The sequence below is a fragment of the Corallococcus interemptor genome (genome assembly GCF_003668875.1).
GTDB classification, from domain to species: domain Bacteria; phylum Myxococcota; class Myxococcia; order Myxococcales; family Myxococcaceae; genus Corallococcus; species Corallococcus interemptor.
Genome location: NZ_RAWM01000028.1, coordinates 1 through 55316, shown reverse-complemented (window position 1 = coordinate 55316; position 55316 = coordinate 1). Strand labels below are relative to the sequence as shown.

Below are 55316 nucleotides of genomic sequence, written 5' to 3'. Positions count from 1 at the left end.
CGGGGACGCCACGCTGGAGATGAGCGCCACGCCGGTGTGGGAGGAGGACCATGTCCTCGCCGGCGTCATCCAGACCTTCAGCGACCGCACGGAGGCGGCGGTGAAGACCAAGGCCCTGGAGAACGCGCACGACGAGGTGCGCAGGCTCCAGGGACAGCTCCTGCGGCGCACCCGGCAGCAGGCGCTGGGACAGCTGGCGAGCGGCGCCGCGCACGCGCTCAACAACTTCCTCAACGTGCTGCGGCTGCGCATCACGCTCCTGCGGCGCGAGTACAAGCCCGAGCACGTGGACTCGCTGGACAAGACGGTGCGCCAGATTGGCGAGCTGGTGGCGCGGCTGCAGGAGTTCAGCGTGCAGCGCACCGAGGAGCGCCTGGCCAACGTGCCGGTGGACCAGACGGTGCGCGAGGCGCTGGAGCTGGCCCGGGGCGAACTGGAGCAGCGCGAGCACCCGGTGCACACCGAGCTGGACCTGGGCTTCCCCTGGGGCGTGAAGGCGGACGCGGGCTTCTTCCGCGAGCTCATCGTCAACCTGATGTTGTCCGCGCGCGACCGGATGGAGGGGGGCGGCACGCTGGTGGTCCACTCCCGTCCGGCCGGAGGGGACTGGCTGGACCTGCGCATCGACGACGGGGGACGGCCCTACACGCAGGATGAGCTGGCGGGCCTCTTCGATCCGCTGCGCCGCGACCCGGGGGCGCCGCAGTTCTCGCTGTTCCTGGCGGTGGCGCGCACGCAGGTGCAGCGCTGGGGCGGAGAGCTGACGGTGGAGAACCGGCGCGACGGCTCGGGCGCGAGCTTCATCGTGCGGCTGCCGCGCTTCAGCGAGGCCCTGGAGCCCTCTCCCATGCCTGGCACCGGGCCGCGGCCCACGCCCGCGATGGGACGCATGCCACGCGTGCCCCAGCGCGCGCGCCGCGTGCTGGTGGTGGACGACGACCTGGACAACGCGCGGATGATGGCGGAGGTGCTGGGCGAGGAGGGCTACGACGTGCAGGTGGCGCACAGCCCGGACGTGGCCCAGCACATGTGGGAGAAGAATCCGTACGACGCCGCGCTGCTGGACGCGGTGATGCCGGAGATGACGGGCTGGGAGCTGGCGCGCGAGCTGCGGCAGCGCACGCCCCACGCGCTCTTGGCCATCGTCACCGGCATGGACGTGCGGGGACAGAACCGCGCGAACCTCGCGCAGGTGGACGCTGTCTTCCGCAAGCCCATCGACGTGGGCGCCCTGGACGACTTCCTCTCTCAACTCCGGGGCGAGGACGAGCCCGCCGGGCAGACGGACCTGCACGACGCGACCCATTGAGGGGCTGGGCGCTCCGGGCATGGACCATTAGAGTCCGCGCGTGATTTCCCCGGCGGAACTGGAGCGCCTGCGCCGCAAGGTGGAGGCGGGTGAAGTGCTCGGCGCGGCGGAGCTGGAGGCGCTGCGTGCCGAGGCCGCGCGCACGCCCGGCCCCACGCTGCGCCTCACCCTGGCGCATGCGCTGGTCAACGCGGACGCGGAGCGGGAAGCGCTGCCGCTCATGCAGACCCTGCGGCGTGACTTCCCCAAGGACCTCCAGGTGCGCCTGGGGCTCGCGCGAGCGCTGCTGGGGTTGGAGCGGCACCGCGAGGCGGAGGCCGAGCTGCGCGAGGCTCTGGTCCTGAGCCCTGGCGATCCGGAGGCCCTGAAGGTCCTGGCCGTGCTCGCGCTGCGGCAGGGGGAGGGCGCTCGGGCTCGCGCCTACGTGGCCGAGGCCGTGGAGCGGGACCCCTTCGACGCGGAGGCGAAGCTGCTGCGCGCGGAGCTGGAGGCCGCGGACCTGCCTCCGCTGCCCGCGCCCGAGGAGCAGGTGCTGCGCCCGGAGTTCACCGCCGCGCTCACCGCCGCGCTGGGCCGAGCGGGCGTGGGCTTCCGGCGCCAGGGCCGCGACCTGCTGGTGAAGCTGGCCTCGGGAGGCGTGGGCCGCGTGGACGTGGGGTCGCTGTACGCCGCGTACCGTGACGCGCCGGGCACGCAGGGGCTCACCGCGCACGTGGAGGCATTGGCTTCACGGCTGGGCGGTCTGTCCGTCGGTGTGTCTCTTGAAGCGCTGCGCCCGGTGCTGCGGCCCCGGGGCTTCGTGGCGGGGACGCAGGGCGCGCTGTTCCGTCCGGGGCCCGCGGGGCTGGAGGTCTTCTACGTGCTGGAGGACGCGGAGTTCGTGCGCTACCTGCCGGTCTCCGCGCTGAAGGACGCCGGGCTCACGGCCGAAGCGGTGGACGCGGCGGCGTGGCACAACCTGGAGCTGCGGCCCGCGGACGTGCGCCCCGTCGTCATCGACCAGGGCGAGGTGCGGCTGGCGGAGGCGTTCTCCGGCATCTGGGCGGTGACGGGCGGAGACGGACACGACGGCGCGCGGCTGCTCACCAAGGCCCAGCGCCGCAGGCTGGAGGCCGCCACGGGCGGAGGCCCGCTGTGCGTGAGCCTGGGACGCCGTGAAGTCGCGCTGCTGTGCCGTGAGTCGGACGGTGAATCCGCGCGGAGGCTGGCTGGATTGGGACACGCTCCAGACGGGGTACCCGGGGCGTTCGTCCTGGACGGAGACGTCCTCAGGAGCAGGACATGACCGTCACCATCAACGCTATTGAACCCTAGCCCGATCGCGGCAGGGGCCTGGGCTCTGGAAGAGGTGGGCCCGCCCTATGACGCACGCTGATACACCTGCAAATCCCGCTCGCTGAACAGCACGACGGTGACGCGCTCCAGCTCCGGCCGCCGCTCCAGGGCCGCGCGGATCTCCCGCAGCGCGATGGGCGCGGCCCGTTCGATGGGGAAGCCGTAGGCGCCCGTGGAGATGGCGGGGAAGGCCACCGTGCGCAGCCCGTGCTGCTCCATCAGCGCGAACGTGCTCCGGTAGCACGAGGCCAGCAGCTCGTCCTCGCCGCGGTCCCCGCCCCACCACGAGGGGCCCACCGCGTGGATGACGTGGGCCGCGGGCAGCCGGTAGCCCTTCGTGATACGCGCCTCACCCGTGGGACAGCGGCCCACCGTGCGGCACTCCGCGAGCAGCTCCGGCCCCGCCGCGCAGTGGATGGCACCGTCCACGCCGCCGCCTCCGGACAGCGCGGAGTTCGCTGCGTTCACGATGGCGTCCGCCGTGACCTTCGTGATGTCGCCCTGAATCAGCTCCAGCCGCTCCGTCATCCCGCGCTCCCCACCGGTAGGGTCTCCACGAACCGCACCTCGCGGAAGCCCAGCGTGAGCAACAGCCCCCGCAGCGAGCGCTCCGCGGACTGACGCGCCTTCTCCTGGAGGCGCCGGTCCTGACGCACCTCCTTTTCAAACGCCAGCCGCGCCTTCTCCAGCAGCTGCGCCGTCTGCGCGCTGTCCAGGTTGGAGTCGATGATTTCCGTCTCCCCGGGCCGCAGGGCCACCGTGACTTGCAGCGGCGGCAACAGCACGTCCACGCGCGTGCCCACCGCGTGCAGGTGGCTCGCGTCGAAGCGCTGGAAGTCGAACCCCAGGTGCGCGTCCGCGAACACGATGGCGCGGCCGTGCGGGTTCTGCAGCGTGTAGCTGGCCCAGAGCAGCACGTCCTTCCACAGCGCGTCCGTGGCCTGCGGCTCCGGCGTGAAGGTGACCTTCTTGTAGAGGGACACGTCCAGGGTCTCCAGCCGGGCCACCTCCCGCATCTGCTCCACCACCGTCGCGGAGTCCGGCAGCCGGGGAGACGCGGGACGCAGCAGCACCCAGGCCGCCAGCGCGCCGAGCGCGACCGCGGCGAGGAGGGACAGCGCTCGCGAGACGTTCTTCGCCATGGGCCGGAAGTCTACCCGCTTCCGGAACAGGGGCGTTCTGGGGCAGCGTATGGGCGCAGGCTTCCGGACAGGCGCTCGGAAAGGAGCGGCCCACGGTGGAGCTGACGGACACGGAGGTGGAGGCGCTGAACTCGCACGGATATTTCGTGCGAGACGCCTTCCTTGGCGAAGCGCGGGCGCTGGCGGTGAGAGCCGCGGCGCTCGCGCGAGTAGATGCAGGGACGCTGAAGCCCGCGGGCATCCGGCGCGGCGCGGACCACACGCTCGATACCTCCGTGCGTGGAGACCACATCGAGTGGGTGCTGCCCGGAGCGACCCCCGAGCTCGAAGCCCTGTGGCACCGCTTCCAGGCGCTGGGCGAGGCCGTGTCCGCGGGCGCGTACCTGGGGCTGGGGCGCTTCGACGTGCAGCTGGCCCGCTATCCCGGTGGCGGCGCGCACTACGCCCGCCACCGCGACGCGTTCCCGGGCCGGTCCAACCGCCGCATCACCGCCATCTGGTACGCGAACGCGGACTGGAAGCCGGAGCACGGCGGCGTGCTGCGCCTCTTCCCGGAGGACACCGGAGCCCCCGTGGAGGTGGCGCCGGTGCTGGACCGCCTGGTGGTGTTCCTCAGCGAGCGGCTGGAGCACGAGGTGATGCCCGCCCACGCCTCCCGCCTGGCCCTCACCGCGTGGTTCTACGGCCGGGGCACCTAGCCCGCGTCGAACGCGCTGCCTGCGTCGTACACGCCCGCGTCGTAGGTCGGCCACGGGCCCGCGTCGTAGGCCGGGCCCCCGTCCTGGCCCGGGCCGGTGCCCTCCAGCGAGCCGATGATGTAGATGTCGCCCGTCCCGCCGCCCGGGCAGTTCTGCGGGTTGCGCTTCAGCTGGAGCTGCGCGTACGCGACGGAGCCCTCGTACACGTCCACGGCCGTGGCACCGGCGTACACCTCCAGCCCCATCCGGTTGTACGCCTTGACCTCCACGATGCGCCGGGGCCCGACGGGGATGTTGAACAGGTAGCCCTCGATGTAGCCATTGCCCACGTTGAGGTACTGCGGAGACGGGGGCGGAAGGTCCGGCGCGCTCACGGTCGCCGCGGCCGAGAAGACGCCGCACGCGTCCCCCGCGAGCGAGATGCTCATCTTCACGGACTCCGTGCCCTCCATGTCCTCGGATTCATCCGGCCCGGCGCCGCAGGCCGCGACCATCAGCGCGCAGCCCGTTCCCAGCACGAATCCCCATCCGGTTCGCTTCATGTCGTCCCTCTCCCTGGTGGCGCGTCGTCCGCGCGCCCTTGAGACACGCGCCCCGTCCGGGTTGGGACATCCACCGTGACGAAAGTCCCGGACGGCAACGGCATGGGCGGGAAATGGGCCGGAGCCTGCCTGCTCCTCGGCCGTCTTGGGCCCGGACGGATTCCATTGGGAACGGTGTCGTCCGTGACGCCTGTCGCCCCGCGGGGCCGTGTCTAGGTTCTTCCCCAGTCATCTTTGGACGGGGGATCGAGAACATGTTCCAGAACAGGACGAAGCGTCACTGGGTGGTGGGACTGGCGTTGGGGGCGTCCATGACGTTCCTCGCCGGCTGCAGCAGCTCGCGGGCCTCTCGCGTGGACGACGCGATGATGGCGCGGGTCCCCGAGGATCAGCTGGGCGAGGTGCGTGAGGCACAGCTGGCCCGCACCAAGGCCGCCGACAACGTGACGCGCGCCGAGGTGGCGGTGCGCGACGCGGAGCGCGCCGCGGAGGTGGCCCGCCGCAACGGTGACGCCGCCAAGAGCCGCATGGAGGCGGAGAAGGCCGCGGTGAAGGCCGCCGAGGCCACCGGCCAGCAGAGCCCCATCGCGCAGGCCCAGTCCAAGCTCCAGGGCGCCGAGGCCGGCCGCGCCGCCGCCGACGCCGAGGTGTCCTGGCACGACAAGAAGACGGACACCGCCAGGGCGGAGAAGGACCTGCGCGACGCGGAGCTGAAGGTGGCGGACGCGGAGCTCAACCTGGCCCAGTTCCAGGCGCTGGAGAAGAGCGGCGACGTGCGCGCCAGGGACATGTCCGAGGCGAACTTCATGGCCGCCGTCGCCGACGCCAAGCGCGAGGTGGAGGACGCCCGGCGCCGCGTGGACGACCAGAAGCGCGTGGAGCAGGACGCCCGCGCCGAGTGGCAGCGGCTGCGCTCGCAGGCCCCGCAGGGCTACGGCGGCAGCGGCACCGCGGACTGACCCGCGGCTACTCGACCTTCAGGGTGGAGGAGCCCTTCAGGTCGCGCTGGAGCGTGAGCCAGAGCGCCTTGCCCTCGGCGTCCACGGACGCGAAGTAGTCCGTGCCCGGGGTGAGCGCCTGGCCGTCCAGTGAGACCTTCCCGGGCGCGGTGGTGGCGGTGTAGCCGTGCACCACCAGCATGGGGTGCGCGAGCGTGCGCCCCGCCGTGTCGAACGCCAGCGTCACGCGGTTGGAGGCGGCGTCCGCCTCCCACGTGGCGTAGACGGGGTTGTAGCCGGGGACGTCGTACGTGACGGAGTCCGAGCGGCCCACGCCGCCCGGGCCGCGCGTGCGCACGGTGCCTTCCGAGGCGGTGAGCTTCACGCCCTGCCACGCCTCCACCTCCGACACGAGCGACAGCACGGGGCTTGCCGTGTGCGTGCCCAGCACCATGAAGACGGAGTAGCTCTGGTAGGGGTGGCCGGAGAGCATCACGCCGTCGTCGCCCAGGCGCGGGTACTGGGAGAGGCCCACCGCGCCGAAGTTGCTGCCCCACGCGAGCCGGTGGGAGTTGGTGACGGAGGGCAGCTCGTACTGGTTGAGCTGGTAGGGCCAGTTGTAGTCCACGGGCATGGGGCCATTGGCGTGGCGCGTGCCCCACTCCGGGTACAGCCAGTAGCCGCCCGCGGGCTTCTGCTCCCACGTCTGGGTCTGCACGGCGCCCATCTCCGCGTCCGGCGCGGCGGTCCACATGCGCGTGTAGGGGACGACGTTGGGTTCGCGGTAGTCCCAGCCGGTGTTCATCGTCACGGGGGAGGACAGGGTGACGAAGCGGTAGCGGTCTCCCCAGCCCAGGCCGGCGATGTCCGTGTTGGCGTTTCCGTCGAAGCCCAGGTCGCCGTAGGGCGAGCGCACGTCGGCTTCAATCTGGTTCGCGGGGAAGCCGGACGCGTCGTGGGTGATGGCGTACAGCGGATGGTCCCGGCCGGTGGCGAAGAGGTACTGCACGGTCACCTGCACCACGTGGCCGTCCAGGGACAGGGGCCACTTCAGCTCATGCAGCGCGTGGTGTGAGCCCTTGAAGACGACGCGGCCGGTGCCGCGCACGTCCTGCGTCCAGGCACCCCAGGTCTGGCCTTCCTTGAGGTGGCTGGTGACCATGCCCCAGCCGGGCACCTCCGGGTGCTGGCCGTCGCAGACGCGCTGGGCGCCGGAGACCTCGTAGGTGTAGCGGCGGATGTAGCCGCCATTCCAGCCCGCGGGGTCCGCCGCGTCGTTGCGCACGAGCGACACGGAGCGCACGTGGCAGTCGCGGTCGCGCCACACGTAGCGGTCCGTGTTGAAGCCGCCCAGGTCCTGCGCGCACTGCAAGCGCAGCGGCGCGCACGTCCCGCTGGCCGGATCCGCGCTGGTGCTCTCCACGCAGGGGTCGGTGACGGGACGCACGTCCTTGCCGCCACAGGCGGTGAGGCCCAGGGCCAGCAGGGCCACGGTGTGTCGAGCGGAGGGGAAGGGCATGGTCGTTCTCGAAGGAGGAGGAGCCCGGGCTTTGCCACCTTCACGCGCGGTGATGCAAGCCTCCACGCGGGGCCTGGGCGCCCTGGCGTATTCCTGAAGCAGGCAGGCAGCCGGGCGGTGGGAGGCACGGAGGAGGGGCCCGTTGGAGCAAGGCCGTGTTCACCCTGCTGACATGGCGAACGGACGGCAGCTCGTCACGGTGGGACTCCTGGGCCTCTTGTCGTTGCCCGCGATGGCGGCGGAAGGGGTGGAGGGGCGGGTACAGGAGTTCTTCCTGGGAGACGGCGCACCGCCGCAGCAGCGGGGCGAGGTGCAGCTGGGCACGGGGCTGGAGTGGACGCGTCAGGATGGCGAGACGCGCTTCGAGCTGCCGGTGCAAGCCGAGTACGGCCTGAGCGACCGGGTGCAGGTGGAGGTGAAGGCCGCGCTGACGACGCCGGAGGATCCGCGAGGGCTGGACACGGCGGAGGCGGGCATCGGCTTGGCATTGGTCAATGACAGACGCCGCGGCTTCACGCTGAGCCTGGGCATGGACCTGGAGGCCACGCGAGACTTCCGGGACGACCGGTTCCGCCCGGGCTTCGAGCCGTATCTGTTGGCGTATCAGGACGTGGGGCCGCTGGGCTTCAACCTCCAGCTGAAGGCGGAGGAGCTGCCCGGGGTGCGGGGACTGGAAGGAGAGCTCCACCCGGACATCGCGGCTGGAGCGGTGCTGGCCCTGGGCCCGCTGCGGCCCATGGTGGAAGCGGGTTGGAGGGACGAGGACGGCACCTCCACCCTGCTCCTGTCACCGGGGTTGATGGCGCGTCCGCTGAAGTCCCTGGAGCTCGGAGTGGCGGTGCCCTGGAGGCTCCACGCGGGAGGCTCCCGCGACGTGGGCGTGATGGGGATGCTGATCTGGCAGGGCGGTGGGGCGTAGGCGCTCAAGCCGGATCCAGGGACCAGGTTCCTTCTTCCCAGCGCTTGAGGGCTTCCTGTGCTTCAAAGGGGATCAACCCCTTCCCCTTCGCGGCCTCCTCCAACACGGCCCTGGCTTCGGCGGTCCGATGCCGCAGGAGCAGCGCCGCCGCTGCCGTTCGAACCTCCATCCGTGGGTGGGTGAAGAGGGTCGCGAGCGCATCCCGTCCTGCATCGCCTTGCGTTCTCAGCAGTTTGAAGGCTGCGATGGATTCATCCGCGTGTTTGTTTGCGGCTTTCGCGTCTCCTCGCCAGATGGCGTCCGTTTGTGCCGCCGCATGCTGCTCGAACTTCGCGACGAGCTTCTGAAGGTCTTCCGGCTTCATGGTTCGCAGTCGGCGATAATGCTGGGACGTGACTATGGGAACGCCACGTTGCCCAACGTGACGGTGCGGGGGCCGTCCTCCCAGAGCTTGAGGGAGTACGGTCCCGGGACGCCGGCCCCGGGGGCTTCTGCCTCGACTACAATGCTCCGAGCCTCACCCAAGGGGATGAGTTGTTGCTGCCAGACGCGGAGCACTTTCAACTCCGCTCCGGTCTTGCTCCTCAGCGTTGCTCCCTTTGCGCTCCAGGGGTGGGCGCCTGCCTTCGTCGCCAGCTGGACGACTACAGCAACAGCCCCCTTGGTACGATAGGTGGTGACGGAGATGGCCTCCAGGGCATTGTCCTGCGACGAAACGATGGCCCTGGTCACGGTCCGTGCTGCGACACCGTTCTCATCAAGGTTCTGGGTTGCGAGCAGACCTGTCAGTCCACTGGGGGCTTCATGCTCGGCCATCAGCCGCGAGTTCTCGTCCTGGCACCGTGCCAACTCCGCACGAACCTCCCGGACTTCCTGCTGATAGGTCTCAATCGTTCGTTTCTCACGGTAAACCTCGACGAGGGGTTCCGCCTTTGCGGGATGCACCCGCAGGAGAAAAGAAGCGCTCGCCGGTGCAGCACCGTCCTTGAAGCGCACGACCAAGCGGAACCGTTCGCCTGGAACCACGCGCGTGGACGGAATCAAGCGGAGCGTAGCCTGTCCCATGTCCACCAGGGAGAATCGCTCCCTTCCTTCCAACTCCATCCAGTCCCGCACCAGATCCGAGTCGAAATAGAGTCCCGTGGAGAGTCCCGCACTGATCGCGATCTCGGAGACGGAAGGACTCTCGTCCGGATTGAGTTCGATGCGGCGTGCGCTCAGCCCTGAAGCTTGGACCTCGGGCTGGGCGAACGCTGCCGGACTCGTGAACAGGACTCCCAGGAGCACGACGATAGGGGAAGAGGACACTCGGCGGTTTCTCCCGGGCAACCTTGCTACTCGAACTCACCCACCGCCTTCACACGCGCGAGGGTGAAGATGCGGGCACTCGTGGGTGAATCGTCTCCAGGCTCCCTCGCCATTCCTCGATCTCCTTCTTCGGCGAGGACGTCCAGGCACACTGGGAAGCTGTCACCCTTCGGCGTCGTCGCCCACGTCAGGCGTCCATAGACGCGGTCTCTCACGATGAGCCGGCCTGACAGTTCCGTGTTGCTCGGCAGATCCTCCCAGGGGCCGACCAGGATCAACTGAGTAGGGCCTTCGTGGACCGAAATGATGTGCGGCCTGGAAAAGACGAAGACTGCTTCGTGTCTCTCCCCAATGTCGATCTTCCTCGCCTTCATGGCCTTCACCGCTCCCACCGGGCAGGGCTCTGGCGGCGGGAGCGGACGTACTTGGGGACCGGGGCATCCCAGCAACGCAGTGCAGGTGGCCATGCCCGCAGCTCGGGTCATGACGCTCCGGACCTTTCTCGCGGGTTTCGGGGAGAGCGGTAGGGAGGGAGTCTCTGGCGTCTGCGTCGTCACGGTGGCGGCAACCTCCTGAATCGTCGCGGGAACTGCGACGGCTACGGCGGTGGCCTCTGTCCTGCTGGGAGCCGCAGCCCGGCCAGATTGGGGCGACTTGTCAGTGGGCGCTACTTCCTGACGATGCGCGACCATCCCTGGGAACCGTGCCGTCCCGTGCCGCAGCAGCACGCCTACCGCGACCAGCGCCAGGACCGTCACCAACACCCCCCATCCCTGGAGGGAACGTCGTGGCTTCACGGTCGTTCCCTGCACCGTCGGCGCCTCAGCCCGTGACAGCGGCGCACGCACGCCGCGCCGGGGCCTGTGCCGGGGGCGGTTCCGCCACTTCTCGAAGCTGTCCTGCTCACCCTCCGTCGTCGCGGTGTCCTCGCCGAAGGCATCGCACAAGGGCACGTCCCACGCTGCATCCGAGTCCCGCGTTGCTTCCTCCAGTGCGGACACGACGGCGAAGGCGCTCGGTGTGCGCGCCTCGGGCGTCTTCTCCAGCAGGCGCATGCAGATATCGCTCAGTGCCAGAGGCACGCGCGCGTTCGCATCGTGCGGAGACGCGGGCGTCTGGGTGAGCACGGCTTCAATGAAGCTTGGGTCGTCCTCGCCATCGAAAGGCTTGCGCCCCGTCAGCAGCCAATAGAAGACGAGGCCGAGCGCCCACAGGTCATCCGCCACGCCCGCCACGTAGCGGGCCCCGAGGACCCGGGCATGCTGCCGGAAGTACCGCCACGCTTCGGGCGCGCGGTACTCCGGTGTTCCCGGCGGGAGGATGTCCGCCGTCAGGTCGCGCGCCCCCGTGTAGTCGCCAATCCCGAAATCCACCAGCTTGGCCAGGCCGTCCGAGGCGCGCACCATGAGGTTGGCCTCCTTCACGTCCCGGTGCAGTACCCCCGCCGCGTGTGTCGCGGCGAGCGCCCGTGCCACGTCCAGCAACACCCGCGTCACCTGCCGCGCGGAGGGATTTTCCTCATGGGCCCAGACGTCCAGCCTGCGCCCATCTACGTACTCCATGACAATGACCGCGAAGCGCGGCTCACCTGGGGGCCACAGCCCGTAGCCCTGGAGGCCCACGACGTGAGGGTGGCGCAGCTTCAGGAGGATGGAGACCTCACGCTCCACCCGCTCGCCGACACGCGGCAGGTGCAGCAGCTTCAAGGCGAATGGCTTTCCCGCGTTGCGCGCGAGATACACTGTGCCGAAGCCACCTTGTCCCAGCTGGCGCTCCACCGTGTAGCCCAGCACCTCCGCCCCAGGGACCAGGATGGCGGGTGGCGGCCTCATGGCGTCATCATTCCGGGCTCCTGTCGCTTTCGCATGCGGCCTCCTCACGAAGGGGGCCGAACGCCATCCGGCGGGCGAGGGCCCCGAAGCGGATATCTCGGATACGCTGTGCGCCCTCCATGAATGAAGAACTCGGCATCACCATTGGCATGGCGGCACGCGCCGCCCGCGAACATCTGGGACTGACGCAGGCTGAAGTCGCCGAGCGCATCGGGCTGGTGCACCCCGTCTATAGCCGCCTGGAGCGCGGCAAGATGTTGCCAAGCGTCCCGTCCCTCTACCGCCTCTGCCGGGAACTGCGCGTCTCCCCTGAAACGATGTTGGGCCTGACCCCGACGGGCGAGGTGCGCAAGGGTTCGAAGAAGCAGTCGCCTCGGGAAGACGACGGCGCGCCGGACCTGCGGCGCTTGCTGCACCTCGCGCGCAAGCTGGACGCAGAGAAGCTGGATGCACTCCTCCATGTCGCCTCCGCCCTGGCACGTTGAGGCGCTACGCTTCCGCCGGGTCTTCCTCGAAGAGGCCGCCCTCGCCAAACTCCACCACGTCCCGGCGCACGCGGCCCTCCGCCAGCAGCTGAGCCACTTCGTCGGCGGCCTCCTGGCGTCCATACCCCGGGTGCCGTCTGGCCAGGGCTGAGCGCAGGGCGTCGCACAGGTCCGCTGCCGTGGCGAACCGCTCTTCAGGTTCTGCGCGCAGTGCCATGTGCAGCAGGTGCTTCACGTCTGGTGAGAGCTGTCCCACTGCCGCCTCGATCTCCGCCGGGCCGAAGCAGGCAAGCAGCACCCGCATCTGCGTCAAGGGTAGGGAAGGGAGGATCTCCACCTGCAACGGGCGCAGTCCCGCGGGCCGCCGGGGCACGTCCTGCACGTCGAAGAGGTGCTTGCTGGTGAAGAGCTCCACCAGCAGTACGCCCAGGCTGAAGACGTCAGAACGAGGCGTCAGTGCCTGCCGCTCCAGGTACTCGGGAGAGGCGTAGGCCACGTCACCCCGGACAAGGTTCGAGGGGGACTCCTCGCGTCCGATGATCAGCGAATAGGCTGCTCCGAAGTTCACGAGCTTCACCTCGCCGTGCATCCCCACATAGATGTGCCGGGGGTTCACGTCGCGGTGGATGATTCCCAGGGGCTTGCCCGCATCATCCGTCAGCGTGTGCGCGTGGTGTAGCGCTTCGGCAAGCTCCGCTCCCACGTAAAGGGCGAAGGACTCGGAGACAGGCTGGCCGCGCGCCACGCTCGCGCTCACCAGCGTCTCCAACGAGGGACCGTCGACGTACTCCATGACCACGTGCAGCGCATCCTGGTGCACCTTGCGATGGAACACCTGGGCGATGGCGGGGTGACGAAGCCGGAAGGCCAATTGGATCTCCCCACCCAGCCTCGTGCGTCGCGGAGTGGTGGAGGGATTGGCAAGCCGCCGCACGAAGCAGAGTCCGGACAGGTGGGCGCCACGCTCCGGAATGCGACGGGCGAGCATCAGCACTTCTCCGGTTTGCATCCGCACCAACTCGCGGACGGCCTCGTAGCGGACGCCATCGATGGTGAAGAGGGGCCGGGGCCGGCCGGGCGTGGGCGGCAAGACATGGCGGAACGGTGCGGCCCGGGAGCGCGCAGGCTCGCTGTCAGGGGAAGACGTGGGCATGAACTCCTCGGGGCCAGGGCCAGGCGCGGCGGCGCCATTCGGGAGTCTCGACATGGATGACTTAAAAAGTCCAAGGTTTTGGGACTTTAAAGGTTCAGTCAGAGCGAGTGTGGGCCCGCCACTCGCTGAGGGTCATCTCCGCGTCGAGCCTCACCAAGCCTGCGGGCCCCTGGGCCAGATGCTCCAATTCTGCTTCCGCGAGCTCTGGGGCGAAGTCGAGGGCATGAGATGCGGCCCAGAGGCGAACGCGAGGATTGCTGCTCCGCAGCAGTTGTGTCAGCGCCGAACGCCCGTCTTCTCCTCGCGTGCGCAACTCCCGCCCCGCGGCGCTGAGGTTGGCGTACTGCGCATTGGCAGCCCGGTGCTTCCCTTCGATCGACGCCTGTCCGTGCAGCTCTGCTGCCTTCTCGAAGGCCGCCGCCAATTCAGGAATAGAGGCCTGCTTCACCGACTCATGCTTCATGGAGTGCCCCCGAATCCAGATAGATCGGGTGGTGGGACTTTCACGGCTCCGCGCGGCCGCCAATCCCGGGGAAACGCTCATAGGTTCGCAGGAGCGTTTCGAGATGGGGGGCATCACCGAGATCGAGCGGTGCATCCGTGAGCTGCACGACCCACCCACCCGTCGACGTGTGCCGTGCGCGTGATAGCAGGTCCGCATCCCGGCCCGGGTCCGGAAACCCGATGGCGCGCGCGGCAGCGGCCGACCAGTAGTTCAGCCATCCCAGATGGTAGGGCACGGCCGGTGTGCGGATGTGCCAGGGCAGCTTGAGCATGGGGAGGCCGCGGGGTGAACGCTCGGGACCTTGGGGCGAGTGGCGCATCTGTCTGGCGAGTTCCGAACTCAAGCCCTTTGGCGAAGCGTGTCCCCACGACGCCCGAGCACTTTCCGCGATCCCCTCCAACACACGAGATGCCGCCGCGATGCCTCCTGCGTCGCATGGAATGCTCGCATGGACTTCGAGGATCGCATGTCCGCTGGGGCCAGGCATGGCCGGACGTTCCCGGGCCGAAATCATCACGGGATGCGTCTCATCGTTGTTGCAGAGGAGCGGAAAGCCACCATCCGCCCTGGCCTCGGCAAGCCAGGTGTCGCGCTGTGGCAGTACGACAAGCTGGTTCTCACGTGAGACCGTCCACTCAAGGCGCACACCGGGAAGCGCCTGTTCCATGGCGTGGATGACCGCTGCCGGGCGGCTGTCTTCGCTCTCCAGGGCCGGGGCATAGACCACGATGCCAAGGGCTTCACTTGACGCTGGCATTTCAGCACCACTCCATGACGACGGCCTTGAGGGTGAAGTCCGCCAGCTCAAGCAGGGCCTTGTGGGCCTCCGAGCGGACGCCGATGACGAAGTCATACCCACAAGCCGCCGCGAGGGCGCGCTCACGCTGTGCCTCCCCGACCTGCTTGTCGAGCTCCGTCTGCCGGATGAAGGGGTTGTAGGTCTCGATGTCGTTCGTCTTCACCTCCCACAGCGTCCGCGTGGCGGGCTGGAGAGCATCGAAGGCCTTGCCGTTGACGAGGACGTTGGCGCCGCGGAACGCGTTGGCCGGGATGTTGTCGGCACACTTGTTGTGCAGAGGGTGGCCTCCCTTGGGAGGAATCCGCCTGGGCGTGCATTCCGGAGGGCGGTCACGGGGCTCCAGCCCTGGGGGGACAGGAGGAAACCAGTCCCGTCCCGAAGAGGCCCCATCCGGGTTGGGGGCTCCATCCGGCGAGGACTCCTGCGCGATGGGCTCTGTCTCGGACGTGGGGCGTGTTTCCTCGGGATACATCCCCTTCAGCGCGTATGCGTCCAATGCTTCCGCGATGGCCACGCCCACCATGACCACGCCGACGACAATCACCGCCCCCACGACGAACTCCGGCGCCGCGAGGACGCAGACCCCGAGTCCCAACGCAGCCGCATCCGCGGAGGCCACCGTGCATCTCCCAGTCGGATCGTGGAATCGGATCCGGTCATGGTCCAGAGCGCGAAAGCAGCGCTCCGCCAGCACGGGCCAGGGCTGGGATGCCTCGTGGACAGCGCATCGGCCCTGGTCTCTCCAGGGCATCGCCGCCGCTCGGTGGAGGTTGGCAATTCGCCGGTTCTGGGCCGTGGAGCGCTTCAATCCCGGTGTGGGCGCCGCACAGGCGGAGAGAAGCAGGAGAAGCGCGATGCAGGCACGGATGCGCATGGCTCTGTCCTGAAAGCTCATACCGACGGCGCGAGCAGCACGACGGAGTAGCCCACCGCCATGCGCGCTCCGGGATTCTCATAGGAGTGCTTCTGGTCTCCCCGGAACACGACGACGTCTCCGGCCTCCAGGACGAAGCGCTCCCCGCTGGCCACCAGCGCGATGGTTCCGGACTCACAGGCCAGGTACTCGCGCGTGCCGGGCGTGTGGGGCACTCCAGTGATGCGTGCCCTTGGCGGCAGCTCGATCCGGTCGAACTCCATGCCCGGCAGTGGATCCGGCAGGAGCTTGCGCAGGAAGGCCGCGCCTCGCTGCTTCACGGGCAGGCTGTCGCGCCGGTAGTGCCGGGCGCTCGCCTTCGGCCGGGCCAGCAGCTCCTCCAGGGACACCTGGAGCGCCCCCGCCACCCGGTGCAACACCGACAACGTCGGGTTCGCCGCTCCGGACTCCAGATGCGCCCAGGTGGCCCGGGGCACGCCCGCCAGCTTCGCCAACTGCACCTGCGTGGCCCCTCGCGTCTCCCGCAGGGTCCTCAGGTTGCGCGCCAGCCTGCCCGGAAGGTCCTCTTCGCTCATACGCTGGCATTCTGCCAACGCATTGGCGCCCATGCCATCCCGTCGGAACACGTCCGCTATCCCTGTCCCAAGGAGGAGCAATCCATGGACATGCGGAATCAAGCAGTGCTGGTGACGGGCGCGAGCCGGGGACTCGGCCGGGCCTTGATGGAAGCCTTCGCCCGGCGGGGCGCCCGGGTGGTGGGCGTGGCCCGCGACGCGAAGGCCCTGGAGGCGGCCGTGTCACCCCTGAAGGCACGGGGACTGGCCGTGCACGGGCTCGCCTTCGACGTGGGCGACAAGCAGGCCATCTACCCGCTGGTCGGCGCGGCCACCGCGCTGGTGGGCCCGCTGGACGTGCTGATCAACAACGCGAGCACCCTGGGCCCCACGCCCCTCCCGCTCCTCCTGGACACTGCTTGCGAGGACGTGGCGCAGGTGCTGGAGGTCAACCTGCTGGGGCCCTTCCGCCTGACCAAGGCCGTGGCCGGGAGCATGGTCGTCCGGGGGCATGGACTCATCCTCAACATCACCTCCGACGCCGCCGTGTCCGCCTATCCGCGCTGGGGCGCCTACAGCGTGTCGAAGGCCGCGCTGGAGCACCTGACGCGCATCTGGGCCTCGGAGTTCGAGGGCAGCGGCGTGCGCCTGCTCACCGTGGACCCCGGCGACATGGACACGCGCATGCACGCCGAAGCGATTCCCGACGCCGACCCCGCGACGCTGGCGAAGCCGGAGGACGTGGCCGCGCGCATCCTCGCGCTCGTGGAAACCCGCGACACCGCGTCCGGCCTGCGCTTCGAGGCCTCCAAGTGGGAGGCCGCATGAACGCCGCCCGCTGGCCCCGCGAACACCCCGACACCGCGCGGCTCCTGCACGTGGAGCCCCGCCGTGAACGCATCTCCGACACCGTCGCCTCGGCGCTGCCAGACCTCCTGCGCGAAGGCGACCTGCTGGTGATGAACGACGCGGCCACGCTGCCCGGCTCGCTCATGGGCCGCACCCACGCGGGCGCCGCCATCGAGCTGCGGCTGCTCTCCCACGAACCCGACGGCACCTGGACGGCCGTCCTCTTCGGCGCGGGAGACTGGCGCCGGCGCACCGAGGACCGGCCCCCACCGCCCGAGCTCCCCGTGGGCGCGCACCTGGTCATCGGAGGACTCACCGCGCGGGTGGTGGAGGTCCTGCCCCCATCCCCCCGGCTCCTGCGAGTGGCCTTCGACCTGCGCGGCGCCGCCCTCTGGCAGGCCCTCTACATGGCGGGCCGTCCCGTGCAGTACGCGTACACGGCGGGGCCGCTGGCGCTGTGGCACGTGCAGACGCTCTACGCGTCACGCCCGTGGGCCGCGGAGATGCCCTCCGCGGGCCTGCCGCTCACCGCGTCCGTGCTCCTGCGATTGAAGGCGCGCGGCGTGCGCTGGGCCTCCCTCACCCACGCGGCGGGACTGTCCTCCACCGGCGACGCGGTGCTGGACGCGGCGCTGCCCCGGCCTGAGCGCTCGGACATCCCCGAGCGCACCGTGTCGCTGGTGGAGGAGACGCGGAAGAACGGCGGACGCGTGGTGGCGGTGGGCACCACCGTGGTGCGCGCACTGGAAGGACGCGCGGTGCAACACGGAGCGCTGGTGCCAGGGGAGGCCGTGACGGACCTGCTGCTCGGGCCCGGCTACGTGCCTCGGGTGGTGCACGGGCTGCTCACCGGCGTGCATGATCCGGGGAGCAGCCACCATGCGCTGCTTCAGTCCTTCGCGCCGCTTGCGCTCTTGCACCGGGCCTCGGCGCACGCGGAAGCGGCGGGCTACCTGGGGCACGAGTTCGGCGACACGTGCCTCATCCTGGATGCATGACGCGTCACTGAATCGTGGCGCCCGGCTCCAGCTCCACCTTCACCCAGCCCGGCTTGCGCAGGTCGAAGTTGCGGTACGCGTCGATGGCGGACGCCATGGACTTCACGTGGCTCAGGATGGCCGTGGGGTCCACCGCGCCGGAGCGCACCAGCTCCAGCAGCTTCGGGATGTACTTGCGGTGGTTGCAGTTGCCCATGCGCAGGGTGAGGTTCTTGTTCATCGCCTCGCCAATGGGGAACGCGTTCATCGTCTGCGGATACACGCCGATGATGGACAGCGTGCCCGCCTTGGCCAGCCCCTGCACCGCCCACTGCGCGGCCTGCGACGGCCCGTCACCGGGCACCCAGTTGTCGCCGTCCGGCTTCTGCTTGGGGGCGACCATCTCCACCTCGCGCTTGAACTCGGGCTTCTCCGCCTTGGCCTTCTTGGCGGCCGGGCCGTGGTGCGCGTGCTGTGAGTCCACGCCCACCGCGTCGATGGCGCGATCCACGCCGATGCCGCCGGTGAAGCGCTTGAGCGTCTCCACCGGATCCTCCTCCTCGAAGTTGATGACCTCCGCCCCCTGCGCCTTCGCGAGCGCCAGCCGGTCCTCGTGGCTGTCGATGGCGAAGATGCGCCCCGCGCCCAGCAGCTTCGCGCTCACGATGGCGAACAGGCCCACCGGGCCGCAGCCGAACACCGCCACGGTGTCACCGGGTTTGATCTCCGCCATCTCCGCGCCGAAGTAGCCCGTGGGGAAGATGTCGGAGACGAGGATGGCCTGGTCGTCGGTGACGCCGTCAGGCACCTTCACCATGGTGATGGCCGCGTGCGGGATGCGCGCCTTCTCCGCCTGCATGCCGTCGAAGGGGCCCGTCATCGCCGGGCCGCCGAAGAAGGCGGTGCCCGCGTCCGGGCCGTTGGGGTTCGCGTCGTTGCACTGCGCGTAGTAACCCGCGCGGCAGTACGAACAGTTGCCGCACCCGATGGTGGAGCAGATGACCACGCGGTCACCCACGTTGAAGTTGCGCACGTCCTTGCCCAGCTCCTCGATGATGCCCACGCCCTCGTGGCCGAGGATGGTGCCGGGCTTCATGCCGGGCATGGTGCCGCGGATCATGTGCAGGTCCGTGCCGCAGATGGCGCTGGCGGTCAGCCGGATGATGGCGTCCGTGGGCTCCTTCAGCTTCGGCTCCGCGACGTCGTCCAGCCGGATGTCCCCAATGCCATGGAAAACGACTGCCTTCATGTTCCGCTCCTTGCCCCCGCCGGGCGCCCTGAAAAGACGTGAAGGCCCACGGCGCTCGAAAGGCACACGGGACCCCTTGGTCTGGACTCTGGCCACGCTGACGCGGCCGGGCAGGAACGGCGCCACGCTCCCTCCGCAGGGGAGCGGGCAGGGGGGCTCAAGGCCCTAGCGTCCGGTCGTATGCACCTGGAACGCGAGCCGCTTGCCGAACACCTTGCGGAACGAGGCGGCCTCGCGCTCGACGTTCCACAGCTCCAGGTCGAGCGGGTGGCGGGCGTGCAGGTGCAGGGTCACCGCCTCGCGGCCGTCCGTCACCTTGAAGTCCTTGATGGGCTGGTGGTGGCTGTGGTCCAGCGCGTTCGCCACGCGCAGGAGCGTGGCCAGCTTGCGCACGCGCCGGGCGTCGGACGGGGTCAGCCCGGCCATGCCGGAGTGGGTCAGCTCCGGCATGGAGCGGCGGTGGTAGCGGGCGACGCGCGCGATGATTTCCCGCTCGTGGTCCGCCAGGCCCGGGATGTCCGCGTTGTGGATGAGGTAGTACGTGTGGCGGTGGTGGCGCTCGTAGCTGACCGCCGTGCCGATGTCGTGCAGCAGCGCGGCGACCTCCAGGTGCGGGCGCACGGACAGGGGCAGCTGGTGCAGCGAGGCCAGCCCGTCGAAGAGGGCCAATGACATACGGGCCACCTGGCGGGCGTGCTTCTCGTCGAAGCGGAAGCGCTGGCCCATGACGAGGGCCGCGTCCGCGAGGCTGGGGTCCTCGCGCGATTCGTCCTGGCGGTAGAGCAGGTCCACCAGCACGCCGTCGCGCAGGCCCCGGTTGACGATGCTGACGGACTCCACGCCCAGGTGGCGCGCGACGCCCTCCAGGATGACGGCGCCGGAGACGATGATGTCCGCGCGGCGCGGGTCGAAGCGCTTGCGCCGGCGCTCCGGCGGCATCTTCGCCAGGGTCTCCACGGTCTGGGTGAGCTGTCGCACGGTGGCGTTGCCTCCGTTGTCCGCGGCCGCGAAGCCCACCACGGCGCCAATGGTGCCGGACGAGCCCAGCGCGACGCGGGGCAGCGCGGGGAGCTTCTCCGGGAGCGTCTTGTGGAGCGTCTCCTCCACGAAGCTGCGCATCAGCCGCAGCTGCTTGGGCGTCACGGTGCGCGCGGTGTCGAACACCTCCGTGAGCCGCACGGAGCCCAGGGAGAGGCTCCAGAGCTCGTCGGGCTTCTCGCCGGTGGTGATGGCGACCTCCGTGCTGCCGCCGCCAATGTCCACGAGCAGCGAGCGGGCGTTGGCGGGCTTCCGGTGCAGCACGCCCAGGCAGATGAGGCGGGCCTCCTCCTTGCCGCTGACGACCTCCAGCTCCAGGCCTGCTTCTTCGTGCACGCGGCGCACGATGTCCGCGCGGTTCCGGGCCTCGCGCAGGGCGCTGGTGGCCACGGCGCGCACCTGGGCCTTGTGGCGGCGGCAGAGGGCGGCGTAGCGGCGCAGGGTGGACAGGAGCCGGTCGGCGGTCTCCGGGGACATCTCGCCGGTGGTGAAGACGCCCTCGCCGGGGCGGATGGGGTCTCGCTCCTGGTGCAGGGTTTCGAGCGAGCCCTCGGCGTCCGGGCGGGCCAGCTCCAGGCGCACGGCGTTGGTGCCCACATCGATGGCGGCGAGGACGGGAGTCGGGGAGGGGCGTGCGGGAAGGGCCATGGGCTCGCGGGCGAAAACGCCTGGAGGGGCACGGTCCTTCCGGGCCGTGTCCCTCCAGGTGGGGGCGCTCCTAGCGTAGCCGTGTGCCAGCCGTGTGGCGTTGGTGAAGATGGGGGCGTCAGGGCGGGGAGGCGCCGGGTTCCTCCAGGGCGGCGTCGGCGCGGATGCGGCGGGAGCGCTCCACCAGCTCGCGCCAGTTGGCCTCGTACTGATCCCGGGCCGTCTTCCACACGTGGCCGCGCGCGTGGCGCAGGTTCTCCAGCAGCGCGCCGGCGGTCTTCAGGCCGCGGGTGATGAAGTCGAGCTCCTCGCGGGTGAGCAGCGAGTCCTCGGCGCGGGTGCGCTGGCGGGAGGCGACCCAGCGGTCCATCTGCGCGCCGAGCGCGTTCAGCTCGGCTTCACGCTGGCGGCGGTAGCCTTCGCGGAGCGCTTCGAAGCGGGTGCCGGCGCGGTCCAGGTGTTCATGGAAGCGGCGGCGGGCGGTGTCCGCGCCGTTCTTGAGCCGCTCCCAGTCACGCGCGTCCGCGCGGCGCAGCGCCTGGAGCTCGCGGTCGACGTCGTCGTTGAAAGCGCGGGCGCCGGTGAGGACGTCGAGGGTGTCCTCGCTGTCGGCCAGGTCCGCCTGGGCTTCGATTTCGCGGAAGCGAGCGGTCGCCTCACGCTGCTCGGCCTCCATCTTCTGGATGTATGCGTCCCGTTCCGTCATGCAGTCCTCCCAGGGATTGGATGGGAGAAGCATGGGAACGCGTCAGGGGCGGTGCAGGGCGGAGGGGAACGGGAGGCGGAGCGCTCAGTCGAGGAAGCGGCGCTGCCAGCGGCGCTCCTCGGGAGTGGAGGACTGATACAGCCAGGGCTCGAGCACACGCGCGAGCTCCCGATAGGCGGGCAACATCTGTCCCTGTTCCGTGTCGCCGGCTTCTGGATGAGGGCCCAGCGTGACGACGGCCCGGTCCTGTCCGAGCGCCTGCACGGTGGTGTCCGGTGAATGGAGCCGGGAGCGCAGGGCCTCGATGCCACCCAATTCACCGAGGACGGGCGGGCCCAGGAAGTTCATCCAGGCCGGGCCACGGACGCGGGTCCCCAGGGTATTGGAGAGCTGGTCCAGCATGGATACGTCCAATCCCGGATGACGGAATCGATGCTTGTCGACTTCATCGCGGACGCCCAGGACGTCCAGCTGACATTGAAGTGAGGGGCCCACCTGCCCGAAGGAGAAGGGCAGGTCCGAGGCCAACGCCAATGCCAGCGCACGCACCCTGTCCGGACCGTGCTCCTCCAGGAACTCGGTGGGCAGCCAGAAGCCCACGGAGCTGATCAGGTTGCCAAGGTCCTTGCCGAAGTACTCGAAGCGATAGCGCAGCTCACCTGGAGCCGCATCGCGCAGGACGACGTTGGAGAAGCCTTCCCCATGGAGTTCCTGGTGCGCCGCACGCCACCCATCCTCATCCAACGCGACCCATTCGCCCTCTTCATTGGCGTACCCACCCAATGCGCTCGCTCCCACCGCCTGGCGATAGACACCCAGCGCGCGTTCGATGAGCGGCTCCAAGACCGAATGGGGCTGGGGCATATGGAAGTGGATGCGCAGCCCATCGCGGATGAGCAGCGCACCGTTCTGGGCACGCACACGGATGCGGGGGATGGGATGCATCACGGGGCGACTCCGATCCGGGGGACGATGCGGATGGGGACTTCAGAAAGCTTGAGGGCCTCCATGTAGAGCTGGTGCTGGTACTCACCCGCGTAGACGTGTCCCCGAGGGTACCTCCGCCAGGGCGGATCCGTTTCGCTGCTCAGGCACGGAAACTTGAAGTCATAGACAGCCTGCGCCTGCAGTGGATGTCCCTCATGGATGACCACGTCGGGGACCAGAGTGCCTTTGAGCTCGGCCCCGCGCCCCTGGCGAAGCAGCGCGTTGACCTCTTCCTGTGGAACGTACGTTGTTTTCGGAGCCTTGCGGTCAAACCGGTACGTGGGCTCCAGGCTGAACCTTCCCGGAATCAAGGTGCCGAGCCGCTGCCGGGCGCACTCCAGCGCGACCTGGTGCATGGCCGTGCCCCATTTCATGGCACGTGTGACGGGCTCCCCACGCGCATTGCGTTCCACCACCTCGTTGCATTCCTCCTTCGTGGGGCTTTGTCCCCCATGCTCGCGGAGCAGCACCTGCGACCGTGCCTGCTCCGCGCACTCCTTCAGCACGAACTCCGCCGCGCGCCGGGTGTCCGCGTCCAACATCGCCCCGGCCCCGGCGGCCACCACCGCCACCTCCGCCGCGCGAATCCCCGGGAGCACCGACTCCGGCCCGATGCACAGCGCCGGCTGGGTCCGGCAGCTGTTCGAGGGCGTGTCGAAGCCGCGTTGCTCGTACGTGCCCTGCCTTGGCCCGGCGCAGCCGCCCAGCCCCACCGCCAGCACCACGCCCAGCCAATCCGTCCAGCGTCGCAGTGCCATGTCCCCCAGCCTACCAGTCCACGCTCGGCAGGTAGGCGGCATGGCGTTGGTGTATCGCGGCCTGCATGCGCTGCTTCAGCGCGAGGTCGCCATCATCTGGATGTATGCATCCCGTTCCGTCATGGCGTCCTCCCAGGGATTGGATGGAGGAAGCATGGGAACGCGTCAGGGGCGGTGCAGGGCGGAGGGGAACGGGAGGCGGAGCGCTCAGTCGAGGAAGCGGCGCTGCCAGCGGCGCGTGCTGTAGAAGAAGTCGGAGTCGGCTGGATCCGACGTCTGGTACAACAAGGGCTCGAGCACGCGCGCGAGTTCTCGATAGGCCGGCAACAGCTGTCCTTGCTCGGTGTCGCCGGCCTCTGGATACGGGCCCAATGTGACGACGGCCCGGTCCTGCCCGAGCACCTGCACGGTGGTCTCCGGCGAATGCAGCCGGGAGCGCAGGGCCTCGATGCCACCCAGTTCGTCGAGGACAGGCGCGCCCAGGAAGTTCATCCACGCCGGTGCGCGCACACGCGTGCCCAGCTCCCGGGCCACATCGTCCAGGTCGAGCACGTCCAGCGCGGGGTAGCGGTGGCTCAATGTCTTGACCTGGTCACGGACCGTGGATGCTTGGGGAATGCCGTTGAACGAAAGGCCTCCATGGCCCGAGCTGAAGGGAACAAGGCCTGCCAGTTCCAATGCCAGCTCACGTACGCGGCTGGGCCCCTGCTCCTCCATGTATTCCGTGGGGAGTCCGATACGCAGGGCGCTGACCGCGTTGGGGCCGAAATAGGCATCTGGGTGGCCCAATGCCTTTCCAATGTACTCGAACTCATACTGATGCAGGGTGTCGGAGGCATCCGGACCAGCCGCATCCACCATGTGGACCCTGGCGCCGGATTCACCCTGGAGATCCTGCTGGATGAACTCCCATCCCTGAGTGTCGAGTGATTGCCATTGGCCATCCAGGTCTACGTAGAACCCCAGGGCCTCTCTTCCGACGGCTCCTAGATACACGTCGAGTGCCCGCTGGATTCCGGCCTTCAAGTGCTCATGCGGGTACGGCATGTAGAGACAGATTTGAAGCCCGTCACGCACGGCGAGATGGTCATCCGCAATGCGGAGGCGAACGGTCGGGATGATGGACTTCATTCGAAGATTCCCAGCCTTGGGATGACGCGCAGGACCCGCGATGCGTTCAGTTGGAGCGCTTCCATGTAGAGTTCCTTCTGTGAAGGCGAACCCCGTGGCGCACCTTCAGGCTCTCGCCATGGCGGAGGCCTGTCGATGTTGGTGCAGGGAAACTTGAAGTCGTAGACCCCAAGCGCCTGCGTCGGATGGCCGGTGTGGATGACGACATCCGGCGTAAGCGTACCCTTGAGTTCATGCCGGAAACGGGGCTGCTTGAGCAGCTGGACCTCTTCCTTGCTGAGCAGTGTGCTGATGCCTGTACGACGGTCGAACCGGTAGGTCGGCTCAATGCTGAAGCGGCCTGGCATCATCGAGTCATGCTTCTGCTCGACGCATCCCAGCGCCACGGCATGCATCTGGTCCCCCAGCCAGATGGCACGGCTGACGAATTCTCCCTGGGCATTGCGGACCTGCTCTTTGCACTGCTCACGTGTGGGGGACTTGCCCTCGTGGTAGCGAAGCAGCACCTGCGACCGTGCCTGCTCCGCGCACTCCTTCAGCACGAACTCCACCGACCGCTTCGCGTCCTCATCCAACATCGCCCCGGCCCCGGCGGCCACCACCGCCACCTCCGCCGCCCGGATCCCCGGGAGCACCGACTCCGGCCCGATGCAAAGCGCCGGCTGGGTCCGGCAGCTGTTCGAGGGCGTGTCGAACCCCCGCTGCTCATACGCGCCCTGCCTTGGCCCCGCGCAGCCACCCAGCTCCACGCCCAGCACCACCCACAGTCCATGCGTCCAGCGTCGCAGCCTCATGTCCCCATCCTGCCAGTCCACGCCTGGCAGGTAGGCGCCCTGGCGTGAGACAGCGACACCGCGCCTTTCCATCACACCTGTGCGAACCCGACCCTTCGTGGAGGGCCCATCGACGCATGAGACGTGAATCGATACCCTGCGACCCGTGACCGTCGCCGCCGCAGAGAAGAGTGAGAGGATCCGTCACCGCAAGATTGGCGCCTGCCGCGTGCTCGGCGAGCTGGGCCGGGGCGGCATGGCGTTGGTGTATCGCGGCCTGCATGAGCTGCTTCAGCGCGAGGTCGCCATCAAGGAACTGCTCCCGGAAGGCCAGCGCGACCAGGAGGCCCTGTCCCGCTTCCGCCGTGAGGCCCTGGCGCTCGCCGCCTTCCGCCACCAGAACATCGTCACCCTCTATGACCTGGTGGAGAAGAACGACAGCCTCTTCATGGTCATGGAGTACGTGGATGGCCCCACCCTCCACGGCCTCATCAAGGACGGCCCGCTGCCTCCGGACGTCGCCGCCGTCATCGGCGCGCGCATCGCCAGCGCGCTCGACCACGCCCACTTCCGCCGCATCATCCACCGCGACCTGAAGCCCGCGAACGTCATGCTCACCAAGTCCGGTGAGGTGAAGCTCATGGACTTCGGCATCGCCAAGGACGTCAGCCTCGAAGCCCTCACCCAGCAGGGCATGGCCGTGGGCACGCCGTCGTACATGTCCCCGGAGCAGGTCACCGGCGCGCCCATCGACGCCAGGACCGACATCTTCTCCCTGGGCGTGCTGCTCTACGAGGCCCTCTCCGGCACCCGCCCCTTCGTGGGCAAGTCCGCGGGAGAGGTCTTCGCGCGCATCCGCGACGGCAAGTTCACGCCGCTCCAGAAGGTGGCCCCGCACGTGCCGCCACCGCTCGCGCGCATCGTGAAGCGCGCGCTGTCGGTGAAGCCGGAGGCCCGCTTCCCGGACGCCGCGGCCATGCGCCGCGAGCTGGACCTGTTCCTCGCCCACGAGGTGCGCGTGTCCCACCCCGCGCTGCTCGTGGCCTTCCTGCGCTACCGCGAGAAGCTCACGGAGACGGAGGCCCTGGCCCACCTCACCCAGCAGGAGCTGGGCGTGCTGGACGTCTTCGCCACGAAGAAGCCCACGCGCGCTCCGAACAAGCTCAAGTGGGTGCTGGCCGCGCTCACCGCCGGCATCGCGGCGGCGGGCACCGGCCTCTACCTGTCCCATTCCCAGTGGGCGCCGCTCCTGGAGCAGCTCACCCGCTGAGAGGCGTGGCTCAGGCCTGCTTCTTCTTGTCGTGCGTGACGGTGACGATGGTCCCGATGCCGCCGCGCACGAAGAAGTCACCCACCACCGTGAGCTTGCGCGGCTGGATGGCCTTGATGATGTCGTCCGCGATGGTGTTGGTCACCTTCTCGTGGAAGGCGCCCTCGTTGCGGTAGGACCACATGTAGAGCTTCAGGCTCTTGAGCTCCACGCACAGCTGATCCGGCACGTACTTGATGGTGAAGCGCGCGAAGTCCGGCTGGCCCGTCAGCGGGCACAGGCAGGTGAACTCCGGCACGTCGAAGGCGATCTCGTAGTCGCGATCGGCGGCGGGGTTGGGGAAGGTCTGGATTTCCTTGGACGGCTTTGAGGACATGGGCTGTCGTCTAGCACACGTTCGGTGGGTGTCACCGCCCTCCACAAAGTCGCCTCCCTGGCTGCCCGGCGCCGGTTCTGTCCGGGTCCCAACGTGCCAGGGCCCTCCGGGACAGGAGAACGCCCGGGGGTGGTTGGCGATCATGCCCGGGGATTCCTATCTCCCTCCGGCGACCCCTGCATCGCCCCCCATCCATGCTGCCACCGAACGACGTCGAGGATGTCCTCTCGTGCCTGCCCCAAGCGCTCCTGCGCGTGGGGCCCGACCTGCGCGTCCAATGGTGCGAGGAGGGCTTCGCGGCCAAGACGGGCGTGACGCTCGCCCCGGGCAGCACCCTCCTGGAGGCCCTGGAGCCGGGCCGCAACCTGGACGCCCTGCAGCGCGCCATCCGCGAGCAGCGCGCGCACTCGGGCCACGCCATCACCCGCGCGCTCCGGCAGGTGCGTGTGCAGGTGAAGCCCACCCACACGAACGGCGCGGCCGGGGCGTGGCTGGTGGTGGAGCCGTCCGGCGTGGACGACGAGGGCGCGTTTTCACAGGCCGTGCGGGAGATTGCCCGCGCGGTGGGTGAGTCGCTGGAGGTGGACCGCGTCTGCTCGGCCGCGGTGGTGTCGCTGGTGCGGTGCGCGCAGGTGCGGCGCGCGGAGGTGTTCCTCTACGCGGAGGACGACGCGACGCTCAAGCGCATGGCGGTGTCGGACCTGGAGGGTCTGGACGCGCCCCAGGACGTGTTCGACCCGTCGGAGGACCCCTACCGGCAGGCCCTGGCCCTGCGCCAGCCGCAGCTGGGCATCCAGCGCGGCTACGGCGACGCGGTGGGCTCCGTGTTCGCGGCGGTGCCGCTGTGCGCGCCGCGCCGCACGGTGGGCCTGCTGCTCATCTACAAGGAACAGGGCGCGTCCTTCTCCGTGCGCGAACTGGAGATGTGGAGCGCGGCGGCCAGTCAGCTGGCGGTGGCGGTGGAGAACGCGCGCCTGCTTCGCGAGGCCCAGTCGGCCCTGCGCGTGCGCGAGGAGTTCATGTCCATCGCGTCGCACGAGCTGAAGACGCCGCTCACGCCGCTGAAGCTGGGCCTGTACTCCATGGAGCGCCGCATCGCCGCGGGGCAGCCGGTGTCGCTCGCGAGCGTGCTCAAGTCCAAGCGGCAGGTGGACCGGCTCGCGGGGCTGGTGGAGGACCTGCTGGACGCAAGCCGCCTGGAGCTGGGGCGGCTGGCGCTGGACTCGTCGCCACTGGAGGTGGGGCAGCTGGTGGCGGAGGTGGTGGACCACTTCCGTCATGCCTTCGAGCGCCCCTTCACGGTGGACGTGCCGCACGACGGCGTCTGGGTGCTGGGGGACAGGGACCGGCTGGAGCAGGTGCTGGTGAACCTGCTGGAGAACGCGCACAAGTACAGCCCGGCGGGGGCGCCCATCGCGGTGAGGGTGGGGCGCACGGCGGAGTCGGCGCGCATCCAGGTGCAGGACCACGGCATCGGGATTCCGGGGGCGGACCAGGCCCTGGTGTTCCAGCGCTTCTACCGGGCGCGCAACGTGTCGCACCGCAACTTCGGCGGGCTGGGGCTGGGGCTGTTCATCAGCCACTCCATCGTGAAGATGCACGGCGGCGCGCTGGCGCTGCGAAGCCGCGAGGGCGAGGGCTCCACGTTCCTGCTGGACCTGCCGCGAATGCCCGCGCACGAGGTGCGCAGGCTGCCCCGGCGCGTGCTGGTGCTGGACGAGGACGTGCACCAGGAGGCCGCGGCGGAGCGCACCCTGCGGGCCGAGGGCTTCGAGGTGTTCACGGTGCAGAGCGGCGCGGAGGCACTGCGCAAGGCGACGCACCTGCCGGTGGACCTCATCGTCCTGTCCACGAGCGCCAACCAGTCCGCGGTGGGCACCTTCCTGGAGACCTTCGCCACGCTGCCGCGAGCGAGGCCGGTGCCCATCCTGCTGGCGGGAGATGAAAGACCCTGGTGGGCGCAGGACAGCGCCGCGCTGTGCGCCCGGCCCTACCGTCCGGAGGAACTGCTCGCGGGCGTGCGCACGGTGCTCACGCGCGAGAAGCGCCGGACGCTGACGCCGGTGGAGTCGGAGCTCCCGCTCGTCACGCCCGCGTGAGGACGCGGTAGTCCGTGGGACTCACTCCCGCCTGTCGCAGGGCCTCGCGCGCACGGGCGTCCACGAAGGTGGCCCGCTCCACCTCACGCTGCGCGGCGTAGCGCGTGGTGACCCGCTCCGGCAGGTGGCCCGGGTGACACATCCATTCGGTGATGCCCTCGGATGGCAGCGCCTCCAGGGCCTGGGCGAAGCGCTCGGGTGTCCAGTACGCCGTCCCGCCGGACTCGCCCACGAAGTGGTCGTTCGTGGCCACGCCCCGGGCCCTCAGCGCCGAGCGCATGTCCGCGTGGATGGAGCGCACCGGAAGGCCCGCGCGCCTCGCCACGCGTGACAGTCCCTCCAGGACCTGGGGATGCCGGTGCAGGTGCTTGTGCACATCCACGTGCGTGGCGGCCTGGCCCAGCAGCCGCTCCAGCCGCTCCAGCTGCGCGAGCGCCTCCGCCTCCACCACGTCCGCGGGCAGCGCGCCCACCCGGGCCCCGTCGAGGCCGCCGTCCCCGGTGCGCCACTCGCGCGGAAAGCCGGGGGCCACGGGGGCTCCCCGGTCCAGGTTCAGGTGCAACCCGATGGCGAGTCCCCGGGCCTGCCTCGCGGCGGCCTCGGCGTCCGGCGCGTTCACCATCAGGGTCGCGGAGGAGACGACGCCCTCGCGCAGCGCCTGGAGGATTCCCCGGGTGATGCCCGGGTCGTAGCCCAGGTCATCGGCGTTGATGATGAGGGCTCGGGGCGGCGTGGCTCGGGCCTCCTTCAGGGGCGGGGACGCGCCTGGAAGAAGCGCCACATCTGCAGGGACGCGTCCAGGTCCGTCGTGCCGCCATTGTAGAGGGGCTGGCCGGGCCACGCATGCTTGCCGCCGGTGACGGTGCACAGGCTCGCGGTGGCGCTCTCCGGCTGACAGCCCGTATACGCCACGCAGGTGCTGTTGCCCTGCTGATACGTCTGCTGCTGCGGGCCCTGGCAGCCGTTGAGCTCCGCGAAGCGGCGCACGGAGTCCGGCGCGGACGGGTAGGGCTTGCCGCCAATCACGTTGCTGCCGCCGTCGTAGAAGATGGTCTCGTCACCGGTGCCGTGGAAGTGGAGCACCGGGACGGGCCGCGACGGGCGGCAGTCCGTCACGCCCTCCATGCCCGACACGGGCGCGATGGCGGCGATGCGCTGGGCGCGCTCGCAGGCCAGCCGGTAGGAGAAGAAGCCCCCGTTGGAGAAGCCGTTGGCGAAGACGCGGCGCGGGTCCGTGCACACGCGCGTGTCCAGGTCCGCGAGCAGCGCGTCCACGAAGCCCACGTCGTCCACGTTGCCAATCTGCGCGGGGCCACAGCACGCCTCCGCGTTCCAGCCGCGCGTGTCCGCTTCACCCCTGCCGTAGACCTCCGCGAAGTTGAGGCCGCGCGGGTAGACGGCGATGAAGCCCTCCGCGTCCGCCAGCCGGGAGAAGCCGGTCAGCAGCTCCTGCTCCTCTTCATTGGAGCCGAAGCCGTGGAAGCTGAGGACGACGGGCGTGGGCTTCGTGGCGTCGTAGCCGGTGGGGACGTGGACGCGGAAGGCGCGGGTGCGGCCGCCGTGCTCGACCGTCCAGTCGTAGGTGCCGGGCGTCACGGTCAGGCCCGTGCAGGCGGAGCGGTCCGCGGGGGCCACGTCCCCGGACACCGGCAGCTGCGGTCCGGAGCCGGGCGGGGCGTCGGTGTCGTCCTCGGCGGAGCTGGAGCCGCACGCGGTGGCGGTCAGCAGCAGGCTGGACGCGGCGAGGGCAAGGAGGCGAAAGCGCATGGCGGAAGCTAGTTCCCCGTGCCGCACTCCGCCGCGAGCGCCAGCGCCCGGTCCGGGAACCTTTCCGCCAGCGTACGTTTCACCTCTTCCACCCGGGCGGTGTCGCCTTCGTGGACGTGCAGTTGGCAACGCGCGGTGAGGGCGCGGGGATCGTCCGGAGCCAGACGTTCGGCCTCCCGGTACTCGCGCTCGGCGCCGCGCAGGTCGCCCTGCCGGAAGAGGACGGCGCCCAGGTAGGAGTGGGCCACCGCGAGCGAGGGGGCCTTGCGCAGCGCGCGCTTGAGCAGGCTGACGGCGTCGTCCAGCTTCTCCTGGCGGAAGCGCACGAAGCCCAGCTCCGCCAGGGACTCGGCGTCGTCGTGCTGGCGCGTCCAGGCGGACAGCACGGTGGCGGCCTCGTCCAGCCGGCCTCCCTGGGACAGGAGCTGTCCGTAGCGGGGCGCGACCCTGGCGGAACCCGGCGCCTGCGCGTACGCCTTCGCCAGCGCCGTCAACGCGCCCGGCACGTCGCCCTGGCGGGCCCGCAGGTCGGCCAGGGCCAGCGGGGCGCGCACGTCCTTGGGGGCCAGCGCCGTGGCCTCGTCGATGGCGCGTTCCGCGCGCTTGCCCATGCGCAGCTCGGTGGCGGCGCGCGCGGCCAGCAGGTGCGCCTCCGCCTCCTTGGGGAAGCGCGAGGTGTAGACCTCCGCCAGCGCCAGCGCCTGCGGGTGGGCGCCCGCGTCCATGAGCAGCGTGCCCGCGCGAGCCAGCTCCGCCGCCGTCGCGCGCACGTCGTTGCCCAGCCCTTCCAGCGCGGACACCTTGGCCTCCACGGTGGTGGCGGCCTCGGCGGCGGCGATGCGCGCGGGAGGCGGCAGGTCCGGGCGCCGCAGGTACCACGTGGCCCCCGCGCCCAGCCCGCCCAGCACCAGCACGCCCGCGACGATGGCCAGCGCCCGGCGCGACCGGGGAGCGCCGCGCTCCTTGTTTCCAGCCGCCGGTGGGGCCACGGCGGGCGCGGCGGCCTTCGCCGGGGCCGGGAGGGGAACCTCCGCCGTCACGGGCCGGGTCGAGCCGCGAATCGACACCGTATGCATGCCCAGGGGCGGAAGGGGCCGGGAGACCCCGGGAGCGGGGGCCGGCGGAGGCACGGGCCAGGGCGGAACCCCCTGCACCCCGAAGGGCGGCAGCACGTCCCCGCCCGGCGCTCCGCTCGAATTGGAGGGGTCCGCGAGCCTCGCCCGGCGCAGCGTCAGCCGCTTGGGGTCGGTGTCCGGCGGAAACAGCGCGTCCAGGTACGCGGCCACCTGCGCCGGCGCGGCGACCTCCGCGGGCCCGCCCAGCAGTTCGATGGCGGCGATGAACGACTGGAGGCTGTCGAAGCGCGCCGCCGGGTCCTTCGCGAGCGCCTTGAGGCACACCGCCTCCAGCGCCTGCGGCACCGACGGGTCGAACGCCGTGGGCGGCCGGGGCTTGCCCTCGGAGATGCGCGTCAGCACCTCGTCGGTGGACATGCCGGTGAAGGGCCGCCGGCCACACAGCTGCTCGTAGAGCATCACCCCCGCGGCGAACAGGTCCGCGCGGTGGTCCACGTCGCGGCCGGCGATCATCTCCGGCGACATGTAGAAGAACTTCCCCTTCAGCGTCCCGGGCTCCGTCCCCGACCCCAGCGCGTCCGCCTTCGCGATGCCGAAGTCGATGACCTTCACCGCGCCGTTCACCCCGACGTGGATGTTGTCCGGCGTGAAGTCGCGGTGGACGATTTTCAGCGGCCGTCCCGCCTCGTCCACGGCGCGGTGCGCGGCATCCAGCCCCCGGCACGCCTCCACCAGCACGCGCAGGGTGATGCCCAGGGGCACGCGCTGGCCGCGCTCGGCGGCCTCCTGCCGCACCTCCGCGAACGAGCGCCCCTCCAACAGCTCCATGGCGATGAAGGGCTCCGCGCCCTCCATGCCCAGCTCCAGGATGGACACCACGTTCGGGTGGCGCACCTGCGCGGTGATGCGCGCCTCGTTGAGGAACATCTGCACGATGCGCCGGTCCACGACCAGGTGCGGCATCAGCCGCTTCACCGCCACGGCCGGACCGCGCTGTCCGTCCGGGCTGATGGCGCGCGCCAGATACACCTCCGCCATGCCGCCCGTCGCGATGCGCGAGCTCAAGCGGTAGTGACCTGCCCAGGAGACATCGGGTTCCGACACCAAGGTGGCGGCAGTCTACGGGCCCGCGCCCCCGGCGCCCAACGTCATGACGCGCCGCCTGCCTGCCTGTCCTTGGTCCACCCCGGGCATGCCCACCGTGTTGGGGTGGCCGGGACGAGGGGTGTGGGTGCAGGGATGTGTGGTCCCGATGACGGAGAACGGCCCGGGAATGCTAACGTTCCGGGCCTCAAGCGTGACCCCTAAGGGGAGGGGGTCGCCTTCACGAACCTCGCGTACCGCACGCGGATGCTGGGAGGGATGTTGGGCACCGTCCTCAAGGGTGGTTTCGTCATCGAACTGGAGCCCGCGTCGGTGGAGCGGGTGGACCTGCGCATCGAAGGTGAGCGCATCGTGGCGAGGGGCGAGGACCTGACGCCCGGCCCCGACGACGAGGTGGTCGCGCTGTCCGGCAAGCTCGTGTTCCCGGGGCTCGTCAACGCCCACCACCGGCTGGCCTCCGTGCTGTCGCGCGGCCTCAACCGCCCGACGCCCACGTCCTACCAGGCCCTGCTGGAGCAGGTGCGCTGGCCCTTCGAGAACGCGCTGGACCTGGACGCGGTGCAGGTGGCCGCCACGGCGGGCGGCCTGGAGTCCATCCAGTGCGGCACCACCACCCTGTTTGATTTGCACGCCTCGCCCAAGGCGGTGACGGGCTCGCTGTTGCGCTCGGCGCGCGGCCTCCATGAGGTGGGCGTGCGCGGCGTGCTGTCCTACGCGGTCACGGACCGCATGGGCGCGGTGGGCCGGGAGGAGGGCCTGGAGGAGACGGTCAGCTTCGCGCGCAAGGCCCGGGGACGCTTCCGGGGCCAGGTGGGCGCGGGCCCCTGCTTCACGCTGGGCGACGACGCGCTCCAGGGCCTGGGCGAGGCGCTCAACACCACCGGCACCGGGCTGCACTTCCCGCTCGCGGAGGATCCGCTGGACGAACGGCTGTCCACCGAGCGCCACGGCAACCCGCCGGTGACGCGGCTGCTCAACGGCAACCTGCTGTCGCCCCGCGCCATGGCGGCGCACGCGGGCCACCTGGCGTGGGCGGACCTGGCGCAGGTGCTGGCCACGGGCACGTGGCTCTTGCACACGCCGCGCTCCAACCAGGGGCTGGAGGTGGGCTACGCGCCCGCGCTGAAGTTCGGGGCGCGCGCGTCGCTGGGCACGGACGGCACGTCGCCGGACATGTTCGCGGAGGCGCAGGCGGCGTACCTGCGCTCGCGCGAGGCGGGGCAGACCATCGACGTGCTGCGCTACCTGGCCAACGGCCACCGGCTGGCGTCGCAGGTGTTCGAGGCGGCCATCGGCCCCATGCGCGAGGGCGCGCTCGCGGACCTGCTGGTGCTGGACTACCTGTCGCCCACGCCGCTCACCGCGGAGACGCTGGCGTGGCACGTGGTGCACGGGCTGGGCAGCCGCCACGTGGAGGCGGTGATGGTGGACGGCGTGTGGCGCGTCTGGGCGCGCCGGCCCCTGTCGGTGAACCCCTCCGTGGTGGCCGAGCAGTCGCGCGAGGCCGCCGCCGCCGTGTGGGCCCGCATGGCGGCGTCGTAGGAGCTTGGGGTCGCCCGGGGGCGCTCGGGAGCTTGTCGCGGTGTCCGGGGCCCGTTAAGTCCCGGGCATGCTCAACTCCCTGCTCGTCGTCGGATGGCTCAGCGCAGCGATTCCCCAGGTCGGTGAGACCGCGCCGGACTTCACGGTGAAGGACACCGCGGGAACGACCTACACGCTGTCGGAGATGGTGAAGAAGGGGCCCGTCATCGTGGCCTTCTTCCCCAAGGCGTTCACCAGCGGCTGCACGAAGGAGCTGACCGCGTACCGTGACCGCTACAAGGACATCGAGCAGGCGCAGGGCCAGGTGCTGGCCTTCTCCACGGACGACGCGGAGACGCTGACGCGCTTCAAGGCGGAGCTGAAGGCGCCCTTCGTGTTCATCCCGGACCCGGACGGCAAGGTGGTGGGCGCGTACGACGTGAAGATGCCGGTGGTGACGGTGTCCAAGCGCTACACGTTCGTCGTGGGCGAGGACCGCAAGGTGCTCAAGGTGAGCGAGGGCAAGGACGCCATCGACGTCTCGGGCGCCATCGCCGCGTGTCCCCTGCGCAAGGGCGCAGCCGCGAAGCCCGCGGCGGCTCCGGCGGGCACCACGCCCCCGACGCAGGCCGCGCCCGCGACGAAGTAGCAGGGGCTCGGACACGGGCCCCTGGCCCGAGGGACAGGGGCACGGTCCACTCGCGGACGCCGGCGTGGCACGCGCGGGCGGGAGGCCGGCCGCGCCGTTGAGGAGTTCACGCGGCACGAAGCCCGCTGGCTTGTCCGCCCGGCGCCGGGCGCGATAGCCCTGGGGCGTGCCGCGCGTGGAGCTTCCTCCCTCCGCCGGGCGGGGGGCGTGGAGGCCCGAGCGGATGGACATCGTCTTCCTGGGCCCCGCGTGCCGGGCCAACGCCGGGTCGTGGGCGGACACGGCTCCCACGCAGCTCGCGCAGGCGCTGAGGCGGCGCGGACACGCGGTCCTCTTCCTGGAGCACTCAGGCCCCCCGCGGGAAGAGGCGCGGGCTGTCACGCCGTACCTGGACCTGGCGGACCTGCACGCGCGCTTCCATTCGAAGGTGCGCCGCGCGGACCTGGTGCTGGTGGACGCGGACGTGCCGCAGGTCACGGACGTGAGCCGCTGGGTCACGAACACGGCGGGCGGGCTCACCGTCTTCTGGGACCGGGACACGCCCCGGACGCTGGCGCGGCACGCCCTGCGAGAGGACCCCGGCTGCATGACGCCGGAGCTGTTCATGGGCTACCGGCTCTATCTCTGCTCCAGTGGAGGCCCGGTGCCCCGTCAGCTGGAGCGCGAATGGGGCGTGGCCCGGGCGCGCGTGTTCCTGCCCGGAGTGGACGCGGAGCACTTCGCGCCCGGAGGCGGGAGGACGCGCTGGGACCTGGGGCACGCCGGGCCGTTGTCGCCGGAGCGGCGGGGGCTCTTGAAGCAGTGGCTGCTGGGCGCCGCGAGAGGCTGGCCCGAGGGGCGCTTCGTCCTCGCGGGGACGTTGTCGGCGGTGGATGACGCCTGGCCCGCGAACGTGGCGAGGCACGCGCCGCCGCCGCTCCAGGAGCACGCTGGCTTCATCGGAGCGCAGCGCTTCACGCTGGCCCTCTCCCAGGCGCGGCACACGCCAGGCACGGACCTGTTCGAGGCCGCGGCCTGTGGAGCGGCGCTCCTCTGCGACCCGTGGCCGGGCCTGGAGGACGTCTTCGCGCTGGGTGACGAGGTGATGATCGCCCGCACGGACCAGGACGTGCTGCGCTGCCTGCGTGAGATGCCGGAAGCAGACCGGCACCAGCTGGGCATGCGGGCCCGGGCCCGCGTCCTGGCCGAGCACACCGTGGCCCACCGGGCGCTGCAACTGGAGCAATACGCGAGCGAAGCGGAGCGCGGAGCCGCGTGGAGGGCTCCGGCCCGCTCGCTGAGCTGAGCGTCACTCCTGGGGCTTCACCATCTCCCGGGGCGGGAACACGAACTGCGCGGCGCCGGCCACCAGCGGTGAGTCATCCCGCTGGAACATGGCGAGCGCCTCCAGCCGGTTCTCCGTCCAGCCACGTCCATCCGCCGCGTCGCGCACCAGGCAGTGCAGGGCCACACGCCGCGCCTCCGGACTGGGGCTGTGCGCCAGGTGCGAGCCCACCTCCTCCAGCGCCTCCACCGGCAGGTTCGACACCGCCACCTGGGCCGCCATCAGCGCGTCCGCGTGCAGCCAGCCCTGCTGTCCCATCGCGTCCAGGTGGAGCGCGAAGTCAGGCGGCGCCAGGGCCACCGCCGCGCAGCGCACGCGCAGCGTCGCCAGGCACGGGTCCTTCGTGAGCAGCCCCCCCGTCACCAGTCCATGCACCGCCTGCAGGGGCACGGGCCGCATCTGCCGCCGCGGCTGCAGCAGCGCATCCATCGCGATGCTCAGCGCGCGCCGGTCCGGCGCCACCGCCTCCAGCATCCGCTCGAACAGCGGCACGTCGCGCTCGTCGGTCCGGTACACCAGGGCCCCCATCGCCGCGCGCACCTCGTCGTCATAGGGCGAGGCCAGCCGCGCGCCACAGGCGGAGAGGAACACCCGCTCCCGGTCCTTCACGGACAGCCACATCGCGCGCCGCAGCAGGTCGATGCGCGCATCCGGCTCCGGCCGCGCCAGCACCTTCGCGAGCAGCGCGGACAGCCGCGCGTCCAGCGCCTCCGTCAGCCGGTCCGCGGGGATGTCCCCCACGCGCGACGCCATGATGGCGTCCTCGCCGGCGACGGCGCGCTCGAACACCGCCCACGTGGGCTCGCGGTCCAGGTGGTCCCACAGCGCGCGCAACAGCGCGATGCGCACGTCGCGGTGCAGCGGCTTCGCGTCCAGCTCCAGCAGCCGCTCATAGCCCGCGTCCGAGCGCAGCTCGCCCAGCAGGCGCACCACCTCCTTGGCCACCGTGACCTTGGTCAGCGGCACCTCCGCCAGCAGCGACAGCACCCGCGTGACGGGCATGCCGTTGAACGCGCGCCGCAGGCCGTAGATGGCGATGCGCGCGCGCGAATCCTCCAGGGCCGCGAGCAGCGTGGGCACGCCCTGGCCCTGGTCGCACCGCGCCATCACCCGCAGGGCCCGCTCCTGCACCGCGGGCCGCTTGTCGTTCGCCAGCGCGAGCAGCGCGTCCATGGGCGCCCAGTCCAGCGCCGCCATCCGCGTCACCGCCGCCAGCAGCGTGGGCGTGTCCCGCTCCAGGTCCTCGCACAGCCGCGCGAGCGCGCGCGCATACGCCCCGTTCTGTTCCGGCGTCCACCGGAAGAACCCCGAGTCGAACGGCAAGATCCAATGCGTCGCCCCCGTGGCGAACTGGCCGGTGATGACCGGCGCGTTCAGGTACGGCGCCAGCAGGTCCTGCCGGCGCCGGTGCAGGAACTCGCGCACCACGGGGATGGCGATGGCGCTCTCGTCCTTCTTGAGCAGGGCGGGGAGGATGCGGTCGAAGTCCTTCACCGCGCGGTAGCGCAGCACCCACAGCGCGTTGCCGGACGGCTTGCCCAGCCGCAGCGCCACGCGCTCCAGCTCCTCCACCAGCTCCCGGTGCAGGGGCAGCCCGCGCTTCTCCGTATGCGCCAGCGCCACGACCTCCTCGTCCCAGCCCCGGTCCCGCCAGCGGCGCAGCGTGGCCGCGAGCGTGGACTCGAAGCGCGGCCGGTCCTCGCGCGACAGCCACTGGGTCAGCGCCAGCGCCAGCCGCTTGTCCGGCCCCGTGTCGCGCACGGAGACGAGCCAGTCCGGCAGGCCCGGCACCAGCGCCGCGCGCTTGCCCAGGCTCGCCGCCAGCTGGAGCAGGGGACCGCCGCGCTCACGCTCCGCCCAGCTCTTCGCCAGCGCCAGCAGGTACGGCGCGGCCCGGCGCACCTCGTCGTCCGTCAACCGGTGGCCCAGCCCGCCGTCCTGGATGCTCCCGCGCTCCTTGAGGAAGGTGCCCAGCCACTGCGCGCCCCACGCGGGATCCGCGCCGAAGGCCCGCACCAGCAGCCGCTCCGCGGACTGCGCCGTCGCCATGGACAGGTCCGCCGCGTCCAGCGCGTCGCGCAGCATCCGCCCCAGGGCCTCGGTGTGCTCGGCGCGCCACATGCGCCGGGGCCACGAGGCCAGCGCCTGCAGCATCACCCCGCGCACCGGGTCCTGTTCGTTCTTCCGGGCCAGCACCGCCGCCAGCGCGGGCGCCACCCACGCGGGCTCGTCCGGGCGCAGGCCGGGCAGCGCCAGCAGGGCGCCCAGTCCCTCGCCGCGCATGGCCGCGTCCGGGTGACCCAGCGCGCCCTTCAGCACGCCCAGCGCCTCATCCCAGGGCAGGAAGCGCGCATAGGCGATGCGCTTCTCGGCGCGGGTGCCCAGCTGCACCACCTCGTGCAGGTGCCGGCGCGCCTCACGCTCGCGCAGGTCCACCGGCAGGTGCCGCACGTACTCCGGAGCGATGACGCCGTCGCTGGTGCGGGCCCCCACGGTCCAGCGCGAGTAGACACTCTCGCGCAGGGCCGGGTCCGCGATGCGGGCGATGAGCGGCGTGCCCCACGCGGGCGCGCGCTCCACGGACGTGGCCCAGGCCTCGGTGAGCGTCTGGCGCAGCGGCTCCGTCAGCTCCTTCAGCGCGTCCTCCGCGCGGCCCAGCAGCGTCGGGTCGCGCAGGACGGCCCACGTCAGGGTTTCGGCATCCAGCGCCGCCAGGGACTTCGCGAACAGCAGGTGCGGGAGGAACGCGGGGGGATGCCGCCGCACGAGCGCCACCAGCCGCACGGGGCGATGCCGCGCCAGCGTCCGCAAGGCGTATTCGTCCGGCGGGATGCCCCGCTCCAGCAGCACGGCCAGCAGCGACTCCGCGAGGTCCGGCGCCCGCTCCGCCAGCCACCCCATGCCCCAGGCCAGGTGCTGCCGCGTGACGGGGTCCGGCTCGCCCTTCACCGAGCGCAGCTGCTCCAGCAGCACCTCGCCCAGCACCTGGGGCGCATGCCGCGCCAGCCGTGCCCAGAACCGCTGGCTGGGGCGCTCCATCGCCCGGGCCAGGTGCCGGCGCAGGCTGGCCTCGGTGGCCAGGGGCACCGTGTCCGCGAAGGTGACGTGCTCACCTCGCGCCGCCAGCCCGTCCAGGAACGCGTCGATGACGGCGTGCCGCTTGCGCTTGCGCAGCTGGTGGATGACGGTCTGCTCGCGGCGCATCCCGTGCGCCATGCGCAGCGCCTCCAGCGCCTGCGCGTCGTCACAGGCCAGCGACACCAGCTCGAAGGCCAGCGCGCGCACGCGGAAGGACTCGTCCGCGGTGGCCTTCAGCACCGCCGCGCCATCCCGGCGCGTGAACTGGGCCGCCAGGGCCAGCCGCCGCTCGGAGGCGTCCCCCCGGGCCAGCGCGTCCAGCAGCGCCTGCGCCTGCGGGTCCGTCCGGGCCCTGCGTCCCAGGTCCACCATCCGCCGCACCCGGGCATCGTGGAACGTGGAGGACAGCTCGGCGCGCAGGGAGGACAGGGCGGGGTCGGACATGGCGCCCAAGGATGCCCGCTCCCCGGGTTTCCTGACAGGCCCAGCCCTCCCGGGGGTTCAGTGCGTCGCCTCCGTGGGCGTGACGGGGTAGTTCCCCGTGTTGTGCGCGCGCGTGTGCTGCGCGAAGAGGAAGCGCCGGACGGCGGCGCGGGTGATGAGCCCGCAGGGGGACAGCCCCAGCACGGGCGCCACCGGCAGCGCGTCCACGTCCTCCAGGTCCATCACCTGGAGCGCATGCGCCAGGTCCGAGTCCGGCGCCAGCGCGGGCAGCTTGCGCGCCAGGTCGCTGGCCACCAGCAGCGGGTACATGGACTCGTCGCGCCACACCTCGCGCAGCTGCTCGACGTGCACCGTGCCGTAGAGGTTGCCCTGCGTGTCCAGCACCGGCAGCGTGCCGGCCTCGGCCGTGAGCAGCTGGTCCGTCAGCGCGCGCAGCGGCGTGCCCGCGGACACCGCCGGCACCTCCGTCATCAGGGCCCGCACGTGCGTGGCCGCCAGCAGGTCCTCGTCGCTCTGCACCTTGGGCGCCGTGCGCTCCGTGAGGAAGTGGCACACCGCGGACGCGATGGTGCACGTCACCATCAGCGGCAGGATGATTTCGTGGCTGCCGCTCAGCTCGTACAGCATCATCATGCCGGTGAGCGGACCGCGCGTGAGCGCCGCCACCGCGCCGCCCATGCCCACGATGGCGTACGCGCCGCTGGGGCCCGTGGCATGCGGGAAGAAGTAGTGCACCAGCGTGCCGAACGCGCCGCCCGCCATGGCGCCAATCAGCGCCGCCGGGAAGAACGTGCCGCCTGAACCGCCCGAGCCGATGGTGAGCGCCGTGGCCACGAGCTTCAGCACGCACGCCGTCAGCAGGAAGAAGAAGGGCAGCTGCCCGGCCGCCGCCAGGTTGATGTAGTCGTTGCCGCTGCCCCACACCGTGGGGCTCAGGAACACGAGCACGCCCGTGCACAGGCCGCCCAGCGCCGCGCGCACCGGCAGCGGCTTCTTGCCCAGCCACGGGGACAGCTTCCCGCCCATGCCGCCATGGAAGAAGTGCTCCACCCCGTGCAGCAGCTTCACGAACGCGAACGCCAGCAGCCCGCACCCGATGCCCAGCGCCGCGTACGCGAACACCTCCGAGCCGCTGACCAGCTCGTAGTTCACCCGGTTGAGCAGGGGCGCTTCGTCCAGCACGCCGCGGCTCACCAGCGTGCCCGCCACGCTCGCCAGGATGATGGGGGAGAACACCCGCAGCTCGAACTCGCGCAGGATGATCTCCATCGCGAACACCGCGCCCGCGATGGGGGCGTTGAAGGACGCGGAGATGCCCGCGCCCGCGCCGCACGCCAGCAGGATGGACAGCTCCTTGCGGCTGAAGCCCAGCACCCGCCCCACGCTGGACGCGAACGCCGCGCCGCCATAGACGATGGGGCCCTCGCGGCCCGCGGAGCCGCCGCTGCCAATGGTGATGGCGGACGCAATCAGCTTGAGCAACCCCCGGTCCGCCGGCACCACGTTGGCGCCGCTCTTCACCGCGCGCACCACCTCCGGAAGGCCGTGGCCGTGCGTCTCCGGCCGGTCACGCAAAAGCCGCCCCACCGCCAGGCCGCCCACCGTGGGCGCGATCAGGATGAGCCACCAGGGCAGGTGCGGCAGCGCGGAAGCCAGGTTGTGCGCGTGGCCGAACACGGCGTTCACGGCCGCCAGGCCCACGAGCGGGTAGTAGAGCGACAGCGCGCCCAGCGTCAGCAGGGCCAAGAGGCGCAGCCGGCGCTTCACCTCGTCACGAGGGCCGCCCGGGTCAATCACCCGCGCCAGCAGGAGCGCGCCCAGCGCCAGCGGCACGCCCACCAGCGCGTATTCCAGGTGCCAGCGCGCGGAGGCGAGCGACTCCATCAACGTGCGCAGCCGCTGCGGCTTCAGCGCCGCCGCCAGCTCCGCGGCGCTGAACGTGATGCCGCTCATCACGCCAATGAGGTTGGAGAAGATGCCTGCGGCCAGACCGCTGTAGAGCCCCACCACCGCGCCCGCGATGGGCAACACCGAGGGGGTCGGCAGGCGGATGCGGTTGGACGCGCCCAGCAGGAAGTAGATGAGACGGGAAAGGTGCTGCCGCGCCCAGAGCGTGAGCGCGGCCATCCGCTGCGATGAAGCAGGCGGAGGTTCGTCGGAGGTGTTCATTTGGTGCACCTACTAAACGGAGGTGGCCGGTGGGTTTCAAGCCTCTTGAAGCTGTCCACACCCGGGCGCCGTCCGGCTGCACTCCACTCCACACATCGTCCGAGCGCTGCTCGGCCGCACGCACCGGGAGCGTGCTACGACGCCCCCGGTTTCCACCCCATGAAGGAGGCATCGCACATGCTCAAGCAGGGAGACGTGGCGCCGGAGTTCACCGTGCAGGACTCGGAGGGGAAGACGCACCGGCTGTCGGACTACCGGGGCAAGAACGTGGTGCTCTGGTTCTACCCGAAGGCGGACACCCCCGGATGCACCGCGGAGGGCTGCTCCTTCCGCGACCACAAGACCCAGTACGAGGCCAAGGGCACCGTCATCCTGGGCATCAGCTTCGACACGCCGGCGGAGAACCAGGCCTTCTCCCAGAAGTTCGGCTTCAACTTCCCGCTCCTGTGCGACGTGGACCGCAAGGTGGGGCTGGCCTACGGGGCCGCGGATGACGCCTCGGCCCCCAACGCGCGCCGCGTGGGCGTGGTCATCGGGCCGGACGGCCGCATCAAGGAGTGGCACGCGAAGGTGGACGCGCGCGCCTTCCCCCAGGAAGCGCTGTCGCGGCTCCAGTAAGGCGCCAGAGCCCTTCAGGGCGCGTAGGAGCGGGACGGCAGGCGTGAGCGGACGAGCACCGCCACGCCCGCCAGCGCGAACCACGGCAGCACGTGGCCCAGCATCAGGTGACCCGCGGAGCCGTCCGGACAGTGCACGTGCAGCACCAGCAGGCTCACCCCCGCGGAGGACAGCCCCGCCGCCAGCGCCCGCACGGGCTGGAAGGCGGAGCGGCACAGCAGCACGAGCACCAGGGCCAGCGGCACCACCGACAGCGCCACCTCCGCGCCCATGCACCCCAGGGTGCCCGCGAGGAACGGCCGAACCTGCACCCCCGAGCGCCCGAACACCTGCGCCAGCGCCACGGCGAGCGCGCCCACGGCCACCAGTGAGAGGGGCCAGGTGCGCTGCCTGGGGGCCAGGGCCACCAGGGCGCCGCCGCCCACGCTGACGACGATGAGCAGCGCCACCAGCGCCACGGCGAACGGCGACGCGGAGTTGAGCAGCATCCCGTGCCGGCCCACCACGAGCAGGCCCACCACGCCCACGCCCAGGTAGGTGGCCAGGAGCACCGCCACCTCCCTCCACCACGGCGTGGGCAGGGGCTGGGCGGCCAGCTCCGTCAGCGACTGGCGCCGCGTCTCCTCCAGCTTCGCTTCATTGATGGGGGCGGGGGGCGGCGCGGAGGCGGGGGGCGCCAGGACCTGGAAGCCCTCCAGGAGCGCGCGGCAGTCCGCGCACCCGGCCGCGTGCGACGCCAGGTCCGCGGGCAACGGGCCGTCCATGCAGTCCAGGACGCGTTCGCACTCGGGCGTCATCGCGACGTCTCCTCTTGAAGGGGGGCGAGCAGCTCACGCAGCCGCGCGTAGCCCCGGTGGGCGCGGACCTTCACCGCGCTCTCGGTGAGGCCCAGGGCCTCTGCGATTTCAGCGAAGCCCATGCCCTCGAAGCGGTGCATGAGGATGGGCAGCCGCTGGCCTTCGGGAAGCTGCGCCAGGGCGCGCTGCACCGCGCGCTCCAGGCCCGCGTCGCGCGGCTCCGGCGTGTCCGCCACGGCGGTGAGGGGCAATTCGCCCTCCGGCGTGAGGTCCTCCGGCCGGCGGTGGCGGCGCGCATGGTCCCGCGCGGCGTTGGTGGCGATGGCGTACAGCCACGGACGGACGCGGGCGCCGGCCTGATAGCGGCCGCGCGCGCGCACCAGGGACAGGAAGGTGAGCTGCGCCAGGTCCTCGGCGGTGGCGGGGCTGCCGGTGAGGCGCGCCAGGTAGCCCTGCACGGGGCGCGCATACCGCTGGAAGAGCGCGTCGAACGCCTGCGCGTCTCCCTGGCAGAACCGCTCCATCAGCCCCTCGTCCGAGTCGCCGGAAACTCCTGATGATGCCGGCATGTCCCCGGTACGCACGGGCGCGGCGGACGGTTTCACGGGAGGGGACGAAGGGCTCACGGGTCGGGCCCGGACTTCTATCAGGTGGACGCCGCCGGCCGCAGCCGCGCCAGCCACGCCTCGAAGGCGGGGTGGCCGTGCAGGTGCGCCAGGTCCTCGTCGGAGGCGGCATAGGCCGCGTCCTGGAAGCCCAGCTCCTCCGCCCGCTGGAGCAGCCGCACCGAGTCCGTCACATTGCCCGCGCGAGCGAAGGCGCACGCCGCGTCGTACGCGATGCCCGGGTCCGGGGCGTGCTTCAGGGCCGCCTCGCCCACCGCCGCGGCCTCCGAATAGGCGCCCCGGATGAACAGCGCCCGCTCCGCGCACCGGAACGCGGACGCCGGGTCCACGCCGGGCAGCCGCAGGGCCTCGTTCACCTGGCCCAGCCGGATGAGCGCGCCCGCGTACTCGTGCATCACGGTGCGGTCCTGCGACTCACCCCACGCCTGCTTCCAGTAGCCCACCGCGCGGGCGTCGTCGCCCACCAGGGAGAACGCCGCCGCCACCGCGTGCATCTCCACCGGCTGGCCCTGCACCTGGGAGAAGTGGTCCAGCGCGGGCCGCCCGTGGCCCTGCTTCAGCGCCACCCAGCCCAGCAGGTAATGGGTCCGGCTGATGAGCCCCGCGGACAGCCCCTCCGTCTCCAGCACCCGGTTGCCCAGCCGCCACGCGTCGTCCAGCCGGTCCTCGCGCAGGGCCTGCTGCGCCTCGCGCAGACCCTGGGCGTTGGGCCCCTCCTCCTCCTTCGCCTCGCTGCGCGCGCGCATCACGTCCGCCAGCACGCGGAAGGCCTGGTAGCCGAACATGGCGAAGAGGATGCCCATGAACAGGGCCCCGCTCTTGATGCTGAGCAGCACCACGCCCACGCACAGCCCCAGCGCCAGCACGTGCGACACGATGAAGCCCCGCCGCCCGAACATCCGCGTCGCCAGCGCCGTGCTGATGTGCCCGCCATCCAGGGGAGGCACCGGCAGCAGGTTCAGCACCGCCCACACCATGTTGGCGAAGAAGAAGTTGCCCAGGAAGAAGTCGGCGACTTCCGAGCGGCCCCGCACCTGCATCAGCACCGCCCAGCACAGGACGCCCAGCGTCAGCCCCGCCAGCGGCCCCGCGAAGCTGCTCACCACGTCCTTGTGCCAGGGCAGGGGCGCGTCCGTGTTGGGCCGGGTGACGCCGCCCATGAACACCAGGTCCACGCTGGGGCGGTAGCCGAAGAAGCGGAAGGCCACCGCGTGCCCCATCTCATGGACGAGCACGGACACGAAGATGATGAACATCCACGCCAGCACGTAGGCCGCCACCGCGCCCATGTGCCCGGGCGCCGCGCGGTCGGCCAGCTGGTCCCCCAGCCACCCGGCACCCGAGTGCCGCCCCGGCACAGGCAGGGACTGGTAGGCGAACACCGCGGAGAAGAGCAGGTGACTCGTGTGGATGTGGACGGGGACGCTCCCGAGCCTGAAACGGAACATGGAGGGGGACCTTAATCGTTGGGTCCCCCCCGCGCAGGGCCGTTCTCATGCCCCGCGCACTTCTGTTTCCCTTACGGGTATAGGGTGTCTTTTACGCATGCTGAAGCTGGGTCCCTACACGCTCCCCAACCCCTACATCCTCGCGCCCATGGCCGGCGTGAGCGAGCGCCCGTTCCGCGTCATCGCCTTCCGGCTGGGCGCGGCCCTCTGCCCCACGGAGCTGGTGAGCGCCCAGGGGCTGATGCGCCAGAACCAGCGCACCCTCAAGTACCTGCGCTACGACCCGCACGTGGAGAAGCCCTACTCGCTGCAGATTTTCGGCGGCGAACCGGAGGCCATGGCCCAGGCCGCGCAGGTGGGCAAGGCCGCGGGCGCGCAGGTCATCGACATCAACATGGGCTGCCCGGTGAAGAAGGTGGTGCGCAACGGCGCCGGCAGCGGCCTGTTGTGCGACGTGCCCCGCGCCGCCGCCATCGTCCGCGCCATCCGGGAGGCCACCGGCCTGCCCGTCACCTGTAAAATCCGCTCGGGCTGGGACGCGCGCACGCTCAACTACCTCCAGGTGGCGGAGGCGCTTCAGGAGGCGGGCTGCGCGGGGCTCGCGCTGCACCCGCGCACGCGGGAGCAGGGCTACTCGGGGCAGGCGAACTGGGCCCACATCGCGGACCTCAAGCGCCACTTCCCGGAGCTGCCCATCATGGGCAACGGGGACGTGAAGACGGTGGCGGACGCCCACCGCATGCTGGACAGCACCGGCTGCGACTTCGTGATGATTGGCCGGGGCGCCCTGGGCAACCCGTGGCTCTTCCGCGAGCTTTCGGGCGGCCCGCCCGCCACCCCCGAGGAGCGCTGCGAGCTGGTGCTGGAGCACGCCCGGGCCCACGCGGAGTTCGTCGGCGACGCGCTGGGGGCGGTGCGCTCCTTCCGCCGGCACCTGGCCTGGTACGCCCATGGCCTCAAGGGCGCGGCGCACTTCCGCTCGGAGGTGAACGGGCTGGACTCACCCCAGGCGGTGGAGGACAGCGTGCGCCGCTTCTTCGCGGGCGCGGACACGGACCCCACGGCACCTCTAGAGGAGCCGGAGGTGGACTACCGCGCGGCGCTGGGCTGAGTGCTGGGAGGAAGCAACACCCGCCCGGTGGCGACCTGCCGGAAGTAGTCGCAGGCCGGGGTGGGGCGGCGCTCCAGCGTGTCGAAGTCGACGTGGTAGAGGCCGAAGCGCGGTCCCCAGCCCTCCAGCCACTCGAAGTTGTCCAGCAGGCTCCAATAGAGGTAGCCCCGCACGTCCACGCCCGCCGCGCGCGCGGCCAGCACCTGCTTCAGGTGCGCGTGGAGGTACTCCGGCCGCACCGTCCCCTTGCGGTCGTCGATGCCGTTCTCCGTCACCCACACCGGCTTGCCGTAGCGCTTCACCTCCTGAAGCAGCTGGAGGAAGCCCTCGGGCCGCTGCTCCCACCCGATGTCGGTGAGCCCGCGTGAGTCCGGGTCGCGGTACTTGAAGTCGATGAAGGGCGGGCGCGGCATGAAGCGCAGGTGCGCGCGCGTGTAGTAGTTGACGCCCACGAACTCCACCGAGTCGCGCGCCCCCTCGATGCGCACGTCCGTGGACGCGACGCCCGGCATGAACACGCGCAGGTGGCCGGAGGACAGCGCCTCGTGGAACGCGTGGTTGTAGGCGGGGGCCGCCAGCCGCACCAGCGAGCGGTCCAGGGGATGCCACCAGCGGTCCGGCGCGAACGCGAGCATGTTCTGGGAGATGCCCAGCTCCACCCGGCCCAGGTGCTGGCCCAGCTCCTCCCGCGCGATGACGTGCGCGCGCACCAGGTTCCCGAGCGCGGCCATCGTCTTCGCCCCGTCCGTGATGCCCGGCGGCATCAGGCCCTGGAGGTAGCCACCCAACAAGAGGACCATCGGTTCGTTGAAGGAGATGACGAGCGCGTCCAGCCCCTCCAGCAGGGGCGCGCACCGGCGCACGTACTGGCGGAAGGCCTCCAGGCTCTCCGGAAGGTGCCACGGCGTGGACGCGTGGAACCACGTGGGGTGGGTGAAGTGATGCAGCGTCACCACCGGCCTCAGGCCCATCGCGCGCAGCTTCAACAGCCGCTCGCGGTAGCCCTCCAGCGCCGCGCCATCGAACCGGCCGCGCTCGGGCTCGATGCGCGCCCACTCCAGCGACAGCCGGAACGCCGTCGCCCCCACCGCCCTCGCCAGGGCGAAGTCCTCTTCGTAGCGGCGCCAGTGGTCCACCGCGAGGCCGCACCTGGCATGGGGCTCCTTCAACTTCCCCTGCCGCTCCCACTGCGCCCAGTCGTTCTCGATGCCGCCCTCCACCTGGTACGCGGACGTGGCGACGCCGAAGGTGAAGGACTCGGGGAAGGTCAGCGCGGCGGAGCTCATGCGGGCGCGCACCGTAGGCCGCCGCCTCCACGACGGGAAGCGACGCGATGCGCGCGCGCCGGATGCACGCCAGCCGACATCCAGACCTGTAGCGCGGACCTTCGAAATGCGTCCGGAGCCGGAAATTCGGCCCCGCACGCGACGCGCCGGAGCCCCGAAATGACCGCCACGAACGGTTCGAAGCGCCCGGAGGCCAAAAATCGGCCTCGCCGCGCACTGCAATACATCACCATGCGTTGACACACTGGCATGTCGCCCGTACCATTCATTTCAAGCACTCACGTTCAGTTCGAAGTGGGTGCAGGGCTCGCGTCCTCGCGGGCCTCAACACTGAACGGAGGATTCCGATGGCCGCGAAGAAGAAGACCGCGAAGAAGGCCGCGACGAAGAAGACCGCGACGAAGAAGACCGCCCGCAAGGCCCCTGCCGCCAAGCGCGGTACGGCCAAGAAGGCCGCCGCGAAGAAGCCGGTCGCCAAGAAGGCCGCGAAGAAGAAGACCGCTTCCCGCCGGAAGGCTGCGACCCCCGCGACCCCGGTCACCCCGGAAGCCTGAAGTAGCGGCGTCATTTCGGACGTCGGTTGACGTCCGGTGAACGGCTCGGCGAAACCCGCCGGGCCGTTTTTCTTTTGCGGGCCAGGGGTTACGTCCTCTCAAGCCTGCCCGGGAGGGGCCATGTCGCTGCGTCCGGTGGAGTTTGGTGAGGTCGTCGCGGAGGCCGCGGCCCGGCTGGTGGGCGCGGTGGCCCAGAAGGCGTGGTGCCCGCTGCCCCGCCTGGCCTACCTGGAGCTGCGCGTCCCCGGCAGATCGGTCGTGCTGTGCCTCTGCGCCGAAGGCGAGCTGTCGCGCCTGTCCGTCGCCGAGGACCGCTTCCCCACGCCGGGCGAGCCCGCCCCCTTCCAGCGCTGGCTGCGCCAGGAGCTCACCGGCTTCAAGCTTCAGGCCGCGCGCTACCTGGAGGAGAGCCGCGCCATCGTCCTGGAGTTCGAGCGCGAGGACGTGCGCCGCCGCCTCGTCCTGGAAGTGGGCGCACCGGGAGGGCTGCTCCTCCTCAGCGACAACCACCGCGTGCTCATGCTCTCCGGTGAGGGCTTCGGTCCCAGGCGCAACCTCTATCCCGGAGCGCAGTGGTCGCCGCCGGAGCCCGTGTCCGCGGAGGCGCTGGCGAAGGGACGCGCCCAGCCCTCGCGCCTGGAGCCGAAGGAAGAAGACGCCCTGCCCAGGCTGCAGGCCGCCGAGCGGGTGCTCGGACAGAAGGACCGCACCAGCCGTGCGGACGCCATCCGCCGCCGGCTCGCGCAGCCGTACCGGGCGCGGCTGAAGCGCTCCTCCCGCACGCTGGAGAAGGTGCGCGCGGAGGCCGGGCGAGGCCCGGAGGCGGAGAAGCACCGCGAGGTGGGCGAGCTGCTCGCGCAGAACCTGCACCGGCTCAAGCGCGGCGCGTCGCAGGTGACGCTCACCTCCTATACGGAGGCGGGCGTGGAGGAGGTCCAGGTGAAGCTGGACCCGAAGCGCACCCCCAAGGAGGAGGCGGACTGGCACTTCCACCAGTACCGGCGCCTCCTGCGCGGCGTGGAGCAGGCCCGCCACCGCGAGGCGGAGCTCGCGCGCGAGGTGGCCCACGCGCGGACGGCGCTCACGCAGATTGAAGCCATGGATGACGCCGCGCTGCTCGCGCAGGTGGACGTGCTCCAGGTGTCCCAGGGCGAAGAGGGCCCCAAGGGGGGGCTGCCCTTCAAGGAGTACGTGGGCCACGGCGGCGCGCGCATCTGGGTGGGGCGCGGCTCGGAGGACAACGACCAGCTCACCTTCAAGCTCGCCCGTCCCTGGCACCTGTGGCTGCACGCGCGCGGCCTGCCGGGCAGCCACGTGGTGGTGCCGCTGGAGAAGAACGCGGAGGTGGCGCAGGAGGTGCTCCTGGACGCGGCGCACCTGGCGCTGCACCACTCCGGGGCCAAGGGCGAGCCGCGCGGCGAGGTGAGCTACCTGCCGGTGAAGTTCGTGCGCAAGCTGAAGGGCGCCGCCCCCGGGCAGGTGACGTATGCCCGGGAGAAGACGTTCGTGGTGCGCATGGAGCCGGAGCGGCTGGAGCGGCTGCTCAAGTCGCGCCATGGCGAACCGGGCGGCCTGCCCTGAAGGACAGGGCCCATGGGACGGATTCAACCCGGGGTGCCACGCGCTGCGTGTGGGCCCGGTCGACAGGCGGACGGGCATCCAGCCCCTGGCCTTGAGGTTCGGGAAGTGCCGGGTACGATGCCCCCCGCGTGACGCCAGAAGCCTTCCGCCAGATGTCCCTGTTCCCGCGCGGCTCGTCCGCGGAACGCGCCGCCACTCCCGCGCAGCGCGCGCCGGAGGGAGAGGCGCCCCTGCCGCCGCGCAACCGCGTCGCGGAGGAAGCCCCTCGCGTCCTCACCGCGTCGCGTGAGGAGCTGTGGACGCGCGCGGAGTCGCTCGCGTGGCGGCTGAGCGCGAACCTGGGCATGCCGGTGCGCCTGGCCGTGACGGACAACCGCTCCACCATGGTGTCCTTCCGCCGAGGCTCGCAGGTGCTCCAGCTGCGGCTGCACCACATGTTCCTGGACGCGCCGGAGGTCATCGTGCGCGCGGTGGCGGACTACGCGGGGCGCGGGCACCGCGGCGCGGGCGCCCTCCTGGACGAGTACATCCGGGGCCAGCAGCCGCTCATCCGCCAGCTGCGCCGGGAATCCGACGCGGAGCTGAATCCGCTGGGCCGCTGCTTCGACCTGCGGGCGCTCTACAACGGCGTCAACGAGCTCTACTTCGACAACGCCATCCAGGCCCGCATCGGCTGGGGCCGCATGCCCCCGCGCCGCCGCCGCAAGTCCATCCGCCTGGGCGTCTACGACCACCAGACGCGTGAGATCCGCATCCACCCCGCGCTGGACAAGCCGGACGTGCCGGCCTTCTTCGTGGAGTTCATCGTCTTCCACGAGATGCTCCACCAGCTGTTCCCCAGCAGCAATCGCACCGGGCGCCGCGTGCACCACCCGCGCGCCTTCCGCGAGCGCGAGCGCACGTACCCGCACTACGCCGCCGCGCTGCGTTGGGAGCGCGAGAACCTGGGCACGCTGCTGCGCGGTTGAGCGCACGCCGAGCGGCCTGGACGTTTACTGGTTTACCTGCTCGGTCGCGCTCCGTGACTCCTTGACCGAAACGCGCTGGAGCCGGATGTTCGGCCTCATATGCGACGAGCAAAGATTGTCTGCACCCTCGGCCCTGCCAGTCAGACCCCGGAGATGTTGGAAGCGCTGCTGGAGGCCGGCATGGACGTGGCCCGGCTCAACTTCTCCCACGGCAGCCACGAGCAGCATCAGGCGAACATCGACATGCTGCGCGCGGCCTCGCTGAAGGTGCGCAAGGCGGTGGGCATCCTGGGCGACCTGCAGGGTCCCAAGATCCGCACCGGCCGCTTCATCACCGGCAGCACGGAGCTGAAGCACGGCGGCACCTTCCACATCACCACCGACGAGACGGTGAAGGGCACGGACGAAATCGTGTCCACCACGTACCCGCACCTGGCGGCGGACGTGAACCCGGGCGACCGCATCCTCCTGGATGACGGCCTCCTGGAGCTGCGCGTCGTGGAGACGGACAAGAAGCAGCTGATCAAAACGGAAGTGGTGCACGGCGGCATCCTGAAGAACAACAAGGGCATCAACCTGCCCGGCGTGGCGGTGCGCGCGGACGCGCTGACGCCCAAGGACCGCGAGGACCTCATCTTCGGCCTCAAGGCGGGCGTGGACTACATCGCGCTGTCCTTCGTGCGTCAGCCCTCCGACCTGGACTCCGCGCGCCAGGCCATGGCGGAGGTGGGCCGCACGGTGCCCATCATCTCCAAGCTGGAGAAGCCGGAGGCCATCGCGCGCCTGGACGCCATCCTCGACAAGACGGACGGCGTGATGGTGGCCCGCGGCGACCTGGGCGTGGAGATTCCCCCCGAAGAGGTGCCGGCCGTCCAGAAGGACATCATCCGGCGCTCCAACCTGCGCGGCCTGCCCGTCATCGTGGCCACGCAGATGCTCAACTCGATGATCGACAACCCGCGCCCCACGCGCGCGGAGGCCAGCGACGTGGCCAACGCCGTCTACGACGGCGCGGACGCGCTGATGCTCTCGGGTGAGACGGCGAGCGGCAAGTTCCCCGTGGACTCCGTGCAGATGATGGAGCGCATCATCCTGGCGGCCGAGTCCTCCTCGCGCTCGCAGCTGCAGCCGCGTGTGATTGAAGCCCCGCTGGGCCTGCCGCTGCACTTCCCGGACGTCATCGCGCGCGTGGCGTGTGAAGCGGCCAAGGCCAGCGGCGCTTCGCTCATCGCGGCCTTCACCCTGTCGGGCGTGACGGCGCGCCTGCTGGCGCACTACCGGCCCACGGTGCCGATTGTGGCGTTCAGCCCGAACCAGGAAGTGCGCCGCCGCCTGTCGCTGCTCTGGGGCGTGGTGCCGCGCGTGCTGGAGCCCATCCAGGAGACGGAGACCATGCTCCGCCGCGTGGAGGAGGAGCTGGTGTCGCGTGGGCTCGCGCGCAGGGGCGACCGCATCGTGGTGGTGTTCGGCGCGCCGGTGGGTCAGCCGGGCAAGATCAACAGCCTGCGGCTGCACACCATCAGCGCCTGATGCCGTGCCCTACGCCGGGCTCTTCTTGAGGGCCCGGCGGGGAATCTCCGCCTCGACGAAGATGGTGAAGAGGTCCTTGTCCAGCTGTCCGGACCCCGCCTCCTTCTTGAGGATGTCCAGCGCGAGCGTGTGCGGCACGGCCTTCTTGTAGGGCCGGTCGCTCGCGGTGAGCGCGTCGTAGATGTCGCAGATGGACATCATGCGGGACTGCACCGGAATCTCCGGGACGGCGCGAGGGTAGCCCGTGCCATCCAGCTTCTCGTGGTGCGCGTACGCAATCTCCGGCACGCGGCGCAGCGCGCGCGTCCACGGAATCTGGGACAGGAAGCGGTACGTGTGCTCGACGTGGCTCTCGATTTCACGGCGCTCCTCCGGGGAGAGGGTGCCGCGCGTGATGGAGAGGGATTGGATCTCCTGGGGCAACAGCAGCGTCTGCCCCTGGTCGTGCGCGTCGGTGAACGTGAGCTTGCCCAATTCCAGAAGCCGCTCGAAGTTGCCCTGGGCCAGCACCGTCGGCTTGTTGCAGGTGAGCAGGAACCCCATCACCTCATCCAGCTGGGCCAGCTCCTGGGCCAGCCGCGCGTCCTCCTCCTGGTGGATGGCGGGCAGCTCGGCCAGGCCGCGCACCTCCACGGCGGACAGCCGGCGCCGGGAGCTCTGCAGCTGCAGGTCCTTGCGGGCCAGCTGGAAGCGGGCGCGCAGCGCGTCCAGCTCATGGGGGTAGAGCTTCTCCGCCTTGACGAGCACGTTCTCGCGCACGCCCACCTTGCCGAAGTCATGCAGGAGTGACGCGTACCGCAGCTCCTGGAGCTCCACGGCGGTGAAGCGCGTCTGGGCATAGCGGCCGGTGGTGTGGTGCTCCAGCGCCTGGGCCAGGGACACGGTGAGGTCCGCGACGCGGCCGGAGTGGCCGGCGGTGGTCGGGTCGCGCGCTTCGATGGCGACGACGGACGCGGAGACGAAGCCCTCGAAGAGGCGGTTGATCTCCTCGTGGAGGAGGGCGTTCTCAATCGCGCCGGCGGCCTGGGCGCCCAGGGCGAGCAGCAGCTCCTCGTCCTCGGCGTCGAACACGCGCCCGCCGCGCTTGTTGAGGGCCTGGATGACGCCCGTCACGTCCCCGTTGGCGTCGCGCATGGGGACGCAGAGGATGGTGTGGGTGCGGTAGCCGCTGGAGACGTCGAAGGAGCTGTTGAAGCGGGGGTCGGCGTAGGCGTCGGGGATGTTGATGACGGCGCCCGTCTGGGCGACCTGGCCGGCGATTCCACTGCCAGAGGGGAGGCGGATCTCGTTCTTGGAGCCCTGGGCCACCTTGCTCCACAACTCATCGCGCTCGCGGTCGAGGATGAAGAGCGAGCACCGGTCCGACTCCACGACCTTGGTGGCCTCATAGAGGATGAGGGGCAGCAGCAGGTCCAGGTCGCGCTCGGCGCTCATCGCCTTGGCGACATCCAGGATGGACGTCAGTTTGGCGAGCCGGCGGGACAGGTTGGGGGCGGCGGGCACGGACTGGGGAAGCACCGGGGCGGGCTCCGTGGGATGCGGCGGATGGCCGCGGGCGCACGAAGTTGTAGCACGCGGGCCGAGTCAGCCGCCCGGCCCCCCCACCTGACAGGTCCACCTGTGTCCGCCAGCCCTCTGTCCTGCCGGGCGGAGGTACCCGGGGCCGGCGGAAGCGGTTATGAAGCGCCGCCATGACCCGCCCCGTCCGCATCTCTCCGTCGCTGCTCTCCTCTGATTTCAGCCGCCTGGGTGAGGAGGTCCGCGCCATCGAGGCCGCCGGCGCGGATTGGATTCACGTGGATGTCATGGATGGCAGGTTTGTGCCCAACATCACGTTGGGGCCGGTCATCGTGGAGGCCATCAAGCGGGTGGCGACGAAGCCGCTGGACGTGCACCTGATGATCGTGGAGCCGGAGAAGTACGTGGAGGCCTTCGCGAAGGCGGGGGCGGACGTGCTGACGGTGCACCAGGAGGCGAGCCCCCACCTTCACCGCACGTTGCAGGCCATCCGCAACGCGGGGTCGAAGCCGGCGGTGGTGTTGAACCCGGGCACGCCGCTGTCGGCGATCGAGGAGGTGCTGGGGGACGTGGACATGGTGCTGTTGATGAGCGTGAACCCGGGGTTCGGGGGGCAGTCGTTCATCGAGTCCACGGTGGACAAGGTCCGCCGGCTGCGCGCGATGTTGGACGCGCGCGGGCTGAAGGACGTGGACATCGAGGTGGACGGCGGCATCAACGCCCAGACGGCGAAGCGCGTGGTGGACGCGGGGGCGACGGTGCTGGTGGCGGGCAGCTACGTGTTTGGCGCGAAGGACTACGCGCAGGCCATCCGGTCGCTGCGGCCCTCGTGAGTCAGGCGGCTTCGGGGGAAGCGGGCGGGCGCACGGCGGCGGCGGCCATCCGGGCGATGCGGGCCATGAAGGTGGGGTCGCACGGCTTCACTTCGTAGTCGTCCGCGCCCAGCTCGAAGCACACGTGGCGGGTGAACTGGTCCTCCACGCCGCTGAGCATGATGACCTTGCAGTCGCGGGTGGTGGGGTCCTTCTTCAGCTGGGCGAGGAGGTCCCGGCCGTCCTGGTGCTGGTTGATGTCCAGGATGATGACCGCGGGCCGGTGCTTGCGGGCCAGCTCCAGCACATGTTCGGAGGTGGTGTCGGACACGCAGACGAGGCCGGAGCGCTTGGCCTCCCGGGCGAGTGCGGACACGACAAGGGGCTCATCATCCGAGATGAGGACAGTGGGAGCAGTCATGGTCCTCTGTGGGGGAACAGGGGCGGATCAACGTGCAACACCTTGGAAGTACAGGAAGGCCCGGATGTTGTGAAGAGGGTGAACATTGTCCCGTCCTGAAGGGTAGGTAGGACAACAGTCGAGGGAGCGGGGGAGGTGGGG

General features: G+C 70.8%; 51 protein-coding genes (1 of these 51 running past the window's edge). 20 read left to right on the top strand and 31 right to left on the bottom strand.

All coding sequences use genetic code 11. The features are described from left to right. Positions 1–1309, top strand: partial view of a hybrid sensor histidine kinase/response regulator gene (locus D7X96_RS13270; protein WP_121769885.1) — the 3' portion only. It extends 740 nt beyond the left edge of the window; the window shows 1309 of its 2049 coding nt (coding positions 741–2049); its start codon lies off the left edge, out of view; the stop codon is at positions 1307–1309. Between the two features lie 40 nt (positions 1310–1349). Then, on the top strand, positions 1350–2594 hold the full coding sequence (locus D7X96_RS13265) for a tetratricopeptide repeat protein (protein WP_121722928.1): 1245 nt from the start codon (positions 1350–1352) through the stop codon (positions 2592–2594). Positions 2595–2668: 74 nt separating this feature from the next. Here D7X96_RS13265 and D7X96_RS13260 read toward each other — a convergent pair whose 3' ends face one another. Both D7X96_RS13260 and D7X96_RS13255 read right to left on the bottom strand, forming a co-directional pair. Beyond that, positions 2669–3172, bottom strand: a complete 504-nt coding sequence (locus D7X96_RS13260) for an O-acetyl-ADP-ribose deacetylase (protein WP_121769871.1) — start codon at positions 3170–3172, stop codon at positions 2669–2671. After that, positions 3169–3786, bottom strand: coding sequence for a DUF4230 domain-containing protein (locus tag D7X96_RS13255; protein WP_120548716.1), 618 nt, complete (start codon positions 3784–3786; stop codon positions 3169–3171). The genes D7X96_RS13260 and D7X96_RS13255 overlap by 4 nt, the downstream gene beginning before the upstream one ends. 95 nt (positions 3787–3881) lie before the next feature. On the opposite strand from D7X96_RS13255, the gene D7X96_RS13250 reads away from it, so the two are divergent. Then, positions 3882–4484 (top strand): 2OG-Fe(II) oxygenase, encoded by a 603-nt coding sequence (locus D7X96_RS13250; RefSeq protein WP_121769870.1) that lies wholly within the window; start codon positions 3882–3884, stop codon positions 4482–4484. Here the strand turns inward: D7X96_RS13250 and D7X96_RS13245 are convergent. Next, positions 4481–5026 (bottom strand): hypothetical protein, encoded by a 546-nt coding sequence (locus D7X96_RS13245; RefSeq protein ID WP_147442751.1) that lies wholly within the window; start codon positions 5024–5026, stop codon positions 4481–4483. The genes D7X96_RS13250 and D7X96_RS13245 overlap by 4 nt on opposite strands. A 254-nt stretch (positions 5027–5280) precedes the next feature. Between D7X96_RS13245 and D7X96_RS13240 the strand changes: the two genes are divergently transcribed. Beyond that, on the top strand, positions 5281–5985 hold the full coding sequence (locus tag D7X96_RS13240; RefSeq protein WP_121769869.1) for a hypothetical protein: 705 nt from the start codon (positions 5281–5283) through the stop codon (positions 5983–5985). Between the two features lie 7 nt (positions 5986–5992). On the opposite strand, the gene D7X96_RS13235 is transcribed toward D7X96_RS13240, so the two are convergent. Beyond that, entirely contained in the window at positions 5993–7483 is a 1491-nt protein-coding gene (locus tag D7X96_RS13235; protein ID WP_120548720.1) for a hypothetical protein, read from the bottom strand. 172 nt (positions 7484–7655) lie between these two features. On the opposite strand from D7X96_RS13235, the gene D7X96_RS13230 reads away from it, so the two are divergent. Beyond that, positions 7656–8402: a hypothetical protein gene (locus D7X96_RS13230; protein WP_121769868.1), complete on the top strand. Its 747-nt coding sequence runs from the start codon at positions 7656–7658 to the stop codon at positions 8400–8402. Positions 8403–8406: 4 nt separating this feature from the next. Here D7X96_RS13230 and D7X96_RS13225 read toward each other — a convergent pair whose 3' ends face one another. Genes D7X96_RS13225 through D7X96_RS13215 form a run of 3 tightly spaced genes read right to left on the bottom strand, consistent with a single transcriptional unit; the run spans position 8407 to position 11503 of the window. Then, positions 8407–8766 (bottom strand): DUF2019 domain-containing protein, encoded by a 360-nt coding sequence (locus tag D7X96_RS13225; RefSeq protein WP_120548722.1) that lies wholly within the window; start codon positions 8764–8766, stop codon positions 8407–8409. Positions 8767–8798: 32 nt separating this feature from the next. Beyond that, entirely contained in the window at positions 8799–9710 is a 912-nt protein-coding gene (locus D7X96_RS13220) for a DUF2381 family protein (protein ID WP_120548723.1), read from the bottom strand. Positions 9711–9736: 26 nt separating this feature from the next. After that, positions 9737–11503, bottom strand: a complete 1767-nt coding sequence (locus D7X96_RS13215) for a serine/threonine-protein kinase (RefSeq protein WP_306449803.1) — start codon at positions 11501–11503, stop codon at positions 9737–9739. A 158-nt stretch (positions 11504–11661) separates the two neighbouring features. On the opposite strand from D7X96_RS13215, the gene D7X96_RS13210 reads away from it, so the two are divergent. Further along, positions 11662–12027: a helix-turn-helix domain-containing protein gene (locus D7X96_RS13210; protein ID WP_120548725.1), complete on the top strand. Its 366-nt coding sequence runs from the start codon at positions 11662–11664 to the stop codon at positions 12025–12027. A gap of 4 nt (positions 12028–12031) precedes the next feature. Here the strand turns inward: D7X96_RS13210 and D7X96_RS13205 are convergent, their stop codons facing one another. The 5 genes from D7X96_RS13205 to D7X96_RS13185 form a co-directional block, all read right to left on the bottom strand. Beyond that, positions 12032–13180, bottom strand: a complete 1149-nt coding sequence (locus D7X96_RS13205; protein ID WP_121769866.1) for a serine/threonine-protein kinase — start codon at positions 13178–13180, stop codon at positions 12032–12034. A 94-nt stretch (positions 13181–13274) separates the two neighbouring features. Beyond that, the gene (locus D7X96_RS13200; protein ID WP_158616220.1) at positions 13275–13643 is read right to left on the bottom strand and encodes a DUF2019 domain-containing protein; all 369 of its coding nucleotides are present in this window, start codon (positions 13641–13643) and stop codon (positions 13275–13277) included. A gap of 40 nt (positions 13644–13683) precedes the next feature. Next, a complete protein-coding gene (locus D7X96_RS13195; protein WP_120548729.1) occupies positions 13684–14442 on the bottom strand; it encodes a DUF5953 family protein in 759 nt (252 codons plus the stop codon). Between the two features lies 1 nt (position 14443). Continuing rightward, positions 14444–15103 carry a DUF6310 domain-containing protein gene (locus D7X96_RS13190; RefSeq protein WP_306449801.1) on the bottom strand — a complete coding sequence of 220 codons (660 nt, stop codon included), beginning with the start codon at positions 15101–15103 and terminating at the stop codon, positions 14444–14446. Positions 15104–15375: 272 nt separating this feature from the next. Next, positions 15376–15933: a helix-turn-helix domain-containing protein gene (locus tag D7X96_RS13185; protein WP_120548731.1), complete on the bottom strand. Its 558-nt coding sequence runs from the start codon at positions 15931–15933 to the stop codon at positions 15376–15378. A gap of 90 nt (positions 15934–16023) precedes the next feature. Here D7X96_RS13185 and D7X96_RS13180 point away from each other — a divergent pair, with 90 nt between their 5' ends. Together D7X96_RS13180 and D7X96_RS13175 are read left to right on the top strand one after the other, a co-directional pair. Continuing rightward, positions 16024–16740, top strand: a complete 717-nt coding sequence (locus tag D7X96_RS13180; RefSeq protein WP_279637385.1) for an SDR family NAD(P)-dependent oxidoreductase — start codon at positions 16024–16026, stop codon at positions 16738–16740. Next, positions 16737–17759: an S-adenosylmethionine:tRNA ribosyltransferase-isomerase gene (locus D7X96_RS13175; protein ID WP_208647306.1), complete on the top strand. Its 1023-nt coding sequence runs from the start codon at positions 16737–16739 to the stop codon at positions 17757–17759. Before D7X96_RS13180 ends, D7X96_RS13175 begins: the two co-directional genes overlap by 4 nt. 4 nt (positions 17760–17763) lie before the next feature. Here the strand turns inward: D7X96_RS13175 and D7X96_RS13170 are convergent, their stop codons facing one another. From D7X96_RS13170 to D7X96_RS13140, 7 genes are all read right to left on the bottom strand, one after another. Next, on the bottom strand, positions 17764–18987 hold the full coding sequence (locus D7X96_RS13170) for a zinc-dependent alcohol dehydrogenase (RefSeq protein WP_121769862.1): 1224 nt from the start codon (positions 18985–18987) through the stop codon (positions 17764–17766). Between the two features lie 165 nt (positions 18988–19152). After that, positions 19153–20673 carry a Ppx/GppA phosphatase family protein gene (locus D7X96_RS13165; protein ID WP_120548735.1) on the bottom strand — a complete coding sequence of 507 codons (1521 nt, stop codon included), beginning with the start codon at positions 20671–20673 and terminating at the stop codon, positions 19153–19155. Between the two features lie 118 nt (positions 20674–20791). Continuing rightward, on the bottom strand, positions 20792–21379 hold the full coding sequence (locus D7X96_RS13160; protein ID WP_121769861.1) for a sll1863 family stress response protein: 588 nt from the start codon (positions 21377–21379) through the stop codon (positions 20792–20794). An 84-nt stretch (positions 21380–21463) separates the two neighbouring features. Further along, complete coding sequence (locus D7X96_RS13155) at positions 21464–22324, bottom strand: type VI immunity family protein (RefSeq protein ID WP_120548737.1); 861 nt, start codon at positions 22322–22324, stop codon at positions 21464–21466. Continuing rightward, a complete protein-coding gene (locus tag D7X96_RS13150; RefSeq protein WP_147442753.1) occupies positions 22324–23124 on the bottom strand; it encodes a hypothetical protein in 801 nt (266 codons plus the stop codon). The genes D7X96_RS13155 and D7X96_RS13150 overlap by 1 nt, the downstream gene beginning before the upstream one ends. A 207-nt stretch (positions 23125–23331) precedes the next feature. Further along, positions 23332–24255: a DUF3396 domain-containing protein gene (locus D7X96_RS13145; protein ID WP_121769860.1), complete on the bottom strand. Its 924-nt coding sequence runs from the start codon at positions 24253–24255 to the stop codon at positions 23332–23334. After that, positions 24252–25049 (bottom strand): hypothetical protein, encoded by a 798-nt coding sequence (locus D7X96_RS13140; protein WP_147468295.1) that lies wholly within the window; start codon positions 25047–25049, stop codon positions 24252–24254. The genes D7X96_RS13145 and D7X96_RS13140 overlap by 4 nt, the downstream gene beginning before the upstream one ends. A gap of 235 nt (positions 25050–25284) precedes the next feature. Here D7X96_RS13140 and D7X96_RS13135 point away from each other — a divergent pair, with 235 nt between their 5' ends. After that, positions 25285–26298 (top strand): serine/threonine-protein kinase, encoded by a 1014-nt coding sequence (locus D7X96_RS13135; protein ID WP_233610094.1) that lies wholly within the window; start codon positions 25285–25287, stop codon positions 26296–26298. 10 nt (positions 26299–26308) lie between these two features. On the opposite strand, the gene queF is transcribed toward D7X96_RS13135, so the two are convergent. Beyond that, the gene (queF, locus tag D7X96_RS13130) at positions 26309–26674 is read right to left on the bottom strand and encodes a preQ(1) synthase (RefSeq protein WP_120550871.1); all 366 of its coding nucleotides are present in this window, start codon (positions 26672–26674) and stop codon (positions 26309–26311) included. Between the two features lie 194 nt (positions 26675–26868). On the opposite strand from queF, the gene D7X96_RS13125 reads away from it, so the two are divergent. Beyond that, positions 26869–28773: an ATP-binding response regulator gene (locus D7X96_RS13125; RefSeq protein WP_120550872.1), complete on the top strand. Its 1905-nt coding sequence runs from the start codon at positions 26869–26871 to the stop codon at positions 28771–28773. Here D7X96_RS13125 and D7X96_RS13120 read toward each other — a convergent pair. Genes D7X96_RS13120 through D7X96_RS13110 form a run of 3 tightly spaced genes read right to left on the bottom strand, consistent with a single transcriptional unit; the run spans position 28760 to position 32654 of the window. Continuing rightward, complete coding sequence (locus D7X96_RS13120; protein ID WP_244219568.1) at positions 28760–29554, bottom strand: carbohydrate deacetylase; 795 nt, start codon at positions 29552–29554, stop codon at positions 28760–28762. The two genes, D7X96_RS13125 and D7X96_RS13120, sit on opposite strands and share 14 nt — an antisense overlap. After that, positions 29521–30540, bottom strand: a complete 1020-nt coding sequence (locus D7X96_RS13115) for an extracellular catalytic domain type 1 short-chain-length polyhydroxyalkanoate depolymerase (RefSeq protein ID WP_121769858.1) — start codon at positions 30538–30540, stop codon at positions 29521–29523. The genes D7X96_RS13120 and D7X96_RS13115 overlap by 34 nt, the downstream gene beginning before the upstream one ends. A gap of 8 nt (positions 30541–30548) precedes the next feature. Beyond that, the gene (locus tag D7X96_RS13110) at positions 30549–32654 is read right to left on the bottom strand and encodes a serine/threonine-protein kinase (RefSeq protein ID WP_244219569.1); all 2106 of its coding nucleotides are present in this window, start codon (positions 32652–32654) and stop codon (positions 30549–30551) included. A gap of 327 nt (positions 32655–32981) precedes the next feature. On the opposite strand from D7X96_RS13110, the gene D7X96_RS13105 reads away from it, so the two are divergent. The 3 genes from D7X96_RS13105 to D7X96_RS13095 all read left to right on the top strand — a co-directional run bounded on the left by D7X96_RS13105 (position 32982) and on the right by D7X96_RS13095 (position 36175). Beyond that, positions 32982–34262 carry an amidohydrolase family protein gene (locus tag D7X96_RS13105; RefSeq protein ID WP_121769883.1) on the top strand — a complete coding sequence of 427 codons (1281 nt, stop codon included), beginning with the start codon at positions 32982–32984 and terminating at the stop codon, positions 34260–34262. Between the two features lie 67 nt (positions 34263–34329). Then, a complete protein-coding gene (locus tag D7X96_RS13100) occupies positions 34330–34890 on the top strand; it encodes a peroxiredoxin (RefSeq protein WP_120550875.1) in 561 nt (186 codons plus the stop codon). A gap of 223 nt (positions 34891–35113) precedes the next feature. Further along, complete coding sequence (locus D7X96_RS13095) at positions 35114–36175, top strand: CgeB family protein (RefSeq protein ID WP_120550876.1); 1062 nt, start codon at positions 35114–35116, stop codon at positions 36173–36175. A 3-nt stretch (positions 36176–36178) separates the two neighbouring features. On the opposite strand, the gene D7X96_RS13090 is transcribed toward D7X96_RS13095, so the two are convergent. Next, positions 36179–39736: a hypothetical protein gene (locus tag D7X96_RS13090; RefSeq protein WP_121769856.1), complete on the bottom strand. Its 3558-nt coding sequence runs from the start codon at positions 39734–39736 to the stop codon at positions 36179–36181. 57 nt (positions 39737–39793) lie between these two features. Next, positions 39794–41905: a chloride channel protein gene (locus D7X96_RS13085; protein WP_233610069.1), complete on the bottom strand. Its 2112-nt coding sequence runs from the start codon at positions 41903–41905 to the stop codon at positions 39794–39796. A 177-nt stretch (positions 41906–42082) separates the two neighbouring features. Between D7X96_RS13085 and D7X96_RS13080 the strand changes: the two genes are divergently transcribed. Next, complete coding sequence (locus D7X96_RS13080; protein WP_120550879.1) at positions 42083–42523, top strand: peroxiredoxin; 441 nt, start codon at positions 42083–42085, stop codon at positions 42521–42523. 14 nt (positions 42524–42537) lie between these two features. Here D7X96_RS13080 and D7X96_RS13075 read toward each other — a convergent pair whose 3' ends face one another. The 3 genes from D7X96_RS13075 to D7X96_RS13065 form a co-directional block, all read right to left on the bottom strand. Further along, complete coding sequence (locus D7X96_RS13075) at positions 42538–43320, bottom strand: DUF1109 family protein (protein ID WP_120550880.1); 783 nt, start codon at positions 43318–43320, stop codon at positions 42538–42540. Beyond that, positions 43317–43844: an RNA polymerase sigma factor gene (locus tag D7X96_RS13070; protein WP_120550881.1), complete on the bottom strand. Its 528-nt coding sequence runs from the start codon at positions 43842–43844 to the stop codon at positions 43317–43319. Before D7X96_RS13070 ends, D7X96_RS13075 begins: the two co-directional genes overlap by 4 nt. Before the next feature lie 122 nt (positions 43845–43966). After that, positions 43967–45394 (bottom strand): site-2 protease family protein, encoded by a 1428-nt coding sequence (locus D7X96_RS13065; RefSeq protein ID WP_120550882.1) that lies wholly within the window; start codon positions 45392–45394, stop codon positions 43967–43969. A 97-nt stretch (positions 45395–45491) separates the two neighbouring features. On the opposite strand from D7X96_RS13065, the gene dusB reads away from it, so the two are divergent. Then, positions 45492–46505 (top strand): tRNA dihydrouridine synthase DusB, encoded by a 1014-nt coding sequence (gene dusB / locus D7X96_RS13060; protein WP_121769855.1) that lies wholly within the window; start codon positions 45492–45494, stop codon positions 46503–46505. Here dusB and D7X96_RS13055 read toward each other — a convergent pair. After that, the gene (locus D7X96_RS13055) at positions 46484–47791 is read right to left on the bottom strand and encodes a glycoside hydrolase family 1 protein (protein ID WP_120550884.1); all 1308 of its coding nucleotides are present in this window, start codon (positions 47789–47791) and stop codon (positions 46484–46486) included. The two genes, dusB and D7X96_RS13055, sit on opposite strands and share 22 nt — an antisense overlap. Before the next feature lie 347 nt (positions 47792–48138). Here D7X96_RS13055 and D7X96_RS13050 point away from each other — a divergent pair, with 347 nt between their 5' ends. The 4 genes from D7X96_RS13050 to pyk all read left to right on the top strand — a co-directional run bounded on the left by D7X96_RS13050 (position 48139) and on the right by pyk (position 52424). Then, positions 48139–48345, top strand: coding sequence for an excinuclease ABC subunit A (locus D7X96_RS13050; protein WP_120550885.1), 207 nt, complete (start codon positions 48139–48141; stop codon positions 48343–48345). Positions 48346–48465: 120 nt separating this feature from the next. Further along, the gene (locus D7X96_RS13045) at positions 48466–49926 is read left to right on the top strand and encodes an NFACT RNA binding domain-containing protein (RefSeq protein ID WP_121769854.1); all 1461 of its coding nucleotides are present in this window, start codon (positions 48466–48468) and stop codon (positions 49924–49926) included. A 152-nt stretch (positions 49927–50078) separates the two neighbouring features. Further along, positions 50079–50894 carry a hypothetical protein gene (locus D7X96_RS13040; RefSeq protein WP_121724596.1) on the top strand — a complete coding sequence of 272 codons (816 nt, stop codon included), beginning with the start codon at positions 50079–50081 and terminating at the stop codon, positions 50892–50894. A gap of 99 nt (positions 50895–50993) precedes the next feature. Next, positions 50994–52424 (top strand): pyruvate kinase, encoded by a 1431-nt coding sequence (gene pyk, locus D7X96_RS13035; protein ID WP_120550887.1) that lies wholly within the window; start codon positions 50994–50996, stop codon positions 52422–52424. A 9-nt stretch (positions 52425–52433) separates the two neighbouring features. On the opposite strand, the gene D7X96_RS13030 is transcribed toward pyk, so the two are convergent. Continuing rightward, a complete protein-coding gene (locus D7X96_RS13030; RefSeq protein ID WP_120550888.1) occupies positions 52434–53942 on the bottom strand; it encodes an HD family phosphohydrolase in 1509 nt (502 codons plus the stop codon). Positions 53943–54115: 173 nt separating this feature from the next. On the opposite strand from D7X96_RS13030, the gene rpe reads away from it, so the two are divergent. After that, complete coding sequence (gene rpe / locus D7X96_RS13025; protein WP_121725713.1) at positions 54116–54775, top strand: ribulose-phosphate 3-epimerase; 660 nt, start codon at positions 54116–54118, stop codon at positions 54773–54775. 1 nt (position 54776) lies between these two features. Here the strand turns inward: rpe and D7X96_RS13020 are convergent, their stop codons facing one another. Further along, positions 54777–55175, bottom strand: coding sequence for a response regulator (locus tag D7X96_RS13020; RefSeq protein WP_121769853.1), 399 nt, complete (start codon positions 55173–55175; stop codon positions 54777–54779). Positions 55176–55316 lie beyond the last annotated feature (141 nt).

What these genes read in the sequence shown, in the direction of transcription:
- D7X96_RS13260 (WP_121769871.1), bottom strand. Translation starts at nt 3,172, where the DNA reads ATGACGGAGCGGCTGGAGCTGATTCAGGGCGACATCACGAAGGTCACG.
- D7X96_RS13255 (WP_120548716.1), bottom strand. Translation starts at nt 3,786, where the DNA reads ATGGCGAAGAACGTCTCGCGAGCGCTGTCCCTCCTCGCCGCGGTCGCG.
- D7X96_RS13245 (WP_147442751.1), bottom strand. Translation starts at nt 5,026, where the DNA reads ATGAAGCGAACCGGATGGGGATTCGTGCTGGGAACGGGCTGCGCGCTG.
- D7X96_RS13240 (WP_121769869.1), top strand. Translation starts at nt 5,281, where the DNA reads ATGTTCCAGAACAGGACGAAGCGTCACTGGGTGGTGGGACTGGCGTTG.
- D7X96_RS13235 (WP_120548720.1), bottom strand. Translation starts at nt 7,483, where the DNA reads ATGCCCTTCCCCTCCGCTCGACACACCGTGGCCCTGCTGGCCCTGGGC.
- D7X96_RS13230 (WP_121769868.1), top strand. Translation starts at nt 7,656, where the DNA reads ATGGCGAACGGACGGCAGCTCGTCACGGTGGGACTCCTGGGCCTCTTG.
- D7X96_RS13225 (WP_120548722.1), bottom strand. Translation starts at nt 8,766, where the DNA reads ATGAAGCCGGAAGACCTTCAGAAGCTCGTCGCGAAGTTCGAGCAGCAT.
- D7X96_RS13210 (WP_120548725.1), top strand. Translation starts at nt 11,662, where the DNA reads ATGAATGAAGAACTCGGCATCACCATTGGCATGGCGGCACGCGCCGCC.
- D7X96_RS13205 (WP_121769866.1), bottom strand. Translation starts at nt 13,180, where the DNA reads ATGCCCACGTCTTCCCCTGACAGCGAGCCTGCGCGCTCCCGGGCCGCA.
- D7X96_RS13200 (WP_158616220.1), bottom strand. Translation starts at nt 13,643, where the DNA reads ATGAAGCATGAGTCGGTGAAGCAGGCCTCTATTCCTGAATTGGCGGCG.
- D7X96_RS13195 (WP_120548729.1), bottom strand. Translation starts at nt 14,442, where the DNA reads ATGCCAGCGTCAAGTGAAGCCCTTGGCATCGTGGTCTATGCCCCGGCC.
- D7X96_RS13185 (WP_120548731.1), bottom strand. Translation starts at nt 15,933, where the DNA reads ATGAGCGAAGAGGACCTTCCGGGCAGGCTGGCGCGCAACCTGAGGACC.
- D7X96_RS13180 (WP_279637385.1), top strand. Translation starts at nt 16,024, where the DNA reads ATGCGGAATCAAGCAGTGCTGGTGACGGGCGCGAGCCGGGGACTCGGC.
- D7X96_RS13175 (WP_208647306.1), top strand. Translation starts at nt 16,737, where the DNA reads ATGAACGCCGCCCGCTGGCCCCGCGAACACCCCGACACCGCGCGGCTC.
- D7X96_RS13170 (WP_121769862.1), bottom strand. Translation starts at nt 18,987, where the DNA reads ATGAAGGCAGTCGTTTTCCATGGCATTGGGGACATCCGGCTGGACGAC.
- D7X96_RS13165 (WP_120548735.1), bottom strand. Translation starts at nt 20,673, where the DNA reads ATGGCCCTTCCCGCACGCCCCTCCCCGACTCCCGTCCTCGCCGCCATC.
- D7X96_RS13160 (WP_121769861.1), bottom strand. Translation starts at nt 21,379, where the DNA reads ATGACGGAACGGGACGCATACATCCAGAAGATGGAGGCCGAGCAGCGT.
- D7X96_RS13155 (WP_120548737.1), bottom strand. Translation starts at nt 22,324, where the DNA reads ATGCATCCCATCCCCCGCATCCGTGTGCGTGCCCAGAACGGTGCGCTG.
- D7X96_RS13150 (WP_147442753.1), bottom strand. Translation starts at nt 23,124, where the DNA reads ATGGCACTGCGACGCTGGACGGATTGGCTGGGCGTGGTGCTGGCGGTG.
- D7X96_RS13145 (WP_121769860.1), bottom strand. Translation starts at nt 24,255, where the DNA reads ATGAAGTCCATCATCCCGACCGTTCGCCTCCGCATTGCGGATGACCAT.
- D7X96_RS13140 (WP_147468295.1), bottom strand. Translation starts at nt 25,049, where the DNA reads ATGAGGCTGCGACGCTGGACGCATGGACTGTGGGTGGTGCTGGGCGTG.
- D7X96_RS13135 (WP_233610094.1), top strand. Translation starts at nt 25,285, where the DNA reads ATGGCGTTGGTGTATCGCGGCCTGCATGAGCTGCTTCAGCGCGAGGTC.
- queF (WP_120550871.1), bottom strand. Translation starts at nt 26,674, where the DNA reads ATGTCCTCAAAGCCGTCCAAGGAAATCCAGACCTTCCCCAACCCCGCC.
- D7X96_RS13125 (WP_120550872.1), top strand. Translation starts at nt 26,869, where the DNA reads ATGCTGCCACCGAACGACGTCGAGGATGTCCTCTCGTGCCTGCCCCAA.
- D7X96_RS13115 (WP_121769858.1), bottom strand. Translation starts at nt 30,540, where the DNA reads ATGCGCTTTCGCCTCCTTGCCCTCGCCGCGTCCAGCCTGCTGCTGACC.
- D7X96_RS13110 (WP_244219569.1), bottom strand. Translation starts at nt 32,654, where the DNA reads ATGGCGGAGGTGTATCTGGCGCGCGCCATCAGCCCGGACGGACAGCGC.
- D7X96_RS13100 (WP_120550875.1), top strand. Translation starts at nt 34,330, where the DNA reads ATGCTCAACTCCCTGCTCGTCGTCGGATGGCTCAGCGCAGCGATTCCC.
- D7X96_RS13095 (WP_120550876.1), top strand. Translation starts at nt 35,114, where the DNA reads ATGGACATCGTCTTCCTGGGCCCCGCGTGCCGGGCCAACGCCGGGTCG.
- D7X96_RS13090 (WP_121769856.1), bottom strand. Translation starts at nt 39,736, where the DNA reads ATGTCCGACCCCGCCCTGTCCTCCCTGCGCGCCGAGCTGTCCTCCACG.
- D7X96_RS13085 (WP_233610069.1), bottom strand. Translation starts at nt 41,905, where the DNA reads ATGAACACCTCCGACGAACCTCCGCCTGCTTCATCGCAGCGGATGGCC.
- D7X96_RS13080 (WP_120550879.1), top strand. Translation starts at nt 42,083, where the DNA reads ATGCTCAAGCAGGGAGACGTGGCGCCGGAGTTCACCGTGCAGGACTCG.
- D7X96_RS13075 (WP_120550880.1), bottom strand. Translation starts at nt 43,320, where the DNA reads ATGACGCCCGAGTGCGAACGCGTCCTGGACTGCATGGACGGCCCGTTG.
- D7X96_RS13070 (WP_120550881.1), bottom strand. Translation starts at nt 43,844, where the DNA reads ATGGAGCGGTTCTGCCAGGGAGACGCGCAGGCGTTCGACGCGCTCTTC.
- D7X96_RS13065 (WP_120550882.1), bottom strand. Translation starts at nt 45,394, where the DNA reads ATGTTCCGTTTCAGGCTCGGGAGCGTCCCCGTCCACATCCACACGAGT.
- dusB (WP_121769855.1), top strand. Translation starts at nt 45,492, where the DNA reads ATGCTGAAGCTGGGTCCCTACACGCTCCCCAACCCCTACATCCTCGCG.
- D7X96_RS13055 (WP_120550884.1), bottom strand. Translation starts at nt 47,791, where the DNA reads ATGAGCTCCGCCGCGCTGACCTTCCCCGAGTCCTTCACCTTCGGCGTC.
- D7X96_RS13050 (WP_120550885.1), top strand. Translation starts at nt 48,139, where the DNA reads ATGGCCGCGAAGAAGAAGACCGCGAAGAAGGCCGCGACGAAGAAGACC.
- D7X96_RS13045 (WP_121769854.1), top strand. Translation starts at nt 48,466, where the DNA reads ATGTCGCTGCGTCCGGTGGAGTTTGGTGAGGTCGTCGCGGAGGCCGCG.
- D7X96_RS13040 (WP_121724596.1), top strand. Translation starts at nt 50,079, where the DNA reads ATGTCCCTGTTCCCGCGCGGCTCGTCCGCGGAACGCGCCGCCACTCCC.
- pyk (WP_120550887.1), top strand. Translation starts at nt 50,994, where the DNA reads ATGCGACGAGCAAAGATTGTCTGCACCCTCGGCCCTGCCAGTCAGACC.
- rpe (WP_121725713.1), top strand. Translation starts at nt 54,116, where the DNA reads ATGACCCGCCCCGTCCGCATCTCTCCGTCGCTGCTCTCCTCTGATTTC.
- D7X96_RS13020 (WP_121769853.1), bottom strand. Translation starts at nt 55,175, where the DNA reads ATGACTGCTCCCACTGTCCTCATCTCGGATGATGAGCCCCTTGTCGTG.